Origin of the sequence: Nocardia caishijiensis NBRC 108228 (genome assembly GCF_001612825.1) — a bacterium.
Lineage (GTDB): Bacteria > Actinomycetota > Actinomycetes > Mycobacteriales > Mycobacteriaceae > Nocardia > Nocardia caishijiensis.
The window spans coordinates 457929-513769 of sequence record NZ_BDBE01000030.1; the positions used below are offsets into that span (position 1 = coordinate 457929).

Genomic DNA, 55841 nt, shown 5'->3' on the forward strand with positions numbered 1-55841 from the left:
TCCGGCGGACATGTGCACGCCTCGGGCGAGCGCTTCCACGTCGAGGGGTTTGTGGTATTCGCGATCGATGCGGTCGCGCACGCGGCGCAGCCGGGCGAGGTCGCTCAGATGCTGGTGGCGTGGGCCGGTCATGGACCGATCGTCGCATGTCGTGACGATGCCCCGTCGAGCACGGTTGCCAGGTGTGCGCGGAAGTGCGGGCAGGTGCGGAAGTCCTCGGCGTCGCAGTCGAGGACGTGGGTGACCGCGTCGAGGGCGGTGCGGGTGCGGGCGAGTTGTTCGGTGAGCCGGTCGCGGTGCGTTCGCAGGATGTGGCGGCGGGTGTCGCGGTCGGGGCCGCGGGTGAACAGCGCTGCCAGGTCTTCGAGAGAGAGTCCGGCTTTCTTGCCGAGGACGACCATGGCGATCGTGTCGATGTCGGTGTCGCGGTAGATCCGTCGGCCCGCGGAGTCGCGGGTAGGGGTGAGCAGTCCCTGGTCTTCCCAGTGCCGCAGTACGTGGGTCGCGAGTCCGAAGCGGGTCGCGACCTCACCGATGGTCGCCATGGTCGAACTCTAGGCGGTGTGCAGACGGTAGCGGGTGACGAGGGCGACGGGATACCAGGGCAGACGGATGTTCTCGCGGTCGATGCGGCCCGCACTGTGGCGGATCTCGCGGGTGCGGGCGAAGCGGAAGTCGTAGACAGTGGCGGTGGCGCCGGGGCGCAGGACCCGATGGATCTCGGAGAAGGCGGCGGTCAGGTCGGGCCATTCGTGCATGCTGAGGCTGGAGACGATCAGGTCGATGCTCGCGTCGGGGTAGGGCAGGTCGGTGACGTCGCCGACGGTGAGTTCCGTCCGGTGATCGGTGAGGTTGTGCCGGGCGATGTCGATCATGTGGGGCGACAGGTCGAGGCCGTGCAGTGTCAGGTCCGGGCGTCGGGTCGCGATGTGTGCCAGGAGCTTTCCGGGCCCGGTGCCGAGGTCGAGCACGGTGGCGCCCGGGGCCGCGGTGGTGTCGACGTCGGCACTGATGCGGCGGTAGAGGCCGGTGAGCAGGCGGGTGGCGCGCCGGTCGTAGTGCAGGCTCTCGCGATGTCCGAAGGTGGTCATGGCACCACTGTCGGTGTTCAGGTCGACCTGAAGTCAAGCGGCTAGCGCGGGCGCAGGACCAGGATGCCGGGGACGGTGCGCACGTACTCGAGCAGCGGGGTGTCGACGACCTTGCCGTGCTCGGCCAGTGAGGAGGCGTTGCGGAACATCGGGCCGTCGGTGGTGTGGACCAGGATCCCGACGTGGGTGACGTCCAGGCCCGCCGTCGGGGTGTAGGCGCCGATGAAGTCGCCGGTGCGCAGCCCGGCGACCACTCCCCCGTCGACCGCGCCGGTGGGGATGTGGGTGACGGTCCGGTCGACGACTGGGACACCGGGCAGGAAGGTGGTGCCGTCGGCTTTGGCATTGAGGTGTTTGTTCGTGGTGACCGCGGCCGGACTCAGGTCGGCGGTGATGTCGGTGGCCGAGATCCGTGCGGTGTGCGCCCAGTCGGTGAAGAAGTGTTTGCGGTGGGTGAATTCGACCCGGCTGTCGATGTAGCGGGCGGCGATCAGGTTGTCGACGAACTGGTCGGTGGTGGCCGAACGCGAAGCGGCGTCGACGTAGTCGAGGAAGGTGAAGCAGTCGACGTGGCGCAGGTCGATGACGAGTTGTTCGGGTGTGTCCGCCGAACCGATGAGCATGTTCGCCCCGTAGGGAGTGCCGAGGAGGCGGGCGGAGATTCGTTCGATCCGGACGGCGCGGTCGGTGGTACCCGCGCGGGCACGGGCGTCGAGCATCGCGTCGACCGTGCCCGCGGTGGTGGCGTCGAGCACGACCGGGGCGGCGTGCGCGGGTACGGCGAGGCAGACGACCGCGACGAGTAGGCACAGAACCTGGACAATGGTGCGCAAGACGCCTCCGGCGGGCACGGTCGGTCGAATGTGGGCCGCCCTACGGTAACCGACGGCGGCGACAACCCGGATTGCAAACAATTCGCGACCTTTCCGGCCCTTCGCCTCACCCCGTGTTTCCCGTAACGTTGTCCCAGGTAGTGCGTGTTTCACCAGGGTTCGCGAATGAATAGCTCGGGCAGTTCGTCGACAGCATCGCCGGTTGCGGCGGAAGGGAAACGACATGCGTGCTTTGACCGTAGTGCCGAACCAACCCGGATCGTTGCGGATAGACGATGTGCCGGATCCGGTGCCCGGCCCCAACGAGCTTCTGGTGGACGGTATTTCGCTCGGCATCTGTGGCACCGACCGGGAGATCGCCTCGGGCATCTACGGCTGGGCGCCGCCGGGACGTGAGCGACTCGTTCTCGGGCACGAGTCGCTCGGCCGGGTCCGCACCGCCCCCGAGGGCAGCGAGTTCGCCGCGGGTGACCTCGTCGTCGGCATCGTGCGCAGGCCGGACCCGGTGCCGTGTGGGGCGTGCGCGCACGGCGAATTCGACATGTGCCGCAACGGTGAGTACGTGGAGCGCGGGATCAAGCAGATCGACGGGTACGGGTCGACGTCGTGGGTGGTCGAGGCCGACTACACGGTGAAGCTCGATCCGGCGCTCACCGAGGTCGGTGTGCTGATGGAACCGACGACGGTGTTGGCCAAGGCCTGGGACCAGATCGAGCGGATCAACCAGCGGGCCTGGTTCGAACCGAAGTCGGTGCTGGTCACCGGTGCCGGGCCGATCGGTCTGCTCGCCGCGATGCTCGGGGTGCAGCGCGGTCTGGATGTGCACGTGCTCGACCGTTCCACCGACGGTCCCAAGCCGAAACTGGTCGAGGATCTCGGTGCCACGTTCCACACGGGTTCGGCGCTCGATGTCGGGGAGAAGATCAACGCCGACATCGTGATCGAGGCGACGGCGGCCACCCCCATCGCGGAGCAGCTGCTGCGGCTCAACAATCCGGGCGTGATCATCTGTCTGACCGGAGTGTCGTCGCCGGGCAAGGACTCCGAGATCGACGTGGGCGCGGTGAACCGCAACATCGTGCTCGACAACGCGGTGGTGTTCGGGTCGGTCAACGCCAATCGCCACCATTACGAGCTTGCGGCCCAGGCATTGGCCAAGGCCGATCCGGCGTGGCTCGGCCGGTTGATCACCCGGCGGCTGCCGTTGGAGCGGGCGTTGGAGGCCTTCGACCCGGGTGATCACTCCGATATCAAGGTCGTCATCGATCTCGGCGCGAGCTAGATCGCGCAGCCGTCCGGCCCGCAGGACTCGCCCTCGGCGACGGTGACCAGCGGTGCCGGACGGTCGTTGTATGCGGTGGTGAGTGCCTGGGTGAACACCTCGGTCGGCTGGGCGCCCGACACGGCGTATTTGTTGTCGAACACGAAGAACGGCACACCGGTGACGCCGAGCTGGGCCGCGTCGCGTTCGTCCTGGCGGACGGCGTCGGCGTAGGCGGTTGGGTCGGCGAGGACGGCGCGGACCTGGGGCTCGTCGAGGCCCGCGCGCACGGCGAGGGCGACGAGGCGTTCGGTGTCGGCGAAGACCGGTTCGGTTTCGGCGAAGTTGCCCGCGTACAGGGCGTCGAGCAGCGCTTCCTGGCGGCCCTGTTCGAGGGCGAAGTGCAGGAGCCGGTGCATGTCGAAGCTGCTGCCGTAGTCGCGGCCGGTGCTCTGGTAGGGCAGGCCGAGTTCGGCGGCCTGGGCGCCGATGGCGCGTTCGTTGGCGGCGGCCTGGTCGACGGTGATGCCGTATTTGGCGGCGATGCGCGGGATCACCGGGCCGCTCTCGTCGGCGGGCAGGGTGGGGTCGAGCTCGAAGGAGCGGTGTACGACTTCGACGTCGTCACGGTGCTCGAAATGGTGCAGTGCCTGCTCGAAGCGGGCTTTGCCCAGGTAGCAGAACGGGCAGTTGATGTCGGTCCAGATCTCTACTCTTGTGGTCAAGCGGGGCCTCCTGCGCCACATCGTCGACGGGGTGCGCCCGCCCGGCGGAACACATTCTGGACAGGCGTACAAGTTCGCTCGGTGCAACGCGGGCGACACGGCCGCTATTCCGGCGCGACGGGGAGGACATCATGGCGCTCGAACACAGCGACAGGGGGTGGGTGCAGGTGCCCGACGGTCTGCCGAGACCGAGGGCGCTCGGTGGGTTGTGGGCGGTTCGTCATGCCCAGAGCGAGGCCAACGTCTGGTACGCCGACCCGGCCACCCAGACGCGGCCGATGCGGGGCACCGATGCCGGGATGGATCTCACCGAGTACGGCCGCGCCCAGTCCCGGCGGTTGGGCGGGTGGCTTGCCGCGTTGGCGAGCACGCAGCGTCCGGGTCTGGTGGTGTGCTCCCCCTACCTGCGCGCCCGGCTGACGTGGGCGCTCATGGCCGACGCCGCGGTGCGGGAACGTCGGCGCCCCCCGATCCGCACCCTGGTCGACGAACGGCTGCGTGACCGGGAGATGGGGGTGTTCGAGCTGCATCCCTACCGGGCGATCCGGCGACGCGCCCCCGAAGAGGCGTCGCGGCGCGAGCAGGTCGGCAACTGGGTGTACCGACCACCCGGTGGTGAGTCGCTGGCCGACGTCGCCGTCCGGGTGCGCGCTTTCCTCGACGAGCTCGACGCCGTCGCCCCCGACGAACAGGTGCTGCTGGTGACCCACGACGCGGTGATCGTGTCGCTGCGCTACATCCTCGACGGTCTCGGTGCGCCCGTTCCGGATTCGCTGGAGCCGGTGCCCAACGCCTCGGTGTCGCAGTGGCGGCGGGAGGGCGCGCGGTTGGCGTTGCGGGTGTGGGGCTCGACCGAGCATCTGAGCGGGTCCGAGCGGGACGAGTGAGTGCCGTGCGTGTCGGCGGGGGCGGGGGTTTCGCCACCCCTAGATTGACTGCATGCCGAACCAGGACACCGGACGCGACCGCACCGGCACCGCCGACCTCGACGCGGCACTCGAGTTCCTGACCAGGCTCGGAACCGACGCGCTCGAATGCGGGTACGCCACCGCGGCCGCCGAGCAGATGGTGCTGTCGTGTGCCGGGGCGTGGGGTCTGTCGCAGGTGACGGTGACCGGGATGGGTCGCGTGCTGCTCGTGCAGTGCGACGACGGGCAGGGACATCTGGTCTCGCGGATGGGCGAGGCCGCCGGGCTCGACAGCTTCGACTGCGACCGGATGCGCCGGATCAAGGCGGTAGCGCGAGCGACGGTGACCGAGCGGCTCGACCCGGCGACCGCGTGTCACCGGTTGGCCACCGCTGACGACGGGCCTGCGGTGTTCCCGTGGTGGTGGGTGCAGGCGGGCGGGATGTTGCTGGCGTTCTGCATCTGTGTGCAGATCGGGGGAAGTATCGCGGCGGCGCTGCTGGCGGCGGTCATCCAGCTGGTGGTGAACGTGACCGGACGCGGTTTCGGCGCCTACGGGGTGCCGAAACTGTTCGGCGTCGCCGTCCAGGCGGCGCTGGCGGGCAGCCTGGGCGGGCTGTGTCATCTGGCCGGTTGGTTGACCGTGGCGCAGGCCGCCACGGTCATCGCCACCACCTGGGTGCTGATTGCCCCACTGCCACAGCTGATCTCGACCGCCATCGACATGGTGAGCGCGGACAGCATGTCGGCGCTGGTGCGGGCACTCGGCGCGGGATTGATCATCGGCGGGATCGTGCTCGGTGGGTTGCTCGTGCTGTCGCTGTCGTGGCGTTTCGATCTCGGTGTGGCCGTGAACGCGGACCTGCCGGTGCTGCCGGTGTGGCTGGGGGTGGTGTTCGCGGTTCTCGGCGCGATCGGCAACGCGCTGTTCAATGCCGGTGGCAGTGGGTTGTTGCTGCCCGCCGCGGTGGCGGGTCTGGTGACCGCGTCGGTGAACCAGACACTGATCCATCTGGGCAACATGCCCTCGGCGTGGGCCGGGCCGATCGCCGCGGTGGTGCTCGGTTTCCTCGCGGCGGCGTGTGCGGACCCGTTGCGGTTGCCGATGTCGGCGCTGGCGCTGGTCGGGATCACGGGTGCGTTGCTGCCGGGTCTGATCGTGTGCCAGGGGCTGATCCTGTCGGTGTATCAGGTGTCGGGGGTCGGCTATTTCGTGCAGGCCGGGGCGGTGTGTGTGGCCCTGGGAGTCGGGGCCAGCCTCGGGGTGTATCTGTGGTCGGTGCTGGCGCGGCGCGGTTGACCGAGCGCTACCCGGTAGCGGGGGTGGAACAATGCCGGGGTGGATGTCGCGATCGGTTTGGTGGTACTCATCGGGTCCGCGGCGGCGCTCGCCGCGACCGCGCGTCGTTTCGGGGTGTCCGAACCGCTCGTGCTGACGGTGGCGGGCGTGCTCGCGTCCTATGTTCCGATGGTTCCGCAGGTGCACCTGGAACCGGAGATGGTGCTGCTCGGTCTGCTGCCGCCGCTGCTCTACACGGCGGCGTTGAAGACCTCGCTGGTCGATTTCCGGAAGAACCTGCGCACCATCGCGTCGCTGTCGGTGGGGTTGGTGTTGTTCTCTACGTTCGCTGTGGCGCTGGTGGTGTGGTGGTTGCTGCCGGTGCCGTTCGCGGCGGCGGTCGCGCTCGGTGCGGTGGTCGCTCCCCCGGACGCGGTGGCGGCCACCGCCATAGCGCGGCGTACCGGGATGCCGCGCAGCATCGTGACGGTGCTCGAGGACGAGTCGTTGTTCAACGACGCGACAGCGCTGGTGTCGTTGCGTGGCGCGATCGCGGCGATGGCCGGTGCGGTGACGGTGTGGCAGATCGGTGGCGACTTCCTGCTCGCCTCGGTCGGTGGCGCGGTGATCGGTGCGCTGGTCGCCTCGGTGCTGGTGGTGTTGCGCAAGCGGATCCAGGACCCGGTGCTGGACACGACGGTATCGCTGCTCGCCCCGTTCGTGGCGTACCTGCCCGCCGAGCATGTGCACGCCTCCGGGGTGATCGCGGTGGTGACGTGCGGGATGATCCTCGGTCACGGCGCGCATCGCTGGCAGGGCGCGGCCTCACGGGTCGCCGAGACCACCAATTGGCGCACCGTGCAGTTCATTCTGGAGAGTGCGGTGTTCCTCGTCATCGGGTTGCAGGTGCGCTGGATCGTGGAGGGCGCCTGGCATTCCGGGCTCGATCACACGACGCTGTTCGTGGCGGCGGTGGCGGTGCTGGCGGCGGTGATGCTGGCGCGTCCGGTGTGGGTGTTCACCCCGGTGCTGATCGCCCGGCTGTTCGGGCGCGAGACCGAACCGTTGAGTCATGCGGCGGTGGTGTCGTGGGCTGGCATGCGCGGGGTGGTGACGTTGGCCGCGGTGCTGTTGCTGCCGGATTCGACACCGCAGCTGCCGGTGCTCGAACTGCTGGCGCTGGTGGTGGTAGGTGGCACGCTGCTGGTGCAGGGCACGTCGCTGCCGTGGCTGGTGCGGTTGCTGCGGTTGCGTGGACCCAGCCGTGCCGAGGACGCGCTCACCAAAGCCGATCTGCTGCACCAGGCTTCGGTCGCCGGGCTCGCCGAGCTCGAGCGCAGGATCGGTCCGCACACGCCGGAACCGGTGGTCGAGTCGCTGCGTCAGCGACTCACCTGGCGCACCAATGCCGCGTGGGAGCGACTCGGCCGCCCGGAGGCCGAATGGGTGACCCCCACCGCGGAGTACCGGCGGCTACGGGTGGCGATGCTGGCCGCCGAGCGTGACGCGGTGCTCGCCGTGCGTGACGTGGGCGCGGTCGACTACGAGGTGCTCCAGCATGTGCTGGCCCACCTCGATCTCGAGGAGTCGATGATCGACCGTTTCGACGAGGACGACAGCGACACCTCGCCGGAACCGCTGGGCGGGACCGTCGCGGGTTGCGCGCATCTGGAACAGGCGCCCGATACTCCGGTACCGGCGGGTGAACTGGTGTGCCGTGCGTGTGTGGAGGCCGGGATGCGGTGGGTGCATCTGCGGATGTGCTCGGAGTGCGGGCACATCGGTTGCTGTGAGTCGTCGGTGGGCAATCACGCGACCGGGCACTTCCACGCCACCGCGCACCCGGTGATGCGCAGCGTCGAGCCGGGCGAACAGTGGCGCTGGTGCTACCTCGACGAACTGCTCGGTTAGCGGCGGTGCGAGTAGATCAGGCGCGCGTATTGCGACAGCAGCCGGTCGAGTTCGGTGGGTTCGCCGGTGGCGGCGAGTTGCTGGTATCCGATCAGCATGGCCATGCCGACCTCGGTGACCACGGCGGCGGTTGCGTCGTCTCCGATGACGCTGTCGATCACCCGATGCACGGTGCGTCGGCGTGACTCGTCGATCCGTTTGACGGTGACGTGCACCGATTCGTCGTTGGCAGCCCACGCGCGCAGAGCGGCTTCGGCGCCGTGTTCCAGTCCGCCGGTGAGTTCGGACATGGCGCGCACGTCGGCGTCGGGGTCACCGTGGCCGACGTCGAGGGCGCGTAGCTCGACCATCTGGCGGTTCTCCCAGTGTTCCAGGAGCGCGTCGACGAAGCCCTGCCAGGAACCGAAGTGGTGGTAGAACGAGCCGCTGGTGACTCCGAGCCGACGGCAGAGCACGCCGATGTTGAGACCTTTGAAGCCGAACTCGGCGAGCACCGCCACCGCGGTGTCGAAGTACTGCTCCTTGGTAACCACTCGGGACATCGCGATGCCGTTTCTGTTCGTGCGGGCAGGGCCGAAGAATGCGAACAGTACCCCATCGTATCGAGCGTCCAGATCACCGTAACGAAGTTTATTCTGTGGCCCGAACGCGGCGTGACCGCCTGAAAAGCCAAGCGCTGGAACATAATCGGTGCTCCATGCCGCGCGGGGAGGTCCCGGATGGAATAACGGAGCAGAAGCTCTGTAAAGTATTGTTCAGTACGAACCCCTGTTTCATGGTCCCCCGGGCCGTGCTCGACGCCACCGAAACCACCGTTGCCCGAACAGGTCCCGCTTCCTTCGCGGACGGATCACCCGCAGGATGCCGACAGGCCCGCCGGGAAGCGTTGGCGCACACCTGGTTACGCATCGAAAGGAACCGTATGCCCACGCTGCGCCACCACGGCACCGTCGCCGTGCTCGATCTCGGTGACGGCGAGAACCGCCTCTCTCCAGACCTGCTCACCGACCTCCACACCCACCTCGACACCGTGGTCGACACCGGAGCCCAGGCCCTGGTGACGACCGCAAGCGGCCCGGCCTTCTCCCAGGGTCTCGACCTGAACTGGTTGGCCGCCAACGGCGACCAGGCCGCCGACTACGTGGCCGCCGTGCACCTGCTGTTGGCTCGCGTGCTCACCCTGCCGATGCCGACCGCCGCCGCGATCGACGGACACGCGTTCGGCGCGGGCGCGATGCTGGCACTCGCGCACGACTACCGCGTGATGCGCGCCGATCGTGGGTTCTTCTGCTTCCCCGAGGCCGAACTGCGTATCCCGTTCACCAACGGCATGGCCGCCCTGATCCAAGCCAAGGTCCCCCCGAAGACGGCGATCGCGGCCATGACCACCGCGCGTCGTTTCGAGGGCACCGAAGCGGCCGCGTTCGACCTGGTCGACGCCACCGCGGCCGAGGGTGGGGTCCTCGATGCCGCGCTGGCCTCGGTCGCGCCGCTCGGCGGTAAGGATCAGCAGACCATGACGGCGATCAAAGCGGTGATGTTCGAGTCCGTGCTCGCCGCCCTGCGCGGCCGGAGCTGATCACGGCAGCCGTGGACCTCTGCCCAGGTACACATCCCCGCGATCGTCGGTGGCCCAGCCACCACCGGTGTACCCGTCGAGCACGAAACAGGCGTCGCAGAACTGTTTGCCGAACACCGACAGGTAGATGCTGCGGTATTGGCTGATCGCCCGCATCTTCACCGACTTGTAGGCCGCCTGAGCGGTGGGTTGGGCTTCGAGGAAGGCGTAGCGGCGGAAGTCGGCGACCGGTTCGCTCGAGAACCGGACCAGCCCGAGCCGGTTGAGGTTGCCCAGGTAGTGGTGGTCGCGTTCGGGCATGGCGCACCCGGCCATGTTGGCGATCATGTTGATCCCGTCGGCGAGGCGTTGCGACCCGATCCCGAACGGTGTCTTGGTGCGGATGTCGATGGCCGGTTGGGGTCCGGCGACGGCGAGGAACCGCAGGATACGGGCCTCGTCGGGGGTCAGGTCGTGCAGGATCGGCACGAACGAGGGGTGCACGTCGCGGGGTTGCTGGGCGGAGTCCCAGCCCTCGTTGATCATCGCGTCGCCGATGGTCTTGAGATCGTCGGCGTCGACATCGGAGTCGATGGCGCGCAGCGCGCCCGAGGCGGTTGGCGCCAACCCCAGTGCGCTCAGCGCCGCCCGGCGCAACACGTCGACGCGTTCGTCGATGATGCGCGACATCGGTTCGCCCGCCCGGATGTCGTCGACCAGTTCGGTGGCGGTGTGCAGGGCGCCCTTGGTGACGGCGCCGACGAACTGACGCATGGTGAGTCCGGCGATGCGGGCCAGGCCGACCAGGTCGGTGGGCAGATCGGGGTCGCGTTCGTCGTCCATGCTCACACTCCGAAGACCAGTAGGTGCACGCCGCCGACGAGGGCGCCGAGGATGCCGCCGTGCAGGTACAGCAGCCAGGCGTCCTGTTCGATGGCGGTGTAGAGCATTTCCACGAATTCGTCGGGCGGCAGTTCACGCAGCTTCTCGGTGGCGAGCTGATCGACACTGGCCGCCGTCGATTGGGAGAACTCGATGTCATCGACGAGCCACGGCTTCATCTCGGTGGCCAGGCTCGCCCCGGCGGTGGCCTGGATGGCGTCGAAATGTCGTGGGCCGACGGCCAATCGGGTCACCGAGCGCAGCGGGCCAAGGATGCGGTCGATCTCGAGCTGCAGGAAGTGGGCGATCACCGCGCGGGTCTTGTCCCCGCTCGGCCCGTCGAGCAGTTGTTCGGTGACCACGTCGAGGGTGACGATCTGGTACCCGATCGCGTGCCCCAGGTCAGCCGCCGCCTGATACTGGCGTTTGGCGAATTTCGCGACGCCCCACGGGTATTTGTACCTCGGTTGCGGGGTGGCGGGTTCGAACACCACCTTGATGGCGATGATGTTGACCAGCACACCGACCACCGCACCGCCGAGCACCACGATTAACCATGCCGGGAAGAGATGCACCAGGGTGTGCAACCAACCCGGCAGCTCGATCAGCGCGGGTGTGTCACCGTGCGGGGAGCTGTAGTGCAGCAGTGACAACCACAGCGCCACCACGACACCGAACGGGAAACCCAGCACCCCGCTGCGCGTCATGAACCGCAATTCGGGTGCGCCGAGCCCGTAGATCACATCCTTGAGCAATTCCGGGCGGCGCCGCAGATACCCCACGACCATCAGCTTCACATCGAGCAACTGGTCGATGTTGGCACCGATGAAGTCGAAGGCGCGGTCGGTGATCGCGGGCAGTTCGGCTTCGACCCGCGCGTAGATCGCCTCGCGCCCACGCGGTGGCATGTCGGCCCACAGCTGCGGGTGTTCGGTGGTCATGATCGAATCGACCATCGAGCGCACGTTGGGCAAGGCCACGTGGGCGACCTGGGCGGAGATCTTGCGCGGGTCCATCTGGTCGAAGAAGTCCTTGGCCGTGCCGATCTTGGCGACCGCGTTGTCCACCATCAGGCTGGCCATCTTCTCCGCGCGCGCCGGGATGAAGCCCTGGAAACCGAGGATCCCGCCGGGCGCGAAGGTCGGCAGGATCTGCACCTTGCGCGGCAGCAACGGGAACAGCGTCTTGAGGCCCGGCACGTAGAACCCGGTGAACCGCACCGGCGCGAACAACATGATGACGCCGGTCCAGTTGGTGATCAGACCCGCGATGGCGCTGAAGATCGGAATGCTGATCATGTCGACCCAGAACTTGCTGAGCCCGGTCATCTCTTCCCAGTTCAGCAGGCCGAAGAAGCCCGCCGCCTCGATCTCAGCATTCATCCGGCGTCCACTCCGTCGTGTTCCGAACATCGCGCGTTTCGGTCATCTTAGGTGACTGATCGGGAGGTTCCGGGCAAGTTGGGCGCTTACCCGCAATATCGGAGCAAACCCGCGATCATGTCCAGACCCGGCGTTCCCGCCAGGCCCGTTCGAACGGCAACCGCCACGAGCGTGGGGCGACCAGTTGGTGGATCGCGTTGGGGCCCCACGACCCGGGGTCGTAGTTGCGCACCGGCGGTGGGTCGGCCAGCAGCGGCGCCGAGATCTCCCACAGGCGTTCGATACCGTCGGCGGTGGTGAACAGCGTGTGATCGTTGCGCATGGCGTCGAGGATCAGCCGTTCGTAGGCTTCGAGCACGTCGCCGACGCGGTCGGTTTCCTCCAGCGCGAACTGCAGACTCAGCTTGTCGAGCTTCATGCCGACGCCGGGGCGTTTGCCGTAGAACGACAGCGAAACCTTCGACGAGTCGGCCAGATCGAAGGTGAGGTGATCCGGGCCGTGCGCGCCGACGCCCGAACCCGGCGGGAACATCGACTGCGGTGGTTCGCGGAACGCGATCGAGATGATGCGCTGCCCCTGCGCCAGGTATTTGCCGGTACGCAGATAGAACGGCACCCCGGCCCACCGCCAGTTGTCGATCCCGCACGCCAGGGCGACGAAGGTCTCGGTATCGGAATCGGGGTCGACACCGGGTTCGTCGCGGTAGCCGCGAACCTGCCCGCGCACCACCGTGCGCGGGTCGAGCGGCAGCATCGATCGGAACACCTTGTTCTTCTCGACCGTGATCCCGGCCGAATCCAGCGCCGTCGGCGGTTCCATCGCGACGAACGCCAGGATCTGGAACAGGTGGGTCACCACCATGTCGCGGAACGCGCCGGTGGCGTCGTAGAACTCCGAACGTCCTTCGAGACCGAGCTTTTCGGGGACATCGATCTGGATGTGGTCGATGAAGTTGCGATTCCAGATCGGTTCGAACAAGCCGTTGGCGAAGCGGAAAGCCAGGATGTTGAGGGCCGATTCCTTGCCGAGGAAGTGGTCGATGCGGAAGATCTGCGATTCGTCGAACACCTCGTGGATGGTGGTGTTGAGGGTGCGGGCGCTGTCGAGGTCGATGCCGAACGGTTTCTCCATCACCACCCGGGCGTCGTCAGTGAGGCCCGCGTCGGCGAGCAGGGCGATCACGGCTGGCGCGGCCCTGGGCGGCACCGACAGGTAGGCCAGCACCTGGGTGTCGGCGCCGAGGGCGGCACGCTGGGTGTCGACAGCTTTGCGTAACGCGGGAGCGCCCGCGCTCAGCGGCACATAGCTCAGGGTTTCGGCGAAGTGGTCCCAGTCGGTGAGAACCTCGCGGCGGGAGGAGGTTTCGCAGGTGGTGCGGGCCGCTGCGCGGAACTCGGTGTCGTCGAGGTCGTCGAGGGACACCCCGATCACCCGTAGTTCCGGGGCCAGATGTGATCGCGACAGATGCAGCAGGCCCGGGAGCAGTTTGCGGCGGGCCAGGTCACCGGTGGCGCCGAACAGGACGACGACGTGCGGCGCGGTGTCGGACTCCGCCATGGTGAACCTCCCTGCGCAGGTACGTATTCCAGGCTAACGCGGTGGCCCCGGATCCGGGTCGGGATCGTCGGGTACGTGGGTGGTGGCGACCAGCAGCAGGTTGGTGTCGATGTCGTGGGTGACCTTGTTGGCGACCGAGCCGAGCAGCCGTGCGGGCCCGCTCATCCCCCGGTTGCCGATCACCACCAGGTCGTACTTCCAGGCGGCGTTGCACAGCGCCTCGGCGGGCGGAACGCCGGTGAGGACGTCGTGGCCGAGCAGTTCGGGGTCGTCCAGGGTCAGGGCCGCGTGCACCTGGGCCAGGGTTTCCGCGCCGTCGGCGTCGGTTTTCGTCGCGGTCACCAGGAACGGGCGCGCCCCGAGTTCCAGAGCCAGGTCGTAGCCGCGGCGCACCGCGAGCATCGAGCTCTCGGAACCGTCGGTGGCCAGGCCGACAGTGGTCCAGCGTTTGGGCACCTTGTGGGTGAACAGGACGTCGGTCGGGCTGTGGTGGGAGATGTGGTTGGCGGTGGAACTGGTGAGCCGGTCCTTGGATCGGCCGAGGCCGCGGGCGCCGATCACCAGTAACGTGCCGGGATCCTTGGCTCCGACCTCGAGCAGCGCCGCGCTCGGTGTTCCCGGCATGTCCAGGGCCGTCACCTCCGCGAGACCCGCCTCGACGAGCGTGTCGACGGCGGCCGCGCTGATCCGCACGGCTGATTCGGGATCGAGGGCGGACTTGCGCGCCCTTTCCTTCCAGACGGTCAGCGCGGTGATCGGGACGCCGAGCCGGAGCGCGACCTCACCGGCGACGGTGACCGCCAGCTGCGCGGCCTCCGACCCGTCGGTTCCCACCACGATGCGCTGGTAGCGGTCCATGGGACCCTCTCCGATCCGACGACGGCGGTTCGCCACAGTATAGACAACCCGCACGTCCGCAACCGCGCCGCAATCGGGCGCGTGGTGGCGGCCTCAGCTCACAGCGCGATGCCGAGGAGTCCGTCGACGGCGTGGCGGATCAGGGTCGGAGCCTTGGTGTCGGTGCCGCCGTAGGTGATCGCCTGCTCGGCCCAGTTGTCCACCGCGACAAGCGCTTTGGGAGTGTCGAGGTCGTCGGCCAGGTGCTGGCGCAGGCGGGCGACGGTGTCGGTCGCTGATGGCCCCGAGGCGAGCGACACTGCCTCACGCCAGCGGGCCAACCGTGCCTTGGCCTGGTCGAGGACCGCGTCGGTCCACATGCGGTCCTGGCGGTAGTGACCGGCGAACAGGCCGAGGCGGATGGCGGCGGGGTCGACACCGGAGCGGCGCAGTTTCGACACCAGCACCAGGTTGCCCTTGGACTTCGACATCTTCTCGCCGTCGAGCCCGATCAGTCCGGCGTGCACGTAGTGGCGGGCGAAGCGGCGGGTGCCGGTGATGGCTTCGGCGTGCGCGGCGGAGTACTCGTGGTGGGGGTAGATCAGGTCCGATCCGCCGCCTTGGATGTCGAACTCGGTGCCGATGCGGTTGAGCGCGATCGCCGCACACTCGATGTGCCAGCCGGGACGTCCGGCACCGAACGGCGCGGGCCACGACGGTTCGCCGGGGCGTTCGGCCCGCCACAGCAGGGCGTCGATGGTGTCGCGCTTGCCCGGGCGGTCGGGGTCGCCGCCGCGTTCGGCGAAGAACGTCTCCATGGTGGGGCGGTCGTAGCCCGACTCGTAGCCGAACTGTTCGGTGGCGTCGGTACGGAAGTAGATGTCGGGGTGTTCGGCGTCGTCGACGATGTAGGCGGCGCCGGAGGCCAGCAGTTTCTGCACTACTTCGACGACTTCTTCGACCGATTCGATGGCGCCGATGTACTGGCGGGGCGGCAGCACCCGCAGGGCGGACATATCCTCACGGAACAGGTCGATCTCGGAGCTGCCGAGGTCGCGCCAGTCGACGCCGTCGCGGGCGGCGCGCTCGAACAGCGGGTCGTCGACGTCGGTGACGTTCTGCACGTAGTGCACGTCGTGTCCGGCGTCGCGCCACAGCCGGTTGACCAGGTCGAAGGTCAGATACGTCGCGGCGTGACCGAGGTGGGTGGCGTCGTAGGGGGTGATGCCGCAGACGTACATCTTCGCGGTCGCGCCGGGGGTGACCGGGCGGACCTGGCGGTCGGCGGTGTCGTACAACCGCAACGGCGGCCCTGCTCCGGGGACGGTCGGAAGGGCGTTATCGGACCAGGACTGCATGATTCGAGGGTAGAGCCCCGGCCGGAGTGCTCGCCTCGCGGCCCGGTCGACCTGGTTGCCGGTGCTGTTTCCGACCGGCCCGCAACCTGCACACAAACGTGTTCCCGCGACTGTGTCAAGGGTTGTACTCAGGCGGATTCCCAGGCGGCAGGGGGTGGTGCTGTGGCACGTGTGCTCGCGTCGGGGTGCCGGGTGCGGTGCCCGCGAACGGTAGCTGTCCCGTTCGTCACTCCCGAAGCAGGTTCCCTATCATTACCTATTGCTCCTCATAGTTACATTCATATACGGTCTTTTAATGCCAGAAGGTTTCTACTCGGTGGAACAGGTCGCCGAATTGCTCGGACTGCACGTTCGCACCGTGCGCGGGTATGTGCGGGACGGGAAACTGCCCGCCGCGCGCATCGGCAAGCAGTACCGCATCACCCACGACGACCTCGAGACGTTCACCGGGTTGCCGATCGGTACCCCGAAGCCCACCGCGGCCGGACACGCGGAGGCGTCCTGCATCGTCGAGATCGATGACATCGACCGCGCCACCGTCGACCGGGTCACCACCCTGCTCACCGCCACGGCGAGCACCCGTGGCCCCGGCGGGCGGCCGCTGCGCGTCGAAACCAGCTACGACCCGGCCCGCCACCGCCTCAAAGTCATCCTGCTCGGCGGCCTCGCCGACACCGCGCGTCTGCTCGACTACCTGGACGGAGTCCTCGCCCCATGACCACCCTCTACACCTCAGAGCAGGGCCGCGAACGCATCAGCGCGCGCTACCGCGAACATCTGGCGGCTTGGCCCGTCCCGTGGGAGCAGCGGCTCGTTCCGACCGCGGCGGGTGAGACGTTCGTGCTGGTCTGTGGCCCGGTCGACGCGCCACCACTGGTGTTGCTGCACGGTTCGGGCTCCAATGCGAGCGCGTGGCGAGGCGACATCGCCGACTGGGCTGCCCGGTTCCGGGTGTACGCGGTGGATCTGCCCGGCGAGCCCGGTTTCAGCGCTCCCACCCGGCTGCCGCTGAACACCGATGCGTGCGCGAACTGGCTCGACGAGGTCCTCGACGGGCTCGAACTGGACACGGTGTCGATGACCGGAATGTCGCTCGGCGGCTGGACCGCGCTGGATTACGTGACGCGCAGACCGGGGCGAGTCGACGCGCTGGCGCTGCTGTGCCCGGGTGGTCTGGGCAGGCACCGGTACGGGTGGCTGGTGCGGGCTCTCGGGCGACGGCTACTCGGCCGACACAGTGTGCGCGAGATGGCACGCACCGGTCTCGGGCTCACAGGTCCGGCGGCGGAGGAAATCCTCGACGACGTGGAACTCGTGTTCACCCATTTCTCGGCCCGCTCGGGAAATCTACCGAGGTTCTCCGACACGCAGTTGCGGTCGGTGGGTATTCCGGTACTCGTGATCGTCGGCGAGCGTGACGCACTGTTCGATTCGGCGGGCACGGCTCGACGCGCTCGGGCATTGGCCGACGCCCAGGTGCGTCTTCTGCCCGGTGTCGGACATGCTGTGCTGGGGCAAAGCCAAGCCGTACGGCACTTCCTGCTCGCCCACTGACCCTGCGTCGCCGCGCCCCGACTCGCGGCAACTCAGGGGGTCGGTCAGGCCGGGCGGCAGTGCAGGTTGAGGTTGTCGGCGTTGGGACCGAGCAGGGGCAGCGCGTAGAAACCGGCACCCACCTGGTCGGGAGCCTCGACGACGACCTCGGGCAGCCAGGCGCCGGTGGTCCGGTCGGTGGCGGTGCAGACGTAGGTCTGGTCGTCGAACCACCCGGCGGGGAAGGCCTGGGCGGGCGCGGCGACGACGGCGCCGAGCAGCAGGGCGGCGGCGGATCCGGTAACGATCGAACGAGTCGACATGGTGTTCCTCTGATAATGCGGGGGACAGCGAAAGTGCTTGGAGCACACTAGCACCGGCACCCGCGCACACCGAGGAAAATCTCGGCCCCTCACCCGGGTGTGCGCACCCGCGCCCTACCGCCCTGTGGGCCGAACATGTGCAGGATCTCGACGGTCCGGTCGTCGGCGGGCCCGAACCAGTGCGGTTGATCGGTGTCGAACTCGGCGACCTCCCCCGGCCGCAACACCAGTTCCTCCTCCCCGAGGATCAGCCGCAGGTCACCGGCCAGCACGTACAGCCATTCGTACCCGGCATGGGTGACCAACCGCGGCTTGCTCGGTCCCAGCACCTGTTTGAAAACCTGCATGCGTCCCGGGTACTCGGTGAGCGGCACGACCATGCTGCCGTTACGGCTGCGTCGCGGCCGCAGATGCACGCGTGGGTCACCGGTGGCGGGCGCGGCCACCAACTGATCGAGCGGCACACGGTGCGCTCGTGCCAACGGCAGCAGCAGGTCGAGAGTCGGTCGCCGCTTACCGGTTTCGAGGCGAGACAGAGCACTCACCGAGATGCCCGTCTCGGCCGACAACTCGTGCAGCGTCAGGCCGCGGCCGCGGCGCAGGGCCAGCAGGCGCGGTCCGATCTCGTCGATGATCGGTGCGTCGTCCACCCCACCATTTTGCAGTCTTCGCAAAATCTCTACCGGTTCGTTCGCCGCCGCGCCGACGATGCTGTTCATGATCGACACAACGACAGACCGGGCCCGGGGGTCGAGGCGACGGTGGGCGGTGCTCGCGGTGTGCAGCGCGGGCCTGTTCCTGGTGGGGTTGGACACGACCATTGTCAACGCCGCCCTGCCCTCCATCGCGCGAGACCTGCACACCGGGGTTCGTGGCATCGCCTGGATCGTCGACGCCTACACCCTGGTGATGGCGAGCCTGCTGATCTCGGCAGGCGCCATCGCCGACCGGGTCGGCCGACGCCGAGTTTTCCGGATCGGGCTCGTCCTGTTCGCGGCGTCCTCGGCGCTGTGCGCGTTGGCCCCGACGGTCGGCGTGCTGCTCGCCGCCCGGATCGCACAGGGCGCGGGCGCGGCGATGTTGAGTCCGGTCGCGCTGGCGATCGTCGTCGGAGTGTTCACCGATCCGGCGCAGCGGGCCCGCGCGATCGGGGTGTGGGCGGCGGTGTTCGGGGTGGCGATGGCGGCCGGGCCGGTCGTGGGCGGTGCGTTGGTACAGACCCTGGGGTGGCGTGGCGTGTTCTGGGTGAACCTGCCGGTGATCGCGGTGGTCCTCGCGCTGACCGCGCTGGTGGTCCCGGAGTCGAAAGCGGCGCGGGCGCGGCGGTTGGACGGGCCGGGGCAGGCGCTGTTGGTGATCGTGGTCGGGGGGTCGGTGGGTGTGCTGCTCGAAGGTCCGCACCTCGGCTGGACATCGCCGGTCGTCCTGGCCGGATCGGCGGCGGTGGGCGCGGCGGTCGTCGCGTTCGTGAAGCTCGAAGCGCGCAGGCCCGAACCGTTGATCGACCCCGGTCTGTTCCGGCGGGCACCGTTCACCGCCGCCGTCCTCAGCGCGGTCGCGATGTTCGTCGCGCTCAGTGCCACCTTGCTGGCGACGACGCTGTATCTGCAGGACGCACGCGGGATGACGCCCACGGCGGCGGGCGCGGTCATGCTGCCGCTGGCGCTGCCCGCGATCGTGTGCGCCCCGCTCTCGGGTGCGCTCGTGGGCCGCACGGGTGCGCGGCGACCCCTGCTTCTGGCAGGCGGATTCACCGCGCTCGGTGGCGTATCGCTGTTCGTCGCGGTCGACGGCCACCGCCCCCTGCGGACGCTGCTGGTCGCCTTGCTCGCGGTCGGGATCGGTTTCGGCTTCGCCAACCCGCCCATCACCACCACAACCGTGAGCGGTCTGCCCGCCGACCGGGCCGGTGTCGCCGGTGGAATCACTTCCACCGCACGCCAATTCGGTGCCGCCCTCGGCATCGCCGTCGCGGGCGGGTTCCTCACCGGCACCGCACCCACCGAACTGGCTCAGGCCGCGCGTCCGGGCTGGGTGGTCGTGGCCGGTTGCGGGCTGCTCGTCATGGTCGCCGCCTGGTTCGCACCCTCAGAAGGCGGGCCACGGGATCGGGCGCGCCGAATTCGGTAGCGGCATGACGGGGCGTTCCAGCAGGGCTTTGGTGCGTTCGGTCAGTGCCGTGATCTCGGCGTCGGTGATGTGCGCGGCGAGCGAATCCGCGATGGGGCCGGTCAGATTCGTGGCGAACGCGGTGACGTCGGTGATCAGCGCCTCGTCGATGGGTTGCCCGGCCCACCCCCACAGCACGGTGCGCAGTTTCGGTTCGCTGTGCAGGCAGATGCCGTGATCGACACCGTAGACCTGACCGTCGACGCCTTCCAGTGCGTGCCCGCCCTTGCGGTCGGCGTTGTTGAGCAGCAGGTCGAGCACCGCCATGCGCTGCAGGCGTGGGTCGTCGGCGTGCACGAGCGAGATCTCGTTGCCGGTGTCGTCGAGGGCGCGCAGCACCTCGCAGAACCCGTCGGGGACTGTACCCGGCGAACACAGGTCGACCAGGTCCAGGCGTTGGCGCGCATCGGTGCGGTTGTCGACCGAGGTCACCCACCGCTGCACCATGCCAGGACCGAACGGCCCGTCGCGCAACACCGTTTCCGGGATGACACCCCAGCCCAGCTGCTCGGAGATCAGGTACGACGCGACCTCGCGCCCGGCGAGGGTGCCGTCGGGGAAGTCCCACAGCGGGCGTTCACCACGCACCGGCTTGTACACCACCCGCAGCGGCGCGCCGTCGGGTTCGGGTGCGGCGATCTCGCACACCAGCGTCAGGTTGCTGGCGACGCCGACCCGCCCGATGATCTCGAGCTCACCGTCGGTGATGCCGGACACGTCTCACTCCTCATCGAGTTCGGCCGCACCGAAGATCTCGCCGCGTTTGTACCCGTTGGTGCGCACACACATGTGCCCGCGCGCCGACAGCGGTTCCCCGCACAGCGGGCACGGTGGTCGTCCCGCCGCGATCACCCGGGTGGACCGCAACGCGAATTCGCGGGCCTGCACCGGTGTCAGGAACACCCGCACCGCGTCCGGGCCGTCGTCGGTGTCGTCGAGCACCACCGATTCGTCGACCTCGGTCTCGGTGATGGCCAGCAACTCCACCACCACGGCGTTCGCGTCGGCGTCCCAGCCAAGACCCATGGTGCCGACCCGGAATTCGGTGTCGATGGGAGTCATCAGCGGCGCCACATCGGTGACGTCGTCACCTTCGGGTGGCACCTCGGCACCGAATCGGCGCGCCACCTCGTCGAGCAGCAACCCCATCCGGTCGGCGAGCACCTTCACCTGCTGCTTTTCCAGCAGCACGCTGACCACGCGCGGTTCCTGCACGGCCTGCAGGTAGAACGAACGATCGCCCGGCTCGCCCACGGTCCCGGCGACGAAACGATCGGGGGTGCGGAATACATGGATTGCGCGTGACACATGCACCTCCTGATACGTGACCCTCAACGACACTCACGAACAACTCTTGGTTCAAAGAGAATCGCGGCGTCTCACATTCCCATTATCCGCACTCGCGGTCCCGGGTACTTCCCCACCGGGCAGCGGTGGCGGTGGTGTGCCCCCGGACAGGGCCGACAGGTCGGCACCGGTGTCGTTGAACTTCCACACCGACGGCCCGTGCGGGCTGTAGCGGACGACGCTGATCGAGGCGGGTTCCACCGCGATCCGCTGAAAACTGTCCAGATGCAGACCGAGCGCGTCGGCCAGGATCGACTTGATGACATCACCGTGCGCGCACGCCACCCACAGCACATCACGCCCGGCCTTGTCGGCGAGGCGGCGTTCGGTGTCGCGGATGGCGGCCACCGCGCGCTGCTGCACCTGCGCCAGACCTTCACCACCGGGGAACACGGCGCCGGAAGCGTGCCCCTGCACCACTTTCCACAGCGGTTCGGTGAGCAGTTCGGCGATCGGGCGCCCGGTCCACTCGCCGTAGTCGACCTCGATGAGCCGCTCGTCGTGCTCGGGTTCGAGGCCGAGCTTGTCGGCCAAGGGCGCGACGGTTCGCTGACAACGCAGCAGCGGTGAGCTGGCGATGTGTTCGATCGGCAGGGTCGCGAGCCGGTCGGCGACCGCGGCGGCCTGTTCGGTCCCACGGTCGGTGAGCTCCACACCGGGGGCGCGCCCGGCCAGGGTGCGCGCGGTGTTGGAGGTGGACACTCCGTGCCGGAGCAGGATCACCGTCATGGGACCAGCCTAACCATCAGGGGGCCGCGCGCTCAGGTGGCGGAGACGACACCCGCGGCGAGCAGGCCCATCACCGTCAGGCCGAGGATGATTCGGTAGCCGACGAACCAGTAGAACGAGTGCTTGCCGACGAACTTGAGCAGCCACGCCACCGAGGCATAGCCGACGACGAAGGCGAGGACGGTCGCGACCAGCAGTTGCGGACCGCTGGCGTTGAGTCCCTCACCGGCCGGTTCGAAGGCGTCGGGCAGGCTGAACAGGCCCGACGCGGTGACGGCGGGAATGGCGAGCAGGAACGAGAACCGCACCGCCGCTTCCCGTTCCAGACCGAGGAACAGACCGGCGGTGGAGGTGGCACCGGAACGCGACACGCCGGGGATCAGCGCCAGGCATTGGGCCAGGCCCATGATGATGCCGTCGCGGGTGGTGAGCTGTTCGATCGGGCGGGCCTTCTTGCCGTAGTACTCACCGGCGGCGATCACCAGCGCGAACGCCACCAGCATGAACGACACCAGCCACAGGTTGCGCGCACCGGTGCGGATCTCGTCCTTGAACAGGAAGCCGAGCACACCGATCGGGATGGTCGCGATGATGACGTACCAGCCGATGCGGTAGTCGAGTTCGCGCTGGGTATCGCGTTCGTGCGCCTCGCGGGCACTGCCGTCCATCACCGGCAGTTTGGTCGTGACCCGGTCACCGACGGCGACCTCCCGCTGCGAGCGTTCGCGCCAGCGCATGCCCAGCGTGGTGAACCAGGCGATGAGGATGCGCCAGATGTCCTTGGCGAAGTACACCAGGACCGCCACCTCGGTACCGAGCTGGGTGACGGCGGTGAACGAGGCGCCCGCGTCGTCGCCGAAGAACACCCCCGAGACGATGCGCAGGTGTCCGGAGGAGGAGATCGGCAGGAACTCGGTGAGTCCCTGCACCAGTCCGAGTACCAATGCCTGGAACCAGGTCATCGACTCGCCCACCACATCCTCCTACCACTGTTCGTGCCCGAAAGATCGCGTCCTCCTGGGCTTTTGCTCGCTCGCCCGGCCGTGTGGGCCCGCGATCCCGCAGCGACCCTACCTGTCGGGACCGTGCGGTGTCGTCGGCCCACCGGGTGAACCCGACTCGCAGCGGGTCGGCGCGGTGGTGACGGCACCACCGCGCATTAGGCTGGGCGCCGTGACGAAAGCACGGGCGCGGTGATGGAACAGCGAACGGTGGGACGAAGCGGGCTTCGGGTGTCGCGAATCGGGTTGGCGACCCATACCTGGGGCACCCATACCGACGCCGAGGAGGCCTCGGTGCAGCTGGCGGCCTTCGCCGATGCCGGGGGAACACTCGTCGACCTCTCCCCCGTCTACGGCGACGGCGCCGCACATCAGATCCTGGCCGGTCTGCTCGGTGAGGTGGTCGGCCGCGAGGACGTGGTGCTCAGCGGGTGCGCGGGGGTGGTGACCCACAAACCCGGTGCGGGAGTGGGCGACACGGTTCCCGCACCGGCCGCGGCCGGTCCCGTCGTCGACGCGTCGCGGCGCACCCTGCTGCGTCAGCTCGACCGCACCCTCGCCGACCTCGGCACCGATCATCTCGACATCTTCAGTATCGCCGCCTGGGACCCCTACACCCCCCTCGAGGAGATCGCCGCGACCCTCGAGACGGTGCTCGCCACCGGGCGGGCCAGGTACGCGGGGGTGCGGGGTCTCGGCGCGTGGCAGCTGGCGAGCCTGGCCGCGATCGGCCCGGTCACCGCGGCGCAGAGTCCGTATTCGCTGCTGGCCAGGAGCCCGGAGAACGATGTGATTCCGGCCGCACGTCATCACGGGGTGGGGATCATCGCCTCGGCCCCACTGGCCGGGGGCATCCTCACCGGCAAGTACAGCGACGGGGTGCCTGCCGATTCGCGCGGCGCCGACGAGTCGACCGCCGCCGAGATCCGCCGCCGCCTCGACGACGACCGCGCGACCCGGGTGGTCGACGCGCTGGTCACCGCCGCCGACGGGCTCGGTACCTCGCCGCTGGCGGTGGCGCTGGCCTGGATCCGGGACCGGCCGGGGATCGCGAGCATGATCGTCGGCGCCCGCGATATCGGTCAGCTCACGGGTGTGCTCGCGGCCGAGACCTTGGAACTGCCTCGGGCGATCGCGGCCGCCCTCGACGATGTGAGCGCCCGTTCGGAATGATGGCTAGCCTTACCTGCATGAAACTGCGTGGTGTGCTGACGGCGATGCTCGCGGCGACGGTCCTCACCGGCGCCGTCGCCTGCACCGGAGGCAATCCTGCATCGTCCGCACATTCCGGTGGTCCGGTGACCGCGGAATTCGCCGACCTCGACCCCGTCCCGATCGGGCCCGCACCCGCCCCGAAACTGCCGTCGATCGCGCGTTCGTTCGACGGCACCGCGGTGACGGTGACCGACGCGTCCCGCATCATCGCGGTCGATCGGTACGGCACGCTCGCCCAGACCGTGTGGGCGTTGGGCCTCGGCGAGAACCTCATCGGGCGCAGCACCTCCGCGTCGTTCCCCGCCGTCGCCGATGTGCCGAACGTGGCGGGCGGCAACGGCAGCCTCAGCGTCGAAGCGGTGCTCGCCCTTCGCCCGTCGGTGTTCCTCACCGACACCACCAGCGCCGCTCCCGCCGTGCGCGATCAATTGCGCGCGGCCGGGGTGACAGTCGTGTACTTCGACCCCGACCGAAGCATGGACGGTGTGGTCCCGCAGATCGAGGCCGTCGCGGCCGCACTCGGTGTCCCCGACGCGGGTCGCGCGCTCGGGCAGCGCACCCGCGACGAGATCGCCGCCGCCACCGCCCGCGTGCCCGTCCGCGACCCGAAACCCACGATCGCGTTCCTGTACCTGCGTAGCGCCGCGATCACCATGATGGCCGGTCCCGGCTCGGGCGCGGACTCGCTGATCACCGCCGTCGGCGGCGTCGACGCCGGGACGGCGGCCGGGCTGAGCGAGCCGTTCACCGCGATCACCAGCGAGGCCATGATCGCCGCGTCCCCCGATGTGCTGCTGGTGATGACCGACGGGCTCGAGTCTCTCGGCGGGGTCGACGGTCTGCTGAAGGTACCCGGCATCGCCCAGACCCCGGCCGGGCGTGATCGGCGCGTGGTCGACATGTCCGATGCCGTGGTGCTGAGCTTCGGCCCCAACACCGGCCGGGTCGTCTCGTCCCTCGCCGACGCCATCTACGGGAAGACCTCATGACCGATCGGGCAACCCCCGCCCAGCGCCGAGCCCGGGTGCGCAGGCAAGCGCACCTCGGTCCGCCCGGCAGACCGTGCGGTGTCGCCGTCGGCGGGCCGGGCGCGCGGGGACGCACGACGATCACCGCGAAGTCGCATGAGTGAGGCCCCCGAACCGACCGGACCCACCCGATCGGCACCGATCACCGATGCGACCCCCGATCCCCTGCCGCACCCATCCCACCGGGCGACCAGGGTGACGGTGGTGTTCGCGCTCGCTCTGCTCGCGCTGCTGGTCCTGGCCGTGGTGTCGGCGGTGCTGGGTCAGGTGCCGACGACCGCCGCGGAGGTGGTGGGCAGCGTCGCGCACCGCATCGGCCTCGACATCGGGCCGATGCCGACGCACCCGGCCGGTGAGGTGACGCTGTGGGAGGTGCGCTTCCCCCGCGTGGTGCTGGCGATCCTGGTCGGCGCCGTGCTGGCGACAGCGGGTGCGTTGTTGCAGGGTGTGTTCGCCAATCCGCTGGCCGAGCCCGGTGTGATCGGGGTGTCGGCCGGTGCGGCGGTCGGTGCGGGCACGGTGATCGTGATCGGCGGTGCGTTCGTCGCCGCCTGGTCGATCGCGGCGGCCGCGTTCGTCGCGGGCCTCGTCACCACCGCACTGGTCTACGTGTTGTCGCGCTCGGGTGGGCGCACCGAGGTCGTCACGCTGATCTTGACGGGTGTGGCGATCAATGCCTTCGCGGGCGGTCTCATCGCGCTGCTGCTGTTCATCGCGACGCCCGCCGCCCGCGATCAGATCGTCTTCTGGCAGCTGGGCAGTCTCAACGGCGCCACCTGGTCCGCTGTCGGCGTGGTCACCACCCTCGCCGGGATCGGCATCCTGGCCGCCGTGCTCATCGCACCGCGCCTGGATCTGCTGGCGCTCGGCGATTCGGCGGCCCGTCACCTCGGTGTCGATGTGGAGCGATTGCGCAGGCAGGTGATCGTGGCGGTCGCCGTGCTGACCGCGGCCGGGGTCGCGTTCAGCGGGATCATCCTGTTCGTCGGCCTGATCGTGCCGCATGTGGTCCGGATGCTCGTCGGTCCGGGACACCGGGTGCTCGTGCCGCTCAGCGCGGTCATGGGCGCGGTGGTGTTGCTCAGTGCCGACGTCGCGGCCCGCACCCTTGTCCGCAATGCCGACCTGCCCCTCGGCATGCTGACCTCGCTGATCGGCGGCCCGTTCTTCTTCTGGTTGCTGCGCCGCACCCGGGCCAAGGCAGGAGGTTGGGGATGACCGCACCGAACGCGACCTCCGCGAGCGCCGCCGTCCGGCGACGGAAAACGGCGTCGTGGCGGTCGCTGTTCGCGCGCACGCCGGATGTTCCCGCGCGACCGGAGCCGGGCACGGTCACCGTGCGCGCGACCGGACTCACCGCGCGCCGAGGCGACCGCACCGTGCTCGCGGACGTCGACTTCCAGGTGGCCGCCGGTGAGATCGTGGCGCTGGTCGGGCCGAACGGCGCCGGTAAGTCCAGCCTGCTCGCCGCGTTGGCCGGTGAGCTGGAACCGACCTCGGGCACGGTGAAACTCGAAGGTCACGCCTTGTCGCACTGGTCGCAGGCCGACATGGCCCGCCGTCGTGCGGTGCTCCCCCAGTCACACACTGTCGGGTTCCCGTTCACGGCCCGCGAGGTCGTCGCCATGGGTCGCGCGCCGTGGTCGCACACCCCCGCCGCCGAGCGTGACGACGAAGTGATCGCCGCCGCCCTGGCCGCCACCGACGTCACCCATCTGGCCGCGCGCACGTTTCCGGCGTTGTCAGGCGGTGAACGCGCCCGCGTCGCGTTGGCCCGCGTGCTGGCCCAGGACACCACCACGCTGCTGTTGGACGAACCGACCGCCGCCCTCGACATCGGCCACCAGGAAGCGGTGCTCCGGCTCGCCGCGGACCGTGCCGCCGAGGGCGCGGCGGTGGTCGTGGTCGTGCACGATCTGGGGGTCGCCGCCGCATACGCCGACCGCGTCACCGTGCTCGACGCGGGCCGGGTCGCCGCCGACGGCCCACCGCGCGAGGTCCTGACCCGGGAACTGCTGACCGAGATCTACCGCCACCCCGTCGACGTCCTTGACCATCCCGTCACCGGTCTGCAACTCGTCCTGCCCGACCGCACTCGTCCCTGAGCCGCACCAACGGGTGCCGCGGCAGGTCGCTACCGATACCCGCCGAATCCACCGGAGAAGCCCCCGCCGCCGCACCCCGAGTGACTGTCACTGCCGTAGTTGCTGGAAGGGCCGTGGTATCGGCCGGACCGTCGAGCGCTCGGGTCACGCGGGTGGGGATCGATCGGTTCGCCGGTCAGTACTTCCCAGCCCGCGGCGCGACTCGCATGCTCGTCCTCGAGTGCCCGCCTGGTTTCCGGGGCCCACATCACAGCGGTGTAGGGGTGCTCGGCGCGTTCGGCGACCAGCGCGGCCTGCACCTCGGCTACGGTGAGTCCGCTCGGGCATCCCGCGGCACCGTCCAGGCTGGTCAGATAGATCGAGAAGATGCGTCCGCTTGGACTCTCACTGATCCGGTAGGCCCACTGCGGGCCGGTGACCGCTGCCGCCAGTGCGTCGCTGCGCCGCTGGCGGTCCTGCGCTCGTTTGCGCTGTTCCGCTTCCTCGCGCCGCCGCCATTCCTCGTGGGCGCGTTGCTGTTTGCGCCTGCTGTCTTCGGCGAGGAACGCGGGCAGATCCCCGGCACGTTCTTCGTACGCCGCCAGTGCCCGGTCGAACTCGGCGCACAGTTGCTCGGCATCGGTGTCGTAGTTCGCGCGCAGCGACCGGTTTCTGTTCGCGTACCGGATGTGCCACCACTGTCGCGCCAGCACGGACCGACCGCGCGGTACGTCGAGGTGCGCGGTCACTACCCGTGCACAGGTCTGTAATTCGCCGATCGATGCCAGTAGTTCCTCGGTCGCCGACCGCCACCGCTCGTAGTCGCTGTCGGACGCGTCGGTGTCGGTGTAGGTCCGGGACCGGAAGCGTGGCTCGCTCACGCATCGCAGGTCGGCGTGGTCTCGGATGCGCGCACCGATCACGTCGGCACGCGTGTACTCGATCAGGTCTCGGAGCGTGCTCACTTCGACAGCGCGGCCCATACCTCATTGTGGCAGCAACAGGCTTGCCGGACAGGGTCTTTGACGCAAAGGTCGTGCGCCCTGGTCAGTCGAAGCTGATCAGATCACCGCCAGATGATCTTCAGCAGCGCCGGAGTCAGCACCATGCGGATGATCGTGGCGTCGATGACCAGCGCCACGATCATGCCGTAGGCGATGTACTTCATCAGCACCAGGTCGGAGAACCCGAAAGCGCCGGTGACCACGATGAGAATGGCCGCGGCCGAGGTGATCACACCACCGGTGTGCGCGACGCCGTACCGGATCGATTCGGTGGCGTCGGCACCGGAGGCACGCTTCTCCGCGATACGCGAGAGCAGGAACACCTCGTAATCGGTGGACAGCCCGAAGATGACCGTCACGATCAACGCGACCACCGCGAACATCAACGGCCCCGGTGTGAAGTCGAAGACCCCCGCCCCGTGCCCCTCCACGAAGATCCACGTCAGCACACCCAACGTCGACACCAGACTGAGCGCGCTCATCGCCACGGCCTTCACCGCGAGGATCACCGACCGGAACGCCACGATCATCAGGGCCAGGGCGGCGGCGACGAGAATCGCCAACAGCAGCGGTAGCCCGTCGATCAAGCCGTTGATGCTGTCGCGTTCCAGCGCCGGAATTCCGGCGACCATGACCTCGACACCGGGCGGGGCGGGCAGGGCTCGCAGGCTGTCGATCACCCGGTCGGCATCGCGTTTGTCACCGAGCCCGGCCGAGAGCACGTTCACGCCGTTCTTCGTCGGCGCGGCCGGTTCGAATCGGCCGGTCAACCCCGGAATCTGGTTGGCTTCGTACCGAATATCGCCGAGTTGCTGCGGGGAGGCGCCGACCACGACCAGCTTCAACGGCTCGGTGCGGAAACCGGGGAACAGCCGGTCGAAATCCTCCTGCGCGACGCGTGCCGGATTGTCGGCGGCCAGATACTTCTCACTGATGCCACCGAACTCGATGTGGCGCAACGGAATACTCAATGCCAGCAGGCCGAGCACGATGGGGATCACCACGGCCCACGGCCTGCGCATGGCCCACATCGCCAGCCGGGAGAAGAACCCGGCATCGATCTGGGCCTCGGTCTTGGTGCGGGAGAATCGTTTCCAGCCCAGCCAGTCGATGCGCCGCCCCGCGATGCTCAGGGCGGCGGGCAGCGCGGTCACCGACAGCAGTGCCGCCAGCATCACCGCCGAGATGCCACCGTAGGGCACCGAGCGCAGCACCCCGTTGGGGAAGATGAACAGGGCCCCGAGGCTGAGTGCGATGATGCCCGCCGAGAACTGCACGGTCCGCCCGGCAGTCGCCACCGTCCGTGCGGTCGCTTCTTCCACGCTGCGCCCGGCGGCCAACTCCTCCCGAAACCTGGTCACCGTGAACAACCCGTAGTCGATCGCCAAACCGAGGCTGACCAGCGTCATCACGGCGCTGGCGAAAACATTCACCTCGATGTGGTCGGTGAGCACCCGCAGGATGCCGGAGGTGCCGAGGATGGTGAGCCCACCGATCAGCACCGGCAGCAACGCACCGATCACTCCGCCGAACACGAAGTACAGCAGGATCGCCACGATCGGCAGCGCGATGATCTCCGCGCGCCGGATGTCGTGCTGCATCCCGATATTGATGCCCTCGACCACCGGCTGCAACCCGGCCAGCTGCACCGTGGTCCCGCCGGGGCCACCACCGGGCACACCGGCGTTCAGATGCGGTTTGAGCGCCAGATAGTTGTTGACCGTCGCCGTTCCGCCACCCCCGGCCAGCCCGATGCTGGCGAAGGCGTGCTGTTTGGTCGGGTCGGAGGCGTTCGCCGAGAACGGGCTGTCCCAGTAGCTGTCGATCTTGTGGATTCGTTCGCCGTGGTCGGTGCGCAGACCGTTGAGTGCCGCGACCACGGGGCCGCGCACCGCCGGATCGTCGACGGTGGCGCCGGGCGGGGCGGTGTAGATGACGATGAGGTCGCCGTCGGTGTCGCGCCCGAAGGTGTCGTCGGCCAGTTTCGACGCCGCGACCGATTGGCTGTCCTCGTCGAACCACCCCTCCTGGGTGTAGCGACCGGCCAGGTCACGGCCGTACCACCCGGAGATCATCACCGTGAGGACGAACAACCCGAGCACGAGAAAACGATGCCGATGGACGAACCGTCCCCACCGCATCGACCGCGATTCCCGCATCTCAGCCGCAGGCGGCGGTGCGGTAGTCGGCCGAGCGCAGGATGCCGCACAGGTCGGTGCGCGAGATCTTCCACTTCCCGTCGATCAGCACGAAATGCACGATGGTGGTGCGGACGTTGGTGCCCGAACCGTCCTTGTCCAAGCGCATGGTCGCGGTGAGCGTGCCGTCGCGGTTGTCGAACACCGGGTCGACGACTCCGTACACGGCGTGCGGGTTGTCGCGCAGCGCCTTGTACATGTCGGGGATCGCGTCCTTGAACGCGGCACCGTCCTCGATGAGGGCGGTGCGTTCCTCGTCGGGCAGGTTGGGGTCGAGCGCGCGTTTGATCTGCGCGTCGAGTTCGGCGGCGGTCGGCAGGGGCGCGTTGGCCTTGCTCGACGAGATCGCGACCGAGGAGGACAGGGAGGCGTTGGCCGAGGACCGCGCGGCGTCGACCGAGGCCTCGTCGGTCCCACCGCAGGCGGTGAGGACGGCGAGGGCCGTGAGGCAGGCGGCGGCCGCGGCGGCCCTGGCGAAAAGTGTGGAAGACATCACCACCTACATACCATCAATGACGGCACCGATCCGTCCGAGGATGCCGCGAACACTGCTTTCGGGCCGGTGCACCGGGTGCGCGTGGTCGATCAGGTCGCGCACGAACGCGACGATGCTGCGCTCGTCGTCGAGGTCGATATCGGTCACCTGCGCACTGGCCTCGGCCACCACGTCCGCGGAGGTCGGCACGGTTTCGCCCAGGTCGGGGCGGTAGATCTGCACGCTCAGGGTGGCGCGCCGGGTGCGGAAGGCGAAGGGGCGCCCGTCGTCGGTGGTGCCGAATCCGTGGGCGAACGGGCCGACCGACAGGTCATCGATACCGAAACCCGAGGCGGTGGGTTCGGTCATCGTGTGTTCTCCTGCCGCTACGGGGGGCGATCAGTTGTCGACACGTCAACAGTAACGCGCGTCACCGACGGCGCGGCGCGGGCCACCCGGTCGGAGCTACTGGTGAGTCATCATGGTCAGATGGTGATCAGCGGTCATCTCGTGCGGAATTGAAGGAGTTCGGTGCATGCGCCTTCGTGGCTCGGTCGCCTCGGCGTTGCTGGCGGCACTCGTGGTGGCCACCGGTTGTGCGGGTGAGGACAGCGGCCCCTCTGTGCCGACCCGGGAACCGGCGACCGCCGCGGCCTCGCCCGTCGTGGCAGGTGTCCCGGCCGGGAGCGTCACACCGCTGTCGGCAACGAAAGCGCTACTGGCCGAACGGGAGACCGGCCGACTCGCGGCCCTCGACACCGCAGGGACGACGCTGGCCCTGATCGATGCGGCGGGCACCCAGCGTGTCGCCCTTCCCGTCGCGGGCACCGCCCTGGCCCAGGGGACGGCGGGAGAGGTGCTCGTCGCCGCCGACCGTCGCGTCCTGCGCGTGCGTGCCGATTCGGGAGCGATCACCGAGGTCCCCGTCGACGGTGACGTGCGCAGCGTGCAGATCCGCCCCGACGCGAGCCTGGTCGTCGGCACCGCCGACGGCACCGTGCGCGTCCTCGACCCCACCGGTGTCGTCACGCGCACCGTGACCGGCCTCGTGTCGGCCGACGCGCTCGCCGTCACCGGCGAGGACATCACCGCCCTCGACCGCCGACAGACGGCCGTGGTCGGTATCGGCACCGACGCCCTGGGGCTGATGCTGCGCGCGGGCGACGGCGCGTCCAATGCCCTGGCCGACCCACATGGGCGCATCATCGTCGCCGACACCGATGGCGGGGAACTGCTCGTCTACTCGGCCGGTCCGCTCGTGCTGCGTCAGCGTTTCCCGGTAGCATCGGCGCCTTACGCGCTGGCCTACGACCCGCGCTCGGACACCGTGTGGGTGTCGTGCACCCAGAGCAACGAGGTGGTCGGCTACGACCTGTCGACCGGCGTCGGTATCGAGGTCGACCGGTTGTCCACCGTGCGTCAGCCCGACGCGCTGGCCGTCGACGAACGCACCGGCGACCTGTTCGTCGCCTCGGCCGCGGGCGAGGGTCTGCAGCGGATCGGGGCCGGACAGCGGAAGAGAGGGCTCTAGATGGCGACTCCGCCGAGCTGGGAGACCAGCAACGACGACTACGAATACGTGCCGCTTCGCCTGCCACCGGAGGTCACCCGGGTCTCCGCCTCCATGCGGTTGGCCATCCAGGCCGAGTTCGGTGGCTGGGAACTGTCACGGGTCCGCGCCTACACCGACGGCAGCCGCCGGGTGTTGTTGCGCCGCCGTAAGACCGCCGTCCTGCCTGTGCCCGAACTCGGATTGTGAGCCGACCCATGTACGCCCTGCTATTACGTCTGATGTTCCTGATCCCGCCGGAGCGGGTGCACCACCTGGTGTTCGCGGCCCTGCGGTTCGCGACCTGGTTCCCGCCCACCCGCTGGCTGGCACGCAAGCTCACCGTCGTCGACGACCCGATCCTGGCGACGACCGCGTTCGGCGTGGACTTCCCCGCACCGCTCGGTCTGGCCGCCGGTTTCGACAAGAACGCCGACGGCGCGAACACCTGGGGTTCGCTCGGTTTCGGTTTCGCCGAGATCGGCACCGTCACCGCACAGGCTCAGCCCGGTAATCCGGCGCCGCGCCTGTTCCGGGTGTCGGCCGATCGTGGCCTGATCAACCGCATGGGTTTCAACAATCACGGTGCGGCCGCCGCGGCCGCCCGCCTGCACGGCGCGCATCCCACGGTGCCGATCGGCGCGAACATCGGCAAGACCAAGATCGTCGAACCCGATGCGGCCGCCGCCGATTACGCCACCAGCGCGCGGCTGCTCGGCCCGCTGGCCGACTTCGTCGTGGTCAACGTGTCCTCCCCCAACACCCCCGGCCTGCGTGATCTGCAGGCGGTCGAATCGTTGCGCCCGATCCTGGCGGCCGTCATGGACGTGGTGTCGGTGCCGGTGCTGGTGAAGATCGCCCCCGACCTGTCCGACGACGACATCGACGCCGTCGCCGACCTCGCCGTCGACCTGGGCCTGGCCGGGATCGTCGCCACCAACACCACCATCCGCCGCGACGGCCTGCGAACTCCGGCGGCCGAGGTCGAGGCGATGGGCGCGGGCGGCCTGTCCGGCGCCCCGGTGGCCGAGCGTTCCCTGCAGGTCCTGCGTCGTCTGTACGCCCGGGTGGGCGACAAGCTCGTGTTGATCTCCGTCGGCGGTATCGAAACCCCCGAACAGGCCTGGGAGCGCATCCTGGCCGGTGCCTCCCTGCTGCAGGGCTACACCGGTTTCATCTACGGCGGCCCCTTCTGGACCACCCGCATCCACCGCGGCATCGCCGCCAACCTGCGTGCGAGCGGTTTCACCTCCCTGGCCGAGGCCGTCGGCGCCGAACATCGCACCGCCCCAGCCTGACCCCCACCCGTAGTACACACCCCGCGCCAGGTCGCCGTGTAGTTTCGGACGCATCCTGTTGTGGTGATACCAGCGCGGCTCTTGCCACGGCGTGGATATCGGCCGGGTCGGGGGTGTGACATGTCGTTTGTCCCGCAGGACGCACGAGTGGCCGCTGTTCGCAGCTTACTCGCGCGCCTCAGCAAGTATTCCGGCCTGAGCGAGGAACGCCTGCGCCACACCGAAATCGAGCCTGCGGCGCTGCTGGAGCTGCTCGTGGTGCGCCGACACGCCGAGCGCACCGGTGGCAGTGCGGAAGCCGCCGTCCTGGCGGTGGTGCGCGAAGTTGCCCAGTGGCTCACACCGACCGACCGGTTGATCATCGACGCCGCCTTGTGTCTGGGATTGTGGCGGGACAGATCGGACGTCGGAGTCGACCTCGAACGCCTGTATGCGGACAACCTCGGCGAGCGTCGAGAGGCCTTGACCGAACAGTGGATCGCGTTGCACGCCCACCTTGATGTCGATCCCGCCCCGGAAACCCCGACGGTCAAGCGGTTGCGAACCGCCCTCGAACACGCCGCGTTCACCGCGCTGGCCGGGCTACTCGCCGCCGAGTCGGGTTATCCGACGGCCCAGCCCACCGTAGCGGCACCGACCGTGCCGCCCGCTCAGCGCGGGGTGGTCACCGTGTTCGGGGACGCGGTCATCGACCATATCTACCGGGTCGATGACTTCCCCACCCCCGCCAGCCCGGCCAGTGGCCGCTTCACCGACCGCCCCGGCGGCAAGGGTCTCAACCGCGCGGTGGCCGCCGCGCGGCTCGGCATCAACGTGCACCTGGTGTGTGCGGTCGGCGGCGACGAATACGGCCGCCGCATCCACGAATTCCTCGAAGCCCAGCGCGTGCACCTGGACTTGGTGAAGATGGTCCCGTCCGCTCCGTCACTGGTGACCGCCGTCGTGCTCGCCCCCAACGGCGAATTCCAGATGATCAGTTGCCGCGACACCCGCATGCAGTTGCAGGAGGAGGATCTGCACCGCCCGGAGCTGCGCGCCGCCCTCGAGTCATCCGATGTCGTGATCCTGACTTTCGAGCAGCCGCCGGCGGTGATCGAGCAGGTGCTGTCCACGGTGTCGCAGCTGCACCCCAAACCGACGGTAATCGTGTGCCCCTCACCATCGATGGTGGCTCCGCAAGGGTTGTACCAATACTTGGGCACCGTCGACTATCTCGTCGGCACCACCACGGAACTCGCGGCGCTGCTGCCCGATGCGTTCGCCGCGTCCGCCGACGATGTCGTCCGGCTGTTGCGCAGGCTCGGCATCGGCTCCGTGTGCACGGTCGAGAACTTCCGGTGCGTCGTCGCCTCCGACACCGTGAATACCATTGTCGACCATTTCCCACATGTACTCCGGGCCGCCGTCGGTGCGGCAGCGGCGTTCACCGGCGCGCTGGCATATCGGCTGGTGAACAGCCGAACCGCGCTCACCGCAGATGATTACGTATGGGCGGCCGCTGCCATGATCTTGACCCAGCACCTGGGTACGTTCGCTACCACCGTGCCCGGCATCGAAGAAATCGATCGCATCGTGGACCTTTTCGCGCCGCCCTCCTGACCCGCCACAAGCGCCCATGCCCACCCGCTGCGGCACAGCGCCTGCCCGCAATTCGATGTCTGTTCACTCCACCGAATATCTCCGATCGCGAATATCGAGCGGTTCGGTGAAGCGAAGATAATACCCGAAGGGATCGGCTACCCGGAAATCTCGAACACCCCACGGGCGATCACGGACAGCATCCACCATTCGACCCGTACCCGCAGCTTTCGAATGATACAGATCGAGGTCCTCGACCATGATCACTATCTCCACACCGTACCCGCGTGGAGTAGTGGGTTCGAACTGCCCGAAGTAGCTTTGACTGTAAATAGATTCATTACCGCCCCAGAAACATAAGACGTTCGATCCGAGGCTGGCCACCAGATACCCCTTTTTGCCTTCGGGTGCGCGCGACCACAGGAATTCGAATCCCAGCTTCTGGTAGAACGTGCGCACTTCGTCGAAGTTCGGGACATGCAACTCTACTCCAGCGCCTATGTGGAAACCGTCACTCATCACTTCTCCTAGCATCCGGCGAGTGTCAACTGCTGAACCAGGGCTGGATTGTCACAAAATTCGGTACGACAAGATCCCGCGTCAACCCCGCCGCGACAAAGTCTTCAGCGGAGGCGAGCCCGGTGAGGACCGCGACGAACGCAACATCGTTCCCCGAGGCAACCCTGTAATCGTTGATTCCGTCGCCGATCGACACTATCGCCTCCCGGCCGATCCCTCGATCAGCAAATCTTTGCACTGGGCGTCGCAGAACACGAGGGTCCGGCTTTCGACCGAGTAATTGCTCGGTTCCGAAGATGTCCTCAGGTCGGAAGAAGTCCGCGATCCCCAGTCTGGCGATGTCCATGACGACAAGATCACGCCTGCTGGAGCTGACGATAGCCAGCTCGGTCCCCTGCGCGGCAAGAAACTCGAGAAGCTCCCGCGTACCCGGAGTGGACGTGGGCGGCGTAGAGTGCATCGTCTGAAGATAGGCGCTCTCGAAAAGAACCCGATCGACCGAGGGAACCAGCGTGGTGACCAGCTCCGGAAATGGCACTCCCCACACTGCCCGGATCATGTCTTCGGTCACGTCGACATCGAATTGTTCAGCTGTCTTGATGAGCAGAGGCCACCGCGACCGCATGGTCTCAGCCAACGTATCGTCGAAGTCGAAGATCACTGCGCCCGCATGTCTGATCAGGTGCGCGACGCGAGCATTCATGATACTTCGCCGTCGATCAGAAACTCGGCGGCGCGATCGGTCAGTGCTTGCGCCGCACGAACCATTGTCGCCATGCCGAGTTTTGCGAAAGCTTCTCGAGCCGAGGACGCATGCCTGGCGCTGGCCGTGAAGTCACCGGCATTATCGGCGATCGTCGCGAGTCCGAGTTGGCAGCGCGCCACAGTTGACAGGCGCTGAACCCGTGTTGCCAGCACCAATGCTTCTCGGAACTTCTTTTCGGCAGCCCTTTCGTCACCTTCGGCAAGCAGCGCCGAAGCCAAGTAGCACAACGAGATCGCCGCGCCCTCGGGTGCGTCCAAGAGGTTGTCCAGTTCGAGCGCCTCACTGAGCAACTCGACAGCCGAGGCGTTGTTTCCGAGGTGCATTTCGCAGCAGCCGAGCTCGACGAGCGTCGCGGCGCGGCCGTCATCGTCCGCGGTAGCCGGTGCCGACCCGAGAACGCGGCGAAACAGGGTACGTGCGGCAACATGATCGTTTTCCCTACACGCCAATTGTCCCTTCAATCGCTCGAACATTCTCTCGCGCGTATTGTCGGAGTCTCCTCGGCGCATGTGCTCCTCGACAGATCGCAACGCTGCGTGTGCTTCGGTGAAGTCACCCCGCCAGGTATGGACTCGTCCGATCAACGCATACTGTTCGGCCGAGTCGTTGAAGGAGCCGATCGCGTCCGCCGACTCCAACGCAAGATTGCAGAGCTCGATCCGCTCGTGCCAGTATCCCCGCCCCCACAAATAGCTGGTCATCGACTTGGAAAAGCTGATCACTCGCTCGTGCTTTTTCGGTTCACCAGAGTCGAGCGCGTGTTCGGCCGCCACACGCGCGAAGTAGAGAATATTCTCTCTTTCCTCGTCGAGGCGGAGCACGCGTTCGGCGTCCAGGTAGACATCCGCATTGTGGTCCGCGTAGCCGAGATAGTAGTCGATTATGCGCGCTTCCAGAGAGGCACGCTTACCCGGCATGCCGTCCAGCTTTCTCAGGACATGGGCTCGCGTCAACGAGTGCAATCGCAATCGTCCGTCTCGGTTGTGGTTCGAAACGATGATCTCGACGAGGGAAGTTTGAGTAATCTTCGATGCCAAGAGCGCGAACGACTCGCTGTCGACGTCGACTATTCTACGGATCGCCACGCGGGAAACCGCACCCGGGTGCAGAGCCATCGCCAGCACTATGTCGCGCGCATGCAAGCCCATTTCACCCAGACTAGCCCATGCCATATCGAGAATTTCAGCAAATTCTTCGCCCATCGCCGCATTGTGGAGGCGATGCACGACAGACGGCAGACCTTCGGCGGACAGCCGCGCTTGGCCGATTGCCAGCTTGATTGCCAATGGCCACCCTCCTGTTGCGGCGAGACACTCGATGACATGGTGATCCGCCTGCGGATCCGCGCCGTCGAGCGATACCAGACCACGTCGACGGACTTCATCGAAGAGCAGTGCGGCACTACCGTCTTCGTCAAGTCCACCGAGCTCCACGGACCAGGAATCCCCATCCAGACGGTGCCGTGACGTCACCAGAAACTTGCTCTTCCTCGCGTCGATACGGTCGATCATGGAGTGCAGGGACTTCATCTGCAGATGATCGAAATCATCGAGGACCACCAGGGTCGGAGTCGCGTTCAAATAATCGACGATCCGTTCACCCATGACCTCCGGACGGAGCGACCGAAGATATTCATGACCGGAGACCTCGGCGATCACATCTACCAACGCGACAACCGGTATGGTTTGCGGTCGATTGCACCATACTATGCTATTGAATGGCACGCCATCCGATTCTCGTTCGATCATTCTCCACGCGGCAACGTTTGCGAGGGCAGTCTTACCCATGCCGCCCATCCCGGATATGCAGACGAGTTTGTTCGGTGACAGCAATCCATCGATCGTACGCTGGAGTTCGTCTATCCTGTCGAAAAATTCTACGGAACGGGTCGAGAGATTGTGGAGAAGACCGGTTCTGTCCGTTCTCTGTGCCTCGACTTCTACTTTTCTCACGTCGATATCGACGTCACCTTTGACACCCCGAACGGAAGCGCTGTCGGCAATCTCGAGCAGATGATGTCTCAGTGTCGAAAATGTCCGCGATTCCTTCAATATCGAGAAATGATCGCCCGGTAGGGCTTTCACGGCCGGAAATGGCCCCCGCGCCGATGCGGGCACCACCACGTTATCGCTGGTTCCAGCATAGAGATGAATTGGTATCGGGCAACTCTGCGCCGTGACCGAACGAGCGTATATAATATGCTCCAAAACCGTCCGCTGGGCGTCCGACACCGCCTCGTCCAGGGGACGAAGTTGCCTTTCCTGGGGGTTGCGCCAGAAGCGGGCCATTTTCCTGAGAACAAGCGCGATTTCCGAACCAGAATTCGGGCATGCAAGCATGACGATCGACTTGATGCGGTCGAGTTCGTGGGCGCGCCCGGCATTGGACATTCGGGAGAGATATCGCTGAACTATCAGCCCACCCTGGCTGTGACTGACAATGACAACGGACTCGTATCCGGCTGCCTCCACCTCGATCAGGGTCATCAGCGAATCTGCGATGACGTTGTAGTCCGGAATCGCGCGCAGCGGGTTCAAACGGATTTTCGGGCTGTCGTAATCCATTGGGATGATGTCGAATCCGACGGAAAGCACAGGATCAGCGGCGATCTTCTCGGAGAGAGAGTTCCACGTCGCGGAGGAAGAAACGAAACCGTGGATCAAGATCAACGCGACATTTTCGCGAGGAGGCCTCACCGCAGGGGACCTTCCTCTGGCGGTGTCGCGCGGGTGCGGACGAGCGGGAGTGCGCTCAGGGCAGTGTCTGTCGACGTTGCCCTGTTGGCTTGGTACATGGACACAGGCTAGCCGCTCGGACGCGACCGGGCCGGCAACCCGATACCACTGTGCTACAACAGTTTCGATGCGGCTCCAGCCGGTTCTCGTGTGAACGCACTCCCGTGGGAAAGCCATCGACTACCCTGCACAGAGATGGCGTTCTCGGCAACGCGTGGCCGCCGATCATGCAGGGGCTGAATGTGATTGCCGACTTCGACAGTTCTCTCGGCGGGTTCGCTGGCGCCAGCTATGGCGGTCCACACATATTCAGTCGCAAGGGACGACAGATCAGGGTGTCCGTGTTCGAGCTGCCAGACCCCCGAGACGGCGGCTGCATGCTCGCATTCGGCGACATCGGCTGCCATCCCTTGGTGCGCATCCATTCGCGCTGCCTCTACGGTGATGCGCTCGGATCGGACGACTGTGACTGCGGACAAGAACTCGAGCGTTCGATGGATCTGATCCAAGCCGAAGGCGCGGGGGTGCTCGTCTATCTCGAGCAGGAGGGGCGTGGGGCTGGACTGGCATGGAAGGCGCGGGGGTACCGCGTCGGCGAGATGTTCGGGATCGACACCTTCGACAGCTATCGGCGCCTCGGGCTGCGCGTCGACTCCCGGCACTACGACGTCGCCGCCCGCGCGGTGCGCGCGTTGGGCCTGACCCGGGTCCGCCTGCTGACCAACAACCCCGACAAGTGCCGTGCCCTGGCCGAGGCGGGCATCGAGGTCGACCCGGTGCCGCTGACGATCACCCTCGCCTCCCCGCGGGGAAAACGGTATCTGCAGGCGAAAAGGGTGCACCGCCACCACACCATCCCGGTCGACGATCAGGTGGACAACGGACGCCGCCGGACCTGGTGGTGGCCCGGTCGCCGCAGGTAAACCCTCCGCGATCCCCGATATCCCGCTACGATATGTGAGCCGCGCCACTTTTGACGCCTTCGCCTCGAGATGATGTGAGGGAAGTCGTCTCATTGGTTCGGTACTCCAGCTCGGCCTATGGGAACAGGGATATGACAGAGATCGGTTTCGCGCACGCTTCCGGGGTCACGGTGCACACCGTGCCCGCCGCCTTCCAGCAGACCGCCGCCTTGCGGCCGGCTCAGATCGCGCTGCGCACCGTCGGTGGCACCCAGGAGATCACCTGGTCCGAATACGCCACCCGGGTGCGCGCCCTGGCCGCCGGGCTGGCGAAACTCGGCGTCGGACACGGCGATTCGGTGGGCATCATGCTCACCAACCGGCCCGAGTTCAACCTGATCGACACCGCCGCCCTGCACCTGGGCGCCACCCCGTTCTCGGTCTACAACACCAGCTCACCGGAACAGATCGCGCATGTGTTCGCCAACGCGGGCAACCAGGTCGTCGTCACCGAACAGGCGTTTCTCGACGTGATCCGCGAATCCGGTGCCGAGATCGCGCACACGATCCTCGTCGACGGCACCGCGGAGAACACCATTTCGCTGGCCCAGCTCGAATCGGACCCGCTGCCGGACTTCGATTTCGACGCCGCCTGGCAGGCCGTGGAATCCACCGACCTGGCCACCCTGATCTACACCTCGGGCACCACCGGCCCGTCCAAGGGTGTTGAGCTCACCCACAGCAATGTGATCGCTCAGGTCGTCGGTCTGGTGTCGGGCCCGTTGCCGGTCGGTTTCGACGACCGCGCCGTGTCCTACCTGCCCGCCGCCCATGTCGCCGACCGCATTTCCGCGCACGCGATGAGCTTGCTCACCGGTGTGCAGATCACCACGGTTGTCGACCCGCGTGAGATCGCCGCGGCACTGCCCGACGCCCGCCCGACGGTGTTCTTCGGTGTGCCCCGGGTGTGGCAGAAGATCAAGGCCGGGATCGAGAACAAGCTCGCCGTGGAACCGAGTCCGGTGAAGAAGGCGCTGGCCAACTGGTCGATCGGTGTCGGTGTCGCCCAGGCCCGCGCCAAGCTGGCCGGTGAGGGATCTTCCCTGCTGCTCGGTGTGCAGCGCAGGCTCGCCGACGCGCTGGTGCTGTCGAAGTTGCGTGCGGCGCTCGGTTTCGCGGAACTGAAGGTCGCCGCCTCCGGCGCGGCCCCCGTGCCGCCGGAAACCCTCGAGTACTTCCTCGGACTCGGCTTCGCGGTGAGCGAGGTGTGGGGCATGTCGGAGACCACGGGCGTCGGCACGTTCACCGAGATCGACAAGCCACGCCCCGGTTCGGTCGGCCGGGTCATGGACGGGGTCGAGTTGCGGTTGGACGCCGACGGCGAGGTTCTCATCCGTGGCCCGATCATCACCCGCGGCTACCGCAACATGCCCGACAAGACCGCCGAGGCCATCGACGACGCGGGCTGGTTGCACACCGGCGATGTCGGCACCCTCGACGCCGACGGCTACCTGCGTATCGTCGACCGCAAGAAGGAGCTCATCATCAGCGAGGCGGGCAAGAACATCGCCCCCTCCAATATCGAGAACGCCATGAAGGCGGCCTCGTCGATGATCGGTCAGGCTGTCGCGATCGGCGACGCCCGTCCCTACATCACCGCCCTGGTCATGCTCGATCCCGATGTCGCCGCCCTGCGCGCCAAGGAGTTCGGTGCCACCGACGCCACCCTGGCCGAGCTGTCGCGTCGCCCCGAGATCATCGAGGAGGTCAAGGAGGCGGTGCTCGCGGGCAACCGGAAGCTGTCGCGGGTGGAGCAGGTGAAGCGGTTCCACATCGTGGAGACGCTGTGGGAGCCCGGTGGTGACGAGCTGACCCCGAAGATGTCGCTCAAGCGCACCCCCATCGCGAACAAATACGCCGACCGGATCGCCGAGCTCTACGCGGCTGAACCGCCCGCGGGCGTGGTGAACGTGAAGTAGGTCCGAAAGAACCGGTGGCCCCGCATCCGTGCGGGGCCACCGGTGTTTTCAGTGCTGTTCGTAGGTGCCGACGAGGGTGGCACGACCAAGGGTGTGGAAGAACAGGTTGAACCCGAGGTAGGCCGGGGCCGCATCGGGGCCGACTTCGAGTTCGGGCACGTCGACGGCGTGCACGACCACGAAATACCGGTGCGGCCCATGGCCTTTCGGCGGGCTCGCGCCGACGAAGCCGGGGAATCCGCCGTCGTTGCGCAACGACACCGCACCGGCGGGCAGGGTGCCGCCCTCGCTACCCGCACCGGTGTCGAGCGAAGTCACCGAGGCGGGGATGTTGGCGACCGCCCAGTGCCAGAACCCCGATGCGGTCGGGGCATCCGGGTCGTACACGGTGACCGCGAAACTCTGTGTGCCCTCGGGGAATCCGGACCAGCTCAGCTGCGGGGAGATGTCCTTGCCACCCGCGCCGAACACCCCGGAGACCTGATCATTGGCCAGCGGCTGCCCGTCGGTGATGTCGGTGGAGGTGAGGGTGAACGACGGCACCTTCGGCAGCGCGTCGTACGGGTTGTAGGTCATAGCGGCCTCTCTGTGTTGTTGGCGGCTGGGGCCTGCGGGTTCAGCTGTTCAGCAGGAAGTGTTCCAGCACCCGGGTGCCGAATTCCAGGGACTGCACCGGTACCCGTTCGTCGACGCCGTGGAACAGGGCGGTGAAGTCGAGGTCCGGCGGCAGCTGCAGCGGTGCGAAACCGAAGCAGCGAATTCCCAAGCGGGCGAACGCTTTCGCGTCGGTGCCGCCGGAGAGCATGTACGGCACGGTTCGCCCGTTGGGGTCGTTGGCCAGCACCGCGTCGTTCATGGCGTCGACGAGGTGTCCGTCGAAGGTGGTTTCGTAGGAGTCGAGTTTGGTGATCCACTCGCGTTCCACGTCGGGGCCGATCAGTTCGTCGACCTCGCGTTCGAACGCGGCCTGACGACCGGGCACCACCCGGCAGTCGACCACGGCCTCGGCGGTCTGGGGGATCACGTTGGCCTTGTAGCCCGCCGACAGCATCGTCGGGTTGGCGGTGTCGCGCAGGGTGGCGCCGATGATGCGGGAGATGGTGCCGAGTTTGGCGAGCTGGCCTTCGATGTCGGGGCTGTCCGGGTCGAACCGCAGACCGCTCTCCTCGGTGACGGCGGCCAGGAATTCGGCCACCGAGTCCGAGAGCACCACGGGGAAGGTGTGTTTCCCGAGCCGGGCCACCGCGTCGGCGAGGATGGTGACCGCGTTGTCCTCGTGCAGGAACGACCCGTGGCCCGCCCGAGCCTTGGCCCGCAACCGCATCCAGCCCAGGCCCTTCTCGGCCGTCTCCACCAGGTACAGCCTGCGTTCGGTGCCGTCCGGGCGGGGCACGGTCAGCGAGAACCCGCCGACCTCACCGACGGCTTCGGTGACGCCGTCGAACAGGTCGGGCCGGTTGTCGACCAGCCACTGTGAGCCCCATTTGCCGCCGTTCTCCTCGTCGGCGAGGAACGCGAACACCAGGTCTCGCGGCGGCACGGTGCCCTCGGCCTTGAACTGACGCGCCAGCGCCAGAGTCATCCCGACCATGTCCTTCATGTCGATCGCGCCGCGCCCCCACACGTATCCGTCCTGCACGGCCCCCGAGAACGGGTGCACGCTCCAGTCGGCCGCTTCGGCGGGAACCACGTCGAGGTGTCCGTGGATCATCAGCGCACCCCGGCTCGGGTCGGCCCCGCGCAAGCGGGCGAACACATTGCCGCGCTCCGGCGCTCCGGATTCGACGTACTCGGTCTCGTACCCGACTTCCCGCAGTTGCGCCGCGACCCACTCGGCACACTCTCGTTCGCCCTTGGTGGTCGCGAGCTCACCGGTATTGGAGGTGTCGAACCGGATCAGCGTACTGACCAGCCCCACCACCTCGTCTTCCGCGCGAGACCGTCGATCGACTCCAGAACTTTCGCCAGATGCCACCACGCCCCTTTCCTACCACTGTTCCCCGTCTCGACGCGCCCCGCGTACCCGATCACCCACCCCGCCGTGTCACATCACCTGCGGGTACTGCGGGAGAACGAATTAGCGACAGTTCGCGCGGAAGGCGCCGAGTGCTCGCTGGAATTCCACTGCCCCGCGCACGGTGGGCTCGTCGAAACAGCTCTCGGCGTGCACGGCGATGAGATCCGCGAGTTGTTCCGGTGCGTCGCGGGCAACGAGGTGTCCTGCTTCGGCGATCACGGCGATGGTGACGCGCCGGTTGGCCCGGCACAGCCGGTGTACGTCGTCGTCTGCGAGGAAGGAGCGGCCGCCGCGCACGAGCAGGACGGGCAGGTCCACTGTGCTGATGGTGGCGAGCAACGCGGGCCCGGATCCGAGGATGTCGTCGGTGAGGTGATCGAGGCTCGCACCGAAGCCCTGGTCGCGCAACCAGGTTCGTGTCGGCTCCGGGTCCGGATCGGGAACGACGTCCACGAGGATCAGCCCGGTGACCCTGGACCGGACGGCAGGTTCGGCCAGTGCCGCCATGGCGGCGAAGCCGCCGAGGGAGGCTCCGGCGACCACCACGGGGCCGGACTCACGGGCGATCAGCGCGGCCACGTCGTCGGCGAGCGGCCCGAGCGTGGTGACCTGCCCGGAACTCTCGCCGTGGCCGCGCTGGTCGACCGCGACGGTGCGGTAGCCACACGCCCCGAGCCGTGCCGCGATCGGCGACCACACGCCGCGACGCTCTCCCCCGGCGTGCAGCAGCAGGATCGTGGGTCCGTGGCCGCCGACCGTGGCGCGCAGCGTGGCGTCGCCGAGGACGATATCGGTATGGATCATCGCGGTACCCCAAACCTTGACGTGTCCAGGTAACGGTAGGCCTCGCTGCCTTGGTGGGTCAAGGTAGTGTGACGATGTGAGCATGCCGAGAGTGCGGAGGCGGCCCGAGGAGGCGCGTCAGGCGATCCTCGACGCCGCCGCGACGCTCCTGGCCGAGGGCGGTCCCGCGACCGTGCAGGTCCGTGCGGTCGCCGCCCGCGTCGGCATGACCGACGCGGGCGTCACCCATCACTTCCGGAACCGGCAGACCCTGCTCACCGACCTCCTGCGCCACGGCGGCCGTCGGCTGAGGGCGGGCCTGGCGAATATCGTCGCGGCGTGGCTGGACGACAACGCCGACCTGCCCGCACTCATCACCGCACTCCACGACTTCTACCGCGGCGGCTACGCCGATCTCGCCGTCGCCCTGCACGCCGCAGGATGGCGTGACCGGGGCAGCGGCATGCTCGACCCCGTCGTCGAGGCCCTGCACCGTGCCCGCCCACCGGGCAGTTCCCTCGACGACACCCGTCACGCGGTCGCGGCTCTGCATCAGGCCGTGGCGATGGATGTCCGCTACGGCGACGCTTTCCGGCGCAGCGCCGGGCTCACCGACGCCGCCGCGACCTTCGACGCGCACGCACAGTGGTGGGCACACCATCTCGAAACCACCCTCGGCCTGCCCACGCCAGGCCGGGCTCAGGGTTCGAGTACGTAACGACCGCGCGCCCCACCGTCGGCCATGGCCCGGTGGGCCTCGGCGGCCCGGTCCAGCGGCAAGACCGCGTGCACCCGCGTGGGCAATCGGCCTGCCGCGGCGAGGGCGAGCAGCTGCCCCAAGCGTGGTCCATCCGATCGCACCATCAGCACGTTCACGGTGATACCCCGCTCCACCGTGGGCACGATATTGGGCCGGACACCGACGAACACTCCCCCGTCGCGGACCGGTTTCAGGCCCCAGGTCTGTTGCGGGGTGGCGTCGACGACCGCGTCCCACCCAGGTTCGACCGCGGTGACGAAGTCGGCGCCGAGTCCACGCACGAACAGTTCGTCAGCCACTCTGGCCAGACCCGTGACGCGCCAGCCGCGGTCGGGGGCGAGTGCGGCGACACCGGCCCCGATGGCACCGGCGGCTCCGATCACCAGCAGCCGGTCACCGTCGGCGGGTGCCTCGCCGAGCATGTCGACGATCTGTGCGGCGCTCAGACCACTGAGCGGCACTGTGGCCGCCGGGACGAGGTCGAGCCCGTCCGGCACGACCGCGAGGTCGGTGGCGGGCACGACGAGTTGTTCGGCATAGGTGCCGAAGTCGCGGTCGAAGCCGAGCACGACACCGGCGACTCGGGTCCCCACGGCCAAGTCCACGCCGGGTCCGGTGGCCAGGACGGTGCCGCCGAAGTCCCAGCCCAGTCCGGTGTGTTCGGGTTGGTCGATCATCCCGAGATCGTGGAAGAAGCCGCTGACGACACCGAGATCGGTGGGGTTCACGGGTGCGGCCGCGACAGCCACCCGCACCTCACCGGGTCCGGGCTCGACAACGGGGACGTCGATGATCTCGATCGTGTCGGGTCCGGCGGGTGTGCGGACGACGGCGGCCCGGAAAGTACCTGCTGTGTTCATGATTCGCTCCTCCATCAGTGCTGATGGATGCCAGCCTGCTCGCGCGACTTGGAAGGGAGTTGGAACCGAACCGGATGTCGCCGTGACCTGCGCTGTCAGCCGCGGATTGCCGCGGCGGCGCGGGCCCTGGCCGTGGTCGACCAGTGCGGGGCGTTCCACATTTCCGCGATGTCGGCTGCCCGAGCGAAATGCGCGGCCGCCTCGTCATTACGACCGAGGAACTGGGCGAGCTCGCCCAGTATGTGTGCGACCGGACGCACGGCGAGCGAAACACTCTCCGCGCCCGCGGGCGGACCGTCGCGGTGCGGCAGCAGGTCCGTGTAGACCCGCTCGGCACCGTCACGATCGTTCACGGCGATCAGGGCCAGCGCGCGCAGGCTCGTCAGGAAGGTGAAGAAGAAGTCGGCCCGGATGGGGGCCGGTGGTGTGGGCTCCACCTCGTTGCCGCGACCCGCGGCGTGCAGGACCAGTGTCAGCAGGTCGGTGACCATCGGGCCGAGCGCGGCGTGGAAGGCGCGGACCTCGTCCAGGTGGGCGCCGAGGGTGCCGTCGTTGATCCAGATCGCCGCGCGGGCGATGCGGAGGAACCCGGCGGCGTGCACCGAACCGGCGCGTTCCATGCGCTGGGTGGCTGTGATGTAGCGACGTTCGGCGTCGGCGAACCGTCCCTCGATCAGTACCAGTGTCGCCAGGGCGATCTCGGCGGCGCCGACCGCTTCGGGCATCCGATAGGCGCGGGCCAGGTCGCGCGCTTGTTCACTGACGCGACGCATGGTCGCCGGATCGTTGGCGGCGGCGGCACCGGCAGCCAGGTTGAGCAGGGCGGTGATGCGGTACACGGGCAGGTCGTGTTCGGTGCCGATCGCCAGGAGTTCCCGCGAGTACTCCTGGCGGCCCGAGGCGCGCGCCAGGATCAGCAGGGCAGCGGCACGCAGACGCGAGGAGGTCGCCGACTCGAGTGCTTCCAGGGCCGCGGGCATGACCGTCGGATCGTCTTCGCCGACCAGTTCGTGGGTGTAGGCGATGAGCAGATGGGCGCGCACGTCGCGGTCGAGGTCGGTGCGGGTGAGCAACCGGGCGAGCCGTTCGACGATCGGGCGGTCGATCGTGCCGTACATCCGGGACTGCCACGGTGTCGGTTCGGTCCAGGCGGTGAACGCGGCGATCATCAGATCCTCACGTCCCAGCGACTCGGCGAACTCGACGGCCTCCTCGCGCGTGCGCCTGGCGCCCGCGATGGACCCGGCCCTGACCTGTGCTCGCAGCAATCTGCCCAGCAGATCCACCCGTTCGTCCGGTTCGCGGGCAACGGCGACCGCGTCGGTGAGGAGCACGACCGCCACATCGTGGGCGTAGCGCGCCTCGGCCAGTTCCGCGGCTTGCACGCAGTACCCGACGGCTTTCGGCGACCCGGCCCGCGCCCAGTGATGGGCCAGGGCGACGATGTCGCCGGAGCCTTCGAGGGCCGAGGCGATCCGCGCGTGCATCCGCGTTGTGCGTGCCCGGCTGACACCGGTGACCAGGGTGTCTCTGACCAGGGCGTGCACGAACCGGACACGACCGGGCCCCGGTTCGTCGAGCAGCCCGGCGATGACGCCCGCGTCGACGGCGTCGAGCACGCCGTCCTCGTCGGTGTCGGCGGCGCGCACGAGCACCTCGACCGAGCATTCCCGACCGGCCACCGCCGCCAACCGCAGCACCGAAACACCGCTGTCGGGCAGCCGTGCGAGCCGTCGCCGCAGCACGTCGCGGACACCCTCGGGAACCTCCGAGAGCGCGACCAGTGCGCCTTCACCGTTGAGCAGGCGGGCGGTCTCACGCACGTAGAAGGGGTTGCCGCCGGTTCTTTCGGCGATTCCGGCCACGGTCGAGTCGTCGGTGTCGCATTCGGCCCGCACGAGTTCGGCGACGGCGTCGCGGTCGAGTCCGGGCAGGTCGAGGCGCAGCGGGGCGGTGCGGGCCAGGGTGGCGAGTGTTTCGGTGAGGCGCTCGCTTTCGTCCGAACGGTAGGCGGCGACGATCAGAATCGGGGCCCGGGTATCGATGCCGCCGGTGAGCAGTTCCAGGGTGGCGGCGTCGGCCCAGTGCAGGTCGTCCAGGACGACGGCGACCGGTCGGTCGGTGGCGGCCGCGGCGACCCAGGCCCACACGGCTCGGCGGAGCCGGAACCGTCCGGCGGCCGCGTCGCCGTGCGCGGGCGCGGAGTCCACGAGCAGCGGCGCCAGATCTTCGGAGAATGGTTGTGGCGCAGTACTTTCGGCGATCGATTGCAGCACTTCGACCCAGGCCCAGGCCGGTGGTGCGCTGTCGACGTCGGGGCAGCGCCCGGCGGCTACGAGCCACCCGTCGCGGGTGAGTGTCGTGGCGAGGTGCTCGAGCAGGGTCGACTTGCCCTGTCCCGCCTCACCGGTGATCAGGGCGGTTCTCGCACCGTCGATGATTGCTTGCTCGGCAGCTTTGACCAGGGCTGCCAGTTCGTGGTCGCGCCCGACAAACAGAGTGGATGACCGGCCGTTATCGAATGCCGGTGACGCTGAGTGTGATCCGACACTCCCGGAGTAGTTCTTCCCCGGGCCGACCACACCTGACCCGGCCGCGCCGAGGCGGACTTCGCCGGGGTCCACCGCGCCGGGGCCGACTTTGCCCACCTCTACCTCACGGCCGCTGCCCGCAGCCGCCGCGTCTTCGCGCGCATTCTGGCTCCTGGGCAGCACTGTCCGCTGCGAGGACACCGCCGGAACCACCGCGCGCAGGAAGTCCGTGCGCTGAGCCAGGATCGCCTCTTCCAGTTCCACCAGGTCCGGGCCCGGATCGAGGCCGAGCTCATCGGCGAACTGGGTGCGGGCGCGACGCAACGCGGTCAGCGCATCGGCCTGACGCCCACTGCCCCACAGCGCCAGCGCGTGCAGCCGCCACCCTTCCTCGCGCAGGGGTTCGTCGCGAGTCAGGGTCTCGGTGTCGGGAACGACCGTCGCGGCCCGGCCCAGGCGCAGACCCGCCTCGATGTGCAGTTCGCGCGCGACCAGGCGTAACTCGTGCAGCCGTGCTGTTTCGGCGATCACCCACGGCTCGTCGGCGACCTCGGCGAAGGCGGGACCGCGCCACAGCGCCAATGCCTCGTCCAGCCGGGCCCGCGAGTCCTCGGGATCGGTGAGCGTGCGAGCTTGTTCGAGCAGTTCCTCGAACCGCCAGGCGTCCACCGCGTGCTCGGGCAGGTGCAGCGCGTAACCGGGTGCGGCGCTCACCAGCAGACGTGCCGGTGCCCGTGGTGGTCGGTCCGGTTCGAGCAGGCGGCGCAGGTTCGACACATACGCCTGCAACGACGCCAATGCCCGCGACGGCGCTTCCCCCCGCCAGAGGTCTTCGACCAGCCGGTCCACCGGCACCACCTGCCCGCGCGCGGCCACCAGCAGCGCGAGCACACCACGTTGACGCGGGCCACCGAGGGGAAGCGGTTCGCCGCCGACCTCGGCCGCGAACGAGCCCAACACCCGGATCAAGACCATGACCAGCCGTATCGTACGCGCGCCGACCCGCACGGTTCCAAGTCGGCTCCAACTGCCTTCCAAACCTCGGCGAGCAGTCTCGTTCACATCGAAACCCGTTGAAAGGCAGGACAGTATGAGCATCAGCACCCAGGGCATCGGCACAGTGGGACGAACGGTGGTCACGAGGTATCGCGTCACCACCGTGATGGCCGTGATGTGCGCGGCGGCACCGTTGTATTTCGGGCTGAGTTTCCTGCTCGCCCCCGAGAGTTCGCCCGCCGGTTTCGGTATCACGCCGTGGCCCACCGGCAATGCCGACGGCTATTTCGTCGTCAAGGGCGTGCGCGACATCGCGGTCGCCGCAGTGACGTTTCTGGTGCTCGCCCTCGGCCACCGCCGCCTCCTCGGCTGGATAGTCCTGATCAATGCCGCGATCCCGTTCGGCGACGCACTGGCCGTGGTGACCCACGGCGGAACGGTGACGACAGCGCTGACCGTCCACATTTCGGCAATGGTGTTCGTCGTGCTGACGGCCGCCCTGCTGCTCACGGAACACCCCGCGCGTACCTAGCCGACACCCGAGCAGGTCGGTGTGGTCGTCTCGATCACACCGACCTGTCGCCTGCCCTGCGCACACCGAACCGCGCCAGCAGCGCCCTCGCCGCGAGACCGAAGATGGTCCTGCCCGCATCCGCGGGCGCGTCTGTGCTCGTGCGTGATCGCCCATCGGCCGTCCACGCGCCGAAGGCAGACGGTTTCGCGCACCCAGATCGACAATTCGATGCCGCCCTTGTGCTTGCCGGAATCCAGATGGAGCATGTTGGCGAAGGCCACGTCTCCGTCGACAGCGATCGTCAGCTCATGCGTTTCCAGCTCGATCGGCCCGTCATACCCGTCGAACCACCGCAGGAAGTTCGCCCGCGCCTCCTCGGTTCCCGAAAACCGCAGCGGCGCGACAGCGTCGTAGTAGACGATGTCCGCGACCTTCGGACCTTTTCGGTAGTCCGACAAACCGAGAACGAATGTGAGGTCCCCGCCGGGCGCGCGCCCCTGGGTTCGGAAAGTCTCGCTTCACGTGTTTGGCTGGCGTGGTGAGCGCGCGGATTGTTCGGATCGGGGTCGGGATGGTTGCCGGGGTGGCGACGCTAACCGGAATCGCTGGTGTGGCATTGCATTTTTCGCGGTGGGATGTGGAGCCGCTCGTGTTGGCGGCGTCGGCCGCACCGTATCTGATGTGCGGTGCGGTGGTGGGGGCCGCTGGTTTCGCGGGCATGAAGCAGTGGGTGGCTGCCGGGGTGGCAGGGATTGCGGTCGTCGCCGCTCTGGCGACCCAGGCACCGCTGTACTTCGCCGATGGTGGGGGCGAGGGGCCCGCGATCATGGCGATGCAGGCCAATCTGCTGTTCGACGGCGCCGATCCGGTGGTGCTCGTCAACGAGGTGCGAGAGCGGGATATCGCCGTACTCACCGTCAACGAGCTCACCCGCCCCGCGGTCGATGACCTGGGTCGTGCGGGTCTGGATGCCCTGCTCCCGTACCGCTACCTGGCTCCCGGCCAGACGGCGAGTGGGACCGGGATCTGGAGCCGGTACCCGGTGTCCGACACTGTCGAATACGACGGGTACGTCCTCAATCAGATCTCGGCGACTGCCACGGTCCCCGAGGTCGGTCCGGTCTCGGTATACGCCTTCCACCCGGTCCCCCCGATCTACGACACGCGCGTCTGGGCCGATGAACTGTCCCGGCTCCGGCAGGTGCTGGACGCCGCGCCCGCTGGTCGTCCGGTGCTCGTCGGCGGCGATTTCAATGCCACCCACGACCACGCCCGGTTCCGCGCTATGGCCTCGGGTCGCTACGCGGACGCGGCCGCCCAGGCAGGCGCGGGCCACCTGGTCACCTATCCGACAGACAAATCGCTACCCCCGTTGGTCGGCATCGACCATTTCCTGCTCGCTGACGCGCGCGCCACGAACGTGGAAACCGTCGATCTGCCCGGTGCCGACCATCGAGCCCTGGTGGCGCGCATCGTCTTTCCCGCTCGGTGAGAACTACGGCTCAGCCCGAGTAAGCACCGCCTCAACCCGTGCCTGCATTGCCTTCCCGGCCGCCAGCAACGGTTCGGCCGAGCGCAATGTCCGGCCGAGGACGAACGCCCCTTCCAGTGCGGAAAGAATCGCCAGCACAAGATCGCGTGCCTCGTCCTCGGCCAGTCCGCGTCGCACGAAATACGTTGTGCCCTGGTCGATCCAGTCGGTGATGACCTCGGCCACCACCTCCCGTAGTTCCGGTTCGGTGTCGGCGATCTCGCCCGCCACGGTTCCGACGGGACACATATTGATCCACCCGGATTCCGCGAGCGTGCGGGCGGCGTCGGCGAACGCGGACGAGACCGCGACGGCAAGATCCTCGTGCGGGTCCATCAGCAGCGGCAGCAACTGGATGTAGGCGGCGCCGGATTCACGCAGGGCCACGGCGGCGATCTGCGGTTTGCCCTGCGGGAAGTGGTGGTACAGCGAGCCCATCGGCGCGTCGGCGGCGGCGGTGATCTGCTTGACCGTGATCGCGCTGTACCCGTGCGTGCGCATCAGTTCGGCGACTGCGGTGACGAGGCGTTCCCGGGTGGGCGTTGACATCTTCTCCCTCACCACTTCAGACTAGAGCAAACGCACTAGAGTGTTTGCTCTAACTGGAGGTTCTCATGCCGTCCGTCGAACTGCCCACCGGCCGCGTCCACTACACCGAGCACGGGCAGGGCGCCCCGGTCGTGCTGCTGCACGGCCTGCTGATGAACCACCGGGTCTGGGATCCGGTGATCGACCGGTTGCCCGCCGGGTTCCGCTACGTCCTGCCGGATCTGCCCCTGGGCGCGCACCCCGAACCACTGCGGCCGGGTACCGACCTGAGTCTGCGCGGGCTCAATCAGCTCATCGCGGACTTTCTCACCGCCCTCGACCTGCGCGATGTCACTCTCGTGCACTCCGACTGGGGTGGCGGACTGTTCCTGACCGCCTACGGTCTCGACGAGCGGGTCGGTCGGCTGATCGTGTTGCCCAGCGAGGCGTTCGACAACTTTCCGCCCGGCTTGCCCGGCAAATCCGCCGTCCTGGCCTCCTACCTTCCCGGCGGTGTCATCATGGCGCTGCGTCAGTTGCGGGTGCGTTGGTTGCGGGAGACCCCACTGCTGTTCGGCTGGATGGCGAAATCTCGACTGCCCGACGAACTCGTGCGCGCCTGGACCGATCCCGGCCTGCGCGACCCCGGTATCCGCCGCGACCTGCTCGCCTACACCCGTTCGGGTTTCCGCAGAGCCGAGCTGATCGCGAATACCGAAGCGCTGCGACACTTTCCAGGAGAGGCGTTGATCCTGTGGTCCTCGGCGGGCAAGGTCATGCCCCGCGAACACGGCCGCCGCCTCGCCGAGTTGATCCCCCGCGCCCGGCTGGTCGAGATCGACGATGCCTATGTGTTGTCGATGCTCGACCAACCGAACGCGGTCGCCGCAGCCATCACCGAGTTCCTCACCACCACGTCGGCGCGCGCGACCCCACGCTGACCGCTGTCGTGGATCAGCCGACCTCGAGGGTGGTGGTCACCGGGGTGGCTCCGGTGGTCGAGTCGAGCACCGGGCAGTGGGCATCGACCGCTTCTCGCAGTTCGGCATAACGCTCGGCGGTCTCGGGGCCGCTGACCCGCACGGTGACACGGACCGCCTGAAAGCCTGCGCGCACTGTTTCATCGATACCGAAGAATCCGCGCACGTCCAGATCGCCTTCGGCGGTGACGGCGAGGTCATCGACGGTGATCCCGAGCCGTTGCGCCCAGAATCGGTAGGTGACGACCTGGCAGGAGATCAGTGCCGCCAGGTACACCTCTACCGGGTTGGCGGCCGTGTCGGCGCCGCCGAGTGCGGCTGGTTCGTCGACCCGCAGGGTGTGGGTGCGCGTGGTGACAACGCTCCCGACCGCCCCCTCGGGTGTCGCCGCCGCCCGGAACACGATGTGCGCGCCCGCCGGGTCGGCTGCCACCGCCTTCGCCGTCGCATGGGAGATGTCGTTCAAGGTCGTGAGCTGACTGGTCATGTCCGCACGCTATCGACGCGCTCGCCGCCCGCCCACCGATGTTCTCGGCGTGATTTCAACCCTCCTCAGCGGGCGACCCCCAGCGACAATGCGGCGAAGGCCTTCGGCGCGCCGGGCTGATAGAACCGGTCGAGTTCTACCGTGTCGAATCCGGCATCGGCGATGAGCGCGGGGATGTCGCGGGCGAGATGACATCCACCGGCGATGCGCTGCTGGATCGGGTCCAGGCGATGCTGCCAGACCCGGACCGATTCGTCCGGGGCCAGCCCGTGCTCCACGAAATGCAGGCTGCCACCGGGCTTGAGCACCCGCCGGATCTCGGTGAGCGCGGCCGCGACATCCGGGATCGTGCACAACGTGAACGTCGACAACGCGGTGTCGAAACTGTCGTCGCTGAACGGCAGCGCCTGCCCGTCCAACCCGGCCCGTTCGATCGGCACCCGGCTGACCGCGACCTTATTCGCCGCGATCTTCCATCCGATGTCGGCAGGCTCGACTCCGCTCACCCGGTGCACCGCCTCGGGATAGAACCCCACATTGTTCCCGGATCCGAACCCGATCTCCACCACGTCTCCCCGGAGTCCGGCACACACCCTTCGCCGCAGCGGGTCGTTGGCCCGCGCCCCGCACACCTTGTCGGTCAGATGCGGCAGAACCCGATCGGTATAGAAGCCCATTCCCCGATCATCCTCTAGCCGGACTTCGGCATGACGCAGATCTGCCGCAGACCTTGCAGGTTGGAATCGAAGTCGTACACGACCGAGTTGCCGTCCACCCAGCCGGGCACGTTCGAGCAGTCCTTTCCGGCCAGCCCGGTAGTGGAGAAGAGCTGCTCGATCACCACATAGTTCGCCTCGGGGTCCGAACACGCGACCCGCTCGGCGCTGCGGCTGAACTCCCCGTTGCTGTCGCCCACCGCGTGCAGACAGTCACCGGCCTGTGCGGAGAAGGGGTCGGGGTCGAGGAGAGGCCGTACGACTTCCGGCTGCGACGGTGCGGGAACGTCACGGTCGACGACCACGAGCGTTCCCACGATTCCACCCGCGAGGCCGAGGACCGTCCCCGCGAGAAAGCCGAAAGCCAGCGGGAGCTTGCCTGAGCGGCGGGCGGGCGGCGGCGGGGATTTCGTGAGGTAGCGTGGCGGCGGCTCACCGATTCCTGCGGACGTTCCCGATAGCGGCGGCTGTTGTCCTGGATATGTCATACCATCCCTCCCCTGCACACGCTCCGGCCCGAACGGACCGGCCGGGTGTCACGGTATCGCGGGCGATGCCGTTGCGCCGGTGCGCATTTCGGTTCAGGCCAATCGACGGTCGAAGACCTGGGTGCCGGTCGCGGTGGCCGGGTCGACGGTGACGACGCGGGCGCGCATGGACTCGGAGTCCAGGTCGAGAACCATGAAGCCCAGCTCGTGGTGGGTTTGGTAGAGCGCGTTGTGGCGCCCGGTCGGTTCGCCGGGTTGGCCGGTGGAGGTCTTCGCCGAGGCGCCGGAGATGATCTGGCGGGTGCCCTTGGTGGCGGGGGTGGGTTCCAGGATCTGCATGGTGTGGTCGTGGCCGGACAGCAGCAGCGACACCTTGCCCAGGACGTGGTCTTCGAAGAAGCGTTTGGCGTGGATGCCGTTGAGCGGTTCGATCGGCAGGTTCTCGTAGTTGCCCGCGTCGCCGTGGGAGCCGTTGCTCAGGTAGGGATGGTGGGTGCAGGCGATCTTCCACCGCGCGGTCGATTCGGCCAGCGCACGATCGAGCCAGGCGCGCTGTTCGTGCATATAGGGGCCATCGACGGCCCAGTACGGGTCGAACAGCGGCGGGATGTAGGCGGCCAGCGGGTTTACGTCGA

58 protein-coding genes (2 of these 58 cut by a window edge) are annotated in these 55841 nt (G+C 68.0%); 23 read left to right on the forward strand and 35 right to left on the reverse strand.

From position 1 onward, the window contains the following. The 4 genes in view from NC7_RS15240 to NC7_RS15255 are tightly spaced (at most 41 nt apart) and all read right to left on the reverse strand, a layout consistent with a single transcriptional unit that may run on beyond the window. Positions 1-132, reverse strand: the 5' portion of a protein-coding gene (locus NC7_RS15240) for a helix-turn-helix transcriptional regulator (RefSeq protein ID WP_067983479.1). The gene continues 303 nt to the left of window position 1, outside the view; only the first 132 of its 435 coding nucleotides appear in the window; it begins with the start codon at positions 130-132; its stop codon lies off the left edge, out of view. After that, complete coding sequence (locus NC7_RS15245; protein WP_067983481.1) at positions 129-545, reverse strand: MerR family transcriptional regulator; 417 nt, start codon at positions 543-545, stop codon at positions 129-131. Before NC7_RS15245 ends, NC7_RS15240 begins: the two co-directional genes overlap by 4 nt. A gap of 9 nt (positions 546-554) precedes the next feature. Continuing rightward, a complete protein-coding gene (locus NC7_RS15250) occupies positions 555-1091 on the reverse strand; it encodes a class I SAM-dependent methyltransferase (RefSeq protein WP_067983483.1) in 537 nt (178 codons plus the stop codon). Positions 1092-1132: 41 nt separating this feature from the next. Next, a complete protein-coding gene (locus NC7_RS15255; RefSeq protein WP_067983765.1) occupies positions 1133-1924 on the reverse strand; it encodes an N-acetylmuramoyl-L-alanine amidase-like domain-containing protein in 792 nt (263 codons plus the stop codon). A gap of 223 nt (positions 1925-2147) precedes the next feature. Here NC7_RS15255 and NC7_RS15260 point away from each other — a divergent pair, with 223 nt between their 5' ends. After that, a complete protein-coding gene (locus NC7_RS15260; RefSeq protein WP_067983485.1) occupies positions 2148-3206 on the forward strand; it encodes a glucose 1-dehydrogenase in 1059 nt (352 codons plus the stop codon). On the opposite strand, the gene NC7_RS15265 is transcribed toward NC7_RS15260, so the two are convergent. Further along, positions 3203-3910: a DsbA family oxidoreductase gene (locus tag NC7_RS15265; protein WP_084458501.1), complete on the reverse strand. Its 708-nt coding sequence runs from the start codon at positions 3908-3910 to the stop codon at positions 3203-3205. The two genes, NC7_RS15260 and NC7_RS15265, sit on opposite strands and share 4 nt — an antisense overlap. A 131-nt stretch (positions 3911-4041) precedes the next feature. On the opposite strand from NC7_RS15265, the gene NC7_RS15270 reads away from it, so the two are divergent. The 3 genes from NC7_RS15270 to NC7_RS15280 are packed head-to-tail and all read left to right on the forward strand — an operon-like array spanning position 4042 to position 8008. Next, complete coding sequence (locus tag NC7_RS15270; protein WP_084458502.1) at positions 4042-4797, forward strand: histidine phosphatase family protein; 756 nt, start codon at positions 4042-4044, stop codon at positions 4795-4797. A gap of 52 nt (positions 4798-4849) precedes the next feature. Continuing rightward, positions 4850-6118, forward strand: coding sequence for a threonine/serine exporter family protein (locus NC7_RS15275; RefSeq protein WP_067983488.1), 1269 nt, complete (start codon positions 4850-4852; stop codon positions 6116-6118). A gap of 39 nt (positions 6119-6157) precedes the next feature. Next, positions 6158-8008: a Na+/H+ antiporter gene (locus tag NC7_RS15280; RefSeq protein WP_067983490.1), complete on the forward strand. Its 1851-nt coding sequence runs from the start codon at positions 6158-6160 to the stop codon at positions 8006-8008. Here NC7_RS15280 and NC7_RS15285 read toward each other — a convergent pair. Next, positions 8005-8550 carry a TetR/AcrR family transcriptional regulator gene (locus NC7_RS15285; RefSeq protein ID WP_067983492.1) on the reverse strand — a complete coding sequence of 182 codons (546 nt, stop codon included), beginning with the start codon at positions 8548-8550 and terminating at the stop codon, positions 8005-8007. The two genes, NC7_RS15280 and NC7_RS15285, sit on opposite strands and share 4 nt — an antisense overlap. Before the next feature lie 380 nt (positions 8551-8930). On the opposite strand from NC7_RS15285, the gene NC7_RS15290 reads away from it, so the two are divergent. Beyond that, the gene (locus NC7_RS15290; protein ID WP_067983495.1) at positions 8931-9587 is read left to right on the forward strand and encodes an enoyl-CoA hydratase/isomerase family protein; all 657 of its coding nucleotides are present in this window, start codon (positions 8931-8933) and stop codon (positions 9585-9587) included. Here the strand turns inward: NC7_RS15290 and NC7_RS15295 are convergent, their stop codons facing one another. The 5 genes from NC7_RS15295 to mshC all read right to left on the reverse strand — a co-directional run bounded on the left by NC7_RS15295 (position 9588) and on the right by mshC (position 15583). Then, positions 9588-10409 carry an Abi-alpha family protein gene (locus NC7_RS15295; RefSeq protein WP_067983497.1) on the reverse strand — a complete coding sequence of 274 codons (822 nt, stop codon included), beginning with the start codon at positions 10407-10409 and terminating at the stop codon, positions 9588-9590. 2 nt (positions 10410-10411) lie between these two features. Continuing rightward, complete coding sequence (locus tag NC7_RS15300) at positions 10412-11830, reverse strand: DUF445 domain-containing protein (RefSeq protein WP_067983498.1); 1419 nt, start codon at positions 11828-11830, stop codon at positions 10412-10414. A gap of 115 nt (positions 11831-11945) precedes the next feature. After that, on the reverse strand, positions 11946-13388 hold the full coding sequence (gene zwf, locus NC7_RS15305) for a glucose-6-phosphate dehydrogenase (RefSeq protein WP_067983500.1): 1443 nt from the start codon (positions 13386-13388) through the stop codon (positions 11946-11948). Positions 13389-13421: 33 nt separating this feature from the next. After that, on the reverse strand, positions 13422-14246 hold the full coding sequence (locus tag NC7_RS15310; protein WP_067983502.1) for a universal stress protein: 825 nt from the start codon (positions 14244-14246) through the stop codon (positions 13422-13424). A gap of 98 nt (positions 14247-14344) precedes the next feature. Then, positions 14345-15583, reverse strand: coding sequence for a cysteine--1-D-myo-inosityl 2-amino-2-deoxy-alpha-D-glucopyranoside ligase (gene mshC / locus NC7_RS15315; protein WP_067983503.1), 1239 nt, complete (start codon positions 15581-15583; stop codon positions 14345-14347). A 295-nt stretch (positions 15584-15878) separates the two neighbouring features. On the opposite strand from mshC, the gene NC7_RS15320 reads away from it, so the two are divergent. Next, positions 15879-16301: a helix-turn-helix domain-containing protein gene (locus NC7_RS15320; RefSeq protein ID WP_067983504.1), complete on the forward strand. Its 423-nt coding sequence runs from the start codon at positions 15879-15881 to the stop codon at positions 16299-16301. Next, the gene (locus NC7_RS15325) at positions 16298-17137 is read left to right on the forward strand and encodes an alpha/beta fold hydrolase (RefSeq protein WP_067983506.1); all 840 of its coding nucleotides are present in this window, start codon (positions 16298-16300) and stop codon (positions 17135-17137) included. The genes NC7_RS15320 and NC7_RS15325 overlap by 4 nt, the downstream gene beginning before the upstream one ends. A 44-nt stretch (positions 17138-17181) precedes the next feature. On the opposite strand, the gene NC7_RS15330 is transcribed toward NC7_RS15325, so the two are convergent. Continuing rightward, positions 17182-17439, reverse strand: a complete 258-nt coding sequence (locus NC7_RS15330; RefSeq protein ID WP_067638374.1) for a hypothetical protein — start codon at positions 17437-17439, stop codon at positions 17182-17184. Positions 17440-17528: 89 nt separating this feature from the next. Beyond that, positions 17529-18089 carry a helix-turn-helix domain-containing protein gene (locus tag NC7_RS15335; RefSeq protein WP_067983769.1) on the reverse strand — a complete coding sequence of 187 codons (561 nt, stop codon included), beginning with the start codon at positions 18087-18089 and terminating at the stop codon, positions 17529-17531. A gap of 67 nt (positions 18090-18156) precedes the next feature. Between NC7_RS15335 and NC7_RS15340 the strand changes: the two genes are divergently transcribed. Next, positions 18157-19569, forward strand: a complete 1413-nt coding sequence (locus tag NC7_RS15340; RefSeq protein WP_067983508.1) for an MFS transporter — start codon at positions 18157-18159, stop codon at positions 19567-19569. Here NC7_RS15340 and NC7_RS15345 read toward each other — a convergent pair. The 4 genes from NC7_RS15345 to NC7_RS15360 are packed head-to-tail and all read right to left on the reverse strand — an operon-like array spanning position 19528 to position 22646. Then, the gene (locus NC7_RS15345) at positions 19528-20325 is read right to left on the reverse strand and encodes an SCO1664 family protein (RefSeq protein WP_067983510.1); all 798 of its coding nucleotides are present in this window, start codon (positions 20323-20325) and stop codon (positions 19528-19530) included. The two genes, NC7_RS15340 and NC7_RS15345, sit on opposite strands and share 42 nt — an antisense overlap. Before the next feature lie 3 nt (positions 20326-20328). Beyond that, positions 20329-20916, reverse strand: a complete 588-nt coding sequence (locus NC7_RS15350) for a DUF3090 domain-containing protein (protein WP_067983770.1) — start codon at positions 20914-20916, stop codon at positions 20329-20331. A gap of 51 nt (positions 20917-20967) precedes the next feature. Continuing rightward, positions 20968-21684 carry a histidine phosphatase family protein gene (locus NC7_RS15355; RefSeq protein ID WP_067983511.1) on the reverse strand — a complete coding sequence of 239 codons (717 nt, stop codon included), beginning with the start codon at positions 21682-21684 and terminating at the stop codon, positions 20968-20970. 32 nt (positions 21685-21716) lie between these two features. Next, the gene (locus NC7_RS15360; protein WP_067983772.1) at positions 21717-22646 is read right to left on the reverse strand and encodes an undecaprenyl-diphosphate phosphatase; all 930 of its coding nucleotides are present in this window, start codon (positions 22644-22646) and stop codon (positions 21717-21719) included. Between the two features lie 234 nt (positions 22647-22880). On the opposite strand from NC7_RS15360, the gene NC7_RS15365 reads away from it, so the two are divergent. The 5 genes from NC7_RS15365 to NC7_RS15380 are packed head-to-tail and all read left to right on the forward strand — an operon-like array spanning position 22881 to position 27033. Next, positions 22881-23858, forward strand: a complete 978-nt coding sequence (locus NC7_RS15365; RefSeq protein WP_067983513.1) for an aldo/keto reductase — start codon at positions 22881-22883, stop codon at positions 23856-23858. Positions 23859-23875: 17 nt separating this feature from the next. Further along, positions 23876-24889: a heme/hemin ABC transporter substrate-binding protein gene (locus NC7_RS15370; protein ID WP_084458504.1), complete on the forward strand. Its 1014-nt coding sequence runs from the start codon at positions 23876-23878 to the stop codon at positions 24887-24889. Next, the gene (locus NC7_RS29165) at positions 24886-25032 is read left to right on the forward strand and encodes a hypothetical protein (protein ID WP_157102017.1); all 147 of its coding nucleotides are present in this window, start codon (positions 24886-24888) and stop codon (positions 25030-25032) included. Before NC7_RS15370 ends, NC7_RS29165 begins: the two co-directional genes overlap by 4 nt. After that, positions 25025-26146 (forward strand): FecCD family ABC transporter permease, encoded by a 1122-nt coding sequence (locus NC7_RS15375; protein ID WP_084458505.1) that lies wholly within the window; start codon positions 25025-25027, stop codon positions 26144-26146. The genes NC7_RS29165 and NC7_RS15375 overlap by 8 nt, the downstream gene beginning before the upstream one ends. After that, positions 26143-27033, forward strand: a complete 891-nt coding sequence (locus tag NC7_RS15380; RefSeq protein ID WP_084458506.1) for a heme ABC transporter ATP-binding protein — start codon at positions 26143-26145, stop codon at positions 27031-27033. The genes NC7_RS15375 and NC7_RS15380 overlap by 4 nt, the downstream gene beginning before the upstream one ends. 29 nt (positions 27034-27062) lie before the next feature. On the opposite strand, the gene NC7_RS15385 is transcribed toward NC7_RS15380, so the two are convergent. The 4 genes from NC7_RS15385 to NC7_RS15400 all read right to left on the reverse strand — a co-directional run bounded on the left by NC7_RS15385 (position 27063) and on the right by NC7_RS15400 (position 31058). Next, positions 27063-27977 (reverse strand): hypothetical protein, encoded by a 915-nt coding sequence (locus NC7_RS15385; RefSeq protein WP_067983517.1) that lies wholly within the window; start codon positions 27975-27977, stop codon positions 27063-27065. A 101-nt stretch (positions 27978-28078) separates the two neighbouring features. Next, complete coding sequence (locus NC7_RS15390) at positions 28079-30118, reverse strand: MMPL family transporter (protein WP_236573454.1); 2040 nt, start codon at positions 30116-30118, stop codon at positions 28079-28081. A 58-nt stretch (positions 30119-30176) separates the two neighbouring features. After that, on the reverse strand, positions 30177-30707 hold the full coding sequence (locus tag NC7_RS15395) for a WKL family lipoprotein (RefSeq protein WP_067983779.1): 531 nt from the start codon (positions 30705-30707) through the stop codon (positions 30177-30179). A gap of 6 nt (positions 30708-30713) precedes the next feature. Continuing rightward, entirely contained in the window at positions 30714-31058 is a 345-nt protein-coding gene (locus NC7_RS15400) for a hypothetical protein (protein WP_067983520.1), read from the reverse strand. A 166-nt stretch (positions 31059-31224) separates the two neighbouring features. Here NC7_RS15400 and NC7_RS15405 point away from each other — a divergent pair, with 166 nt between their 5' ends. The 4 genes from NC7_RS15405 to NC7_RS15420 all read left to right on the forward strand — a co-directional run bounded on the left by NC7_RS15405 (position 31225) and on the right by NC7_RS15420 (position 35135). Then, on the forward strand, positions 31225-32220 hold the full coding sequence (locus NC7_RS15405; protein ID WP_067983522.1) for a YncE family protein: 996 nt from the start codon (positions 31225-31227) through the stop codon (positions 32218-32220). Continuing rightward, complete coding sequence (locus NC7_RS15410; protein WP_067983524.1) at positions 32221-32448, forward strand: DUF5703 family protein; 228 nt, start codon at positions 32221-32223, stop codon at positions 32446-32448. It abuts the gene before it with no gap. 8 nt (positions 32449-32456) lie between these two features. Next, positions 32457-33536, forward strand: coding sequence for a quinone-dependent dihydroorotate dehydrogenase (locus NC7_RS15415; RefSeq protein WP_067983526.1), 1080 nt, complete (start codon positions 32457-32459; stop codon positions 33534-33536). Positions 33537-33656: 120 nt separating this feature from the next. Further along, positions 33657-35135 (forward strand): PfkB family carbohydrate kinase, encoded by a 1479-nt coding sequence (locus NC7_RS15420; RefSeq protein ID WP_067983527.1) that lies wholly within the window; start codon positions 33657-33659, stop codon positions 35133-35135. A gap of 63 nt (positions 35136-35198) precedes the next feature. Here the strand turns inward: NC7_RS15420 and NC7_RS29170 are convergent, their stop codons facing one another. From NC7_RS29170 to NC7_RS15435, 3 genes are read right to left on the reverse strand one after another with little or no spacing between them, the layout of a single operon-like run. Continuing rightward, positions 35199-35633 (reverse strand): VOC family protein, encoded by a 435-nt coding sequence (locus tag NC7_RS29170; RefSeq protein ID WP_157102018.1) that lies wholly within the window; start codon positions 35631-35633, stop codon positions 35199-35201. 25 nt (positions 35634-35658) lie between these two features. Then, positions 35659-36336 (reverse strand): HAD family hydrolase, encoded by a 678-nt coding sequence (locus tag NC7_RS15430; protein WP_067983531.1) that lies wholly within the window; start codon positions 36334-36336, stop codon positions 35659-35661. Continuing rightward, on the reverse strand, positions 36333-39068 hold the full coding sequence (locus NC7_RS15435) for an alpha/beta fold hydrolase (RefSeq protein ID WP_159372875.1): 2736 nt from the start codon (positions 39066-39068) through the stop codon (positions 36333-36335). The genes NC7_RS15430 and NC7_RS15435 overlap by 4 nt, the downstream gene beginning before the upstream one ends. Before the next feature lie 293 nt (positions 39069-39361). On the opposite strand from NC7_RS15435, the gene NC7_RS15440 reads away from it, so the two are divergent. Beyond that, entirely contained in the window at positions 39362-40057 is a 696-nt protein-coding gene (locus NC7_RS15440) for a GTP cyclohydrolase II (protein WP_067983535.1), read from the forward strand. Between the two features lie 131 nt (positions 40058-40188). Beyond that, positions 40189-42015, forward strand: coding sequence for an AMP-dependent synthetase/ligase (locus NC7_RS15445; protein ID WP_067983536.1), 1827 nt, complete (start codon positions 40189-40191; stop codon positions 42013-42015). A 48-nt stretch (positions 42016-42063) separates the two neighbouring features. Here the strand turns inward: NC7_RS15445 and NC7_RS15450 are convergent, their stop codons facing one another. From NC7_RS15450 to NC7_RS15460, 3 genes are all read right to left on the reverse strand, one after another. After that, on the reverse strand, positions 42064-42591 hold the full coding sequence (locus NC7_RS15450) for a YbhB/YbcL family Raf kinase inhibitor-like protein (RefSeq protein ID WP_067983539.1): 528 nt from the start codon (positions 42589-42591) through the stop codon (positions 42064-42066). A gap of 40 nt (positions 42592-42631) precedes the next feature. Beyond that, on the reverse strand, positions 42632-43993 hold the full coding sequence (locus NC7_RS15455) for a M20/M25/M40 family metallo-hydrolase (RefSeq protein WP_084458508.1): 1362 nt from the start codon (positions 43991-43993) through the stop codon (positions 42632-42634). 99 nt (positions 43994-44092) lie between these two features. Beyond that, on the reverse strand, positions 44093-44836 hold the full coding sequence (locus NC7_RS15460) for an alpha/beta fold hydrolase (protein WP_084458509.1): 744 nt from the start codon (positions 44834-44836) through the stop codon (positions 44093-44095). 82 nt (positions 44837-44918) lie between these two features. Between NC7_RS15460 and NC7_RS15465 the strand changes: the two genes are divergently transcribed. Beyond that, positions 44919-45533: a TetR/AcrR family transcriptional regulator gene (locus NC7_RS15465; RefSeq protein ID WP_201449888.1), complete on the forward strand. Its 615-nt coding sequence runs from the start codon at positions 44919-44921 to the stop codon at positions 45531-45533. Here the strand turns inward: NC7_RS15465 and NC7_RS15470 are convergent. Together NC7_RS15470 and NC7_RS15475 are read right to left on the reverse strand one after the other, a co-directional pair. Then, positions 45515-46435 (reverse strand): zinc-binding dehydrogenase, encoded by a 921-nt coding sequence (locus tag NC7_RS15470; RefSeq protein ID WP_067983783.1) that lies wholly within the window; start codon positions 46433-46435, stop codon positions 45515-45517. The two genes, NC7_RS15465 and NC7_RS15470, sit on opposite strands and share 19 nt — an antisense overlap. 95 nt (positions 46436-46530) lie before the next feature. Continuing rightward, on the reverse strand, positions 46531-49941 hold the full coding sequence (locus NC7_RS15475) for an ATP-binding protein (RefSeq protein WP_067983543.1): 3411 nt from the start codon (positions 49939-49941) through the stop codon (positions 46531-46533). 115 nt (positions 49942-50056) lie between these two features. Between NC7_RS15475 and NC7_RS15480 the strand changes: the two genes are divergently transcribed. Continuing rightward, positions 50057-50494 carry a DUF4267 domain-containing protein gene (locus NC7_RS15480; RefSeq protein WP_067983545.1) on the forward strand — a complete coding sequence of 146 codons (438 nt, stop codon included), beginning with the start codon at positions 50057-50059 and terminating at the stop codon, positions 50492-50494. Here NC7_RS15480 and NC7_RS15485 read toward each other — a convergent pair. Beyond that, positions 50491-50934, reverse strand: coding sequence for a YybH family protein (locus NC7_RS15485; RefSeq protein ID WP_067983546.1), 444 nt, complete (start codon positions 50932-50934; stop codon positions 50491-50493). The genes NC7_RS15480 and NC7_RS15485 overlap by 4 nt on opposite strands. Positions 50935-51086: 152 nt before the next feature. On the opposite strand from NC7_RS15485, the gene NC7_RS15490 reads away from it, so the two are divergent. Continuing rightward, positions 51087-51968: an endonuclease/exonuclease/phosphatase family protein gene (locus NC7_RS15490; RefSeq protein ID WP_236573456.1), complete on the forward strand. Its 882-nt coding sequence runs from the start codon at positions 51087-51089 to the stop codon at positions 51966-51968. A 3-nt stretch (positions 51969-51971) separates the two neighbouring features. Here NC7_RS15490 and NC7_RS15495 read toward each other — a convergent pair whose 3' ends face one another. Further along, positions 51972-52556, reverse strand: a complete 585-nt coding sequence (locus NC7_RS15495; protein ID WP_067983550.1) for a TetR/AcrR family transcriptional regulator — start codon at positions 52554-52556, stop codon at positions 51972-51974. A gap of 65 nt (positions 52557-52621) precedes the next feature. Between NC7_RS15495 and NC7_RS15500 the strand changes: the two genes are divergently transcribed. Next, positions 52622-53476: an alpha/beta fold hydrolase gene (locus tag NC7_RS15500; protein ID WP_067983551.1), complete on the forward strand. Its 855-nt coding sequence runs from the start codon at positions 52622-52624 to the stop codon at positions 53474-53476. A 13-nt stretch (positions 53477-53489) separates the two neighbouring features. On the opposite strand, the gene NC7_RS15505 is transcribed toward NC7_RS15500, so the two are convergent. The 4 genes from NC7_RS15505 to NC7_RS15520 form a co-directional block, all read right to left on the reverse strand. Further along, the gene (locus NC7_RS15505; protein WP_067983553.1) at positions 53490-54002 is read right to left on the reverse strand and encodes an OsmC family protein; all 513 of its coding nucleotides are present in this window, start codon (positions 54000-54002) and stop codon (positions 53490-53492) included. 65 nt (positions 54003-54067) lie between these two features. Then, entirely contained in the window at positions 54068-54679 is a 612-nt protein-coding gene (locus NC7_RS15510) for a class I SAM-dependent methyltransferase (RefSeq protein WP_067983556.1), read from the reverse strand. Positions 54680-54693: 14 nt separating this feature from the next. Further along, on the reverse strand, positions 54694-55206 hold the full coding sequence (locus tag NC7_RS15515; protein WP_157102020.1) for an LppU/SCO3897 family protein: 513 nt from the start codon (positions 55204-55206) through the stop codon (positions 54694-54696). A 93-nt stretch (positions 55207-55299) separates the two neighbouring features. Beyond that, positions 55300-55841, reverse strand: the end of a protein-coding gene (locus tag NC7_RS15520; protein ID WP_067983559.1) for a metallophosphoesterase. 544 nt of this gene lie beyond the right edge of the window; the window shows 542 of its 1086 coding nt (coding positions 545-1086); its start codon lies off the right edge, out of view; it ends in the stop codon at positions 55300-55302.

Coding starts and splice junctions, on each gene's coding strand:
- NC7_RS15320 (WP_067983504.1), top strand. CDS start 15,879: ATGCCAGAAGGTTTCTACTCGGTGGAACAGGTCGCCGAATTGCTCGGA.
- NC7_RS15380 (WP_084458506.1), top strand. CDS start 26,143: ATGACCGCACCGAACGCGACCTCCGCGAGCGCCGCCGTCCGGCGACGG.
- NC7_RS15470 (WP_067983783.1), bottom strand. CDS start 46,435: ATGAACACAGCAGGTACTTTCCGGGCCGCCGTCGTCCGCACACCCGCC.
- NC7_RS15445 (WP_067983536.1), top strand. CDS start 40,189: ATGACAGAGATCGGTTTCGCGCACGCTTCCGGGGTCACGGTGCACACC.
- NC7_RS15250 (WP_067983483.1), bottom strand. CDS start 1,091: ATGACCACCTTCGGACATCGCGAGAGCCTGCACTACGACCGGCGCGCC.
- NC7_RS15360 (WP_067983772.1), bottom strand. CDS start 22,646: ATGACCTGGTTCCAGGCATTGGTACTCGGACTGGTGCAGGGACTCACC.
- NC7_RS15480 (WP_067983545.1), top strand. CDS start 50,057: ATGAGCATCAGCACCCAGGGCATCGGCACAGTGGGACGAACGGTGGTC.
- NC7_RS15290 (WP_067983495.1), top strand. CDS start 8,931: ATGCCCACGCTGCGCCACCACGGCACCGTCGCCGTGCTCGATCTCGGT.
- NC7_RS15300 (WP_067983498.1), bottom strand. CDS start 11,830: ATGAATGCTGAGATCGAGGCGGCGGGCTTCTTCGGCCTGCTGAACTGG.
- NC7_RS15465 (WP_201449888.1), top strand. CDS start 44,919: ATGCCGAGAGTGCGGAGGCGGCCCGAGGAGGCGCGTCAGGCGATCCTC.
- NC7_RS15325 (WP_067983506.1), top strand. CDS start 16,298: ATGACCACCCTCTACACCTCAGAGCAGGGCCGCGAACGCATCAGCGCG.
- NC7_RS15295 (WP_067983497.1), bottom strand. CDS start 10,409: ATGGACGACGAACGCGACCCCGATCTGCCCACCGACCTGGTCGGCCTG.
- NC7_RS15440 (WP_067983535.1), top strand. CDS start 39,362: ATGCAGGGGCTGAATGTGATTGCCGACTTCGACAGTTCTCTCGGCGGG.
- NC7_RS15430 (WP_067983531.1), bottom strand. CDS start 36,336: ATGAATGCTCGCGTCGCGCACCTGATCAGACATGCGGGCGCAGTGATC.
- NC7_RS15330 (WP_067638374.1), bottom strand. CDS start 17,439: ATGTCGACTCGTTCGATCGTTACCGGATCCGCCGCCGCCCTGCTGCTC.
- NC7_RS15270 (WP_084458502.1), top strand. CDS start 4,042: ATGGCGCTCGAACACAGCGACAGGGGGTGGGTGCAGGTGCCCGACGGT.
- mshC (WP_067983503.1), bottom strand. CDS start 15,583: ATGCAGTCCTGGTCCGATAACGCCCTTCCGACCGTCCCCGGAGCAGGG.
- NC7_RS15500 (WP_067983551.1), top strand. CDS start 52,622: ATGCCGTCCGTCGAACTGCCCACCGGCCGCGTCCACTACACCGAGCAC.
- zwf (WP_067983500.1), bottom strand. CDS start 13,388: ATGGCGGAGTCCGACACCGCGCCGCACGTCGTCGTCCTGTTCGGCGCC.
- NC7_RS15475 (WP_067983543.1), bottom strand. CDS start 49,941: ATGGTCTTGATCCGGGTGTTGGGCTCGTTCGCGGCCGAGGTCGGCGGC.
- NC7_RS15410 (WP_067983524.1), top strand. CDS start 32,221: ATGGCGACTCCGCCGAGCTGGGAGACCAGCAACGACGACTACGAATAC.
- NC7_RS15370 (WP_084458504.1), top strand. CDS start 23,876: ATGAAACTGCGTGGTGTGCTGACGGCGATGCTCGCGGCGACGGTCCTC.
- NC7_RS29165 (WP_157102017.1), top strand. CDS start 24,886: ATGACCGATCGGGCAACCCCCGCCCAGCGCCGAGCCCGGGTGCGCAGG.
- NC7_RS15460 (WP_084458509.1), bottom strand. CDS start 44,836: ATGATCCATACCGATATCGTCCTCGGCGACGCCACGCTGCGCGCCACG.
- NC7_RS15415 (WP_067983526.1), top strand. CDS start 32,457: ATGTACGCCCTGCTATTACGTCTGATGTTCCTGATCCCGCCGGAGCGG.
- NC7_RS15310 (WP_067983502.1), bottom strand. CDS start 14,246: ATGGACCGCTACCAGCGCATCGTGGTGGGAACCGACGGGTCGGAGGCC.
- NC7_RS15260 (WP_067983485.1), top strand. CDS start 2,148: ATGCGTGCTTTGACCGTAGTGCCGAACCAACCCGGATCGTTGCGGATA.
- NC7_RS15495 (WP_067983550.1), bottom strand. CDS start 52,556: ATGTCAACGCCCACCCGGGAACGCCTCGTCACCGCAGTCGCCGAACTG.
- NC7_RS15405 (WP_067983522.1), top strand. CDS start 31,225: ATGCGCCTTCGTGGCTCGGTCGCCTCGGCGTTGCTGGCGGCACTCGTG.
- NC7_RS15420 (WP_067983527.1), top strand. CDS start 33,657: ATGTCGTTTGTCCCGCAGGACGCACGAGTGGCCGCTGTTCGCAGCTTA.
- NC7_RS15395 (WP_067983779.1), bottom strand. CDS start 30,707: ATGTCTTCCACACTTTTCGCCAGGGCCGCCGCGGCCGCCGCCTGCCTC.
- NC7_RS15450 (WP_067983539.1), bottom strand. CDS start 42,591: ATGACCTACAACCCGTACGACGCGCTGCCGAAGGTGCCGTCGTTCACC.
- NC7_RS15245 (WP_067983481.1), bottom strand. CDS start 545: ATGGCGACCATCGGTGAGGTCGCGACCCGCTTCGGACTCGCGACCCAC.
- NC7_RS15510 (WP_067983556.1), bottom strand. CDS start 54,679: ATGGGCTTCTATACCGATCGGGTTCTGCCGCATCTGACCGACAAGGTG.
- NC7_RS15505 (WP_067983553.1), bottom strand. CDS start 54,002: ATGACCAGTCAGCTCACGACCTTGAACGACATCTCCCATGCGACGGCG.
- NC7_RS15515 (WP_157102020.1), bottom strand. CDS start 55,206: ATGACATATCCAGGACAACAGCCGCCGCTATCGGGAACGTCCGCAGGA.
- NC7_RS15285 (WP_067983492.1), bottom strand. CDS start 8,550: ATGTCCCGAGTGGTTACCAAGGAGCAGTACTTCGACACCGCGGTGGCG.
- NC7_RS15275 (WP_067983488.1), top strand. CDS start 4,850: ATGCCGAACCAGGACACCGGACGCGACCGCACCGGCACCGCCGACCTC.
- NC7_RS15375 (WP_084458505.1), top strand. CDS start 25,025: ATGAGTGAGGCCCCCGAACCGACCGGACCCACCCGATCGGCACCGATC.
- NC7_RS15400 (WP_067983520.1), bottom strand. CDS start 31,058: ATGACCGAACCCACCGCCTCGGGTTTCGGTATCGATGACCTGTCGGTC.
- NC7_RS15340 (WP_067983508.1), top strand. CDS start 18,157: ATGATCGACACAACGACAGACCGGGCCCGGGGGTCGAGGCGACGGTGG.
- NC7_RS15355 (WP_067983511.1), bottom strand. CDS start 21,684: ATGACGGTGATCCTGCTCCGGCACGGAGTGTCCACCTCCAACACCGCG.
- NC7_RS29170 (WP_157102018.1), bottom strand. CDS start 35,633: ATGAGTGACGGTTTCCACATAGGCGCTGGAGTAGAGTTGCATGTCCCG.
- NC7_RS15365 (WP_067983513.1), top strand. CDS start 22,881: ATGGAACAGCGAACGGTGGGACGAAGCGGGCTTCGGGTGTCGCGAATC.